Source organism: Amycolatopsis sp. NPDC104819, assembly GCF_055583145.1.
Genome location: NZ_JBVJON010000018.1, coordinates 54,953 through 110,267, shown reverse-complemented (window position 1 = coordinate 110,267; position 55,315 = coordinate 54,953). Strand labels below are relative to the sequence as shown.

Genomic DNA, 55,315 nt, shown 5'->3' with positions numbered 1-55,315 from the left:
CAGGTCGTGACCGGAGTAGCAGTCGTAGTCGAAGACGATCTTCGGGTAGTAGATGCCGTTGCCGATGCCGCGCTCGGTGAGCGCCGCGGCCAGCTCGTCACGCGAGAGGAACGCGTGCGGCCCGACCAGCACGGTGTACTGGTGCCACACGTGCTCGCGGCCCGGCAGCACCTGCGGGACGTCGAGGCCCGGCGTGCCGGCGAGGCCCTCCGAGAGCCGCTTCGCGTTCGCCTGGCGGGCGGCGGTCAGCTGGTCGAGCTTCGCCAGCTGCGGGATGCCGACGGCCGCGTGCAGGTCGGTCATCCGGTAGTTGTGGCCGGCGACCTCGTACTGGTAGCGGGCGCGCATGCCCTGGTTGCGCAGCACGCGCAGCTTGTCGGCCAGCGCGTCGTCGTCCGTCGTGATGACGCCGCCCTCGGCGGTGGTGATGTTCTTCGTCGCGTACAGCGAGAAGCAGCCGATGCCGAACGAGCCGGCCTGCTTGCCCTCGAACGACGCGCCGACGGCCTGCGCGGAGTCTTCGATCACCTTCAGCCCGTGCTCGGCGGCGAGCGGCGCGAGCTTGCCCATGTCCGCGGTCTGGCCGTAGAGGTGCACCGGCATGAGCACCTTGGTGCGGTCGGTGACGGCGGCGGCGACGGCGTCCGGGTCGATCGCGAAGTCGTCGCGCCGGATGTCGGCGAAGCGGACGGTCGCGCCGGCTTCGAGGATCGCGTTGAGCGTCGCGACGAAGGTGAACGGCGACGTGACGACCTCGTCGCCCGGCTTCAGGTCGAGGACCTGGAGCGCGGCGACGAGCGCGGTCGTCCCGTTGTTGACCGCGATCGCGTGCTTCGTCCCGGAGACCGCCGCGAAGGCGTCTTCGAAGCGCTTGACCATCGGTCCCTGTGCGATGGCGCCGGAGCGCAGCACCTCGACGACGAGGTCCTCCGCGTCGCGAACGTCGACCACGGTGATGGGGATCATGGGCAGTCTCTCTCGGCAGGCGATTTCGGCGCGTCCGGTACAGTGAGCCGCCGGTTCTGCGCCCGGCCGCCCTGCATGAACGCGGGCCACACGTTACCGGGCGCGGTAGCACGCCCAGTACCCAGCCGCCGACGAACGGACACCCGACCCGTGGCCAACCGCATCCACCCCACCGCCGTCCTCGGTGCAGGCGTCGAACTCGGCGACGACAACGTGATCGGGCCGTTCGCCGTCATCGTGGGCCCGGCGCGGATCGGCGACGGCAACTGGATCGGCCCGCACGTGACGATCGGCACGCCCGGCGAGGACCGCGGCCGCCCCCACCCGGCGGCCTGGGACGAAGCTCCGGCGGGTGACGCGGATCACGACGGCCACGGTGTTGTCATCGGCAGCCGCAACCGCATCCGCGAGTACGTGAGTGTCCACCAAGGGACCTGGCGGACAACGACGATCGGCAGCGACGGCTACTTCCTCCGCAACTCCCACGTCGCGCACGACTGCCTGGTCGGCGACGCCGTGACGGTCGCGTCCAACGCCGTCACCGGCGGCCACTGCCACATCTGGGACGGCGCGAACCTCGGCATGGGCGCGATCCTGCACCAGAAGGTCGTGATCGGCCCCGGCGCGATGATCGGCATGGGCTCGGCGGTCCGGCGCGAGATCGGCGCGTTCACCATCGCCGTCGGCAACCCGGCGCGCGTCACCGGCGTCAACGTCGTGGGCCTTTCCCGCCGCGGCCTCGACGAGGCGACGATCGAGGCGCTCGGGCCGTGGCTGAAGGGCAAGGAAGGTCTCCCGGACGTCACGTTGCCCGAAGACCTCTCTACCTTGGTAAAGGCGTGGGACGCCCGCCCGCGCGAAGAGCACTAGGAGTCACGAACATGTCGGTTGCCCCCAAGCTGCGCGAGGTCTTCGTCGAGGCCCTCGATCTCGACGCGGACGTGGACGTCGAGAACCTCAAGTACCGCGACCTCGAGGCGTGGGACTCGGTCGGCCACATGGCGCTGGTCGCGGCCATCGAGGACGAGTTCGACGTCGAGTTCGACACCGACCAGGTCATCGACATGTCGAGCTTCAAGGTCGCCGTGGACATGGTGACCGAGCTGCAGTCGAAGAATGACTGATCTGACCGGTCGGGTCGCGCTCGTCACCGGCGGGACGCGGGGGATCGGCCTGGCCACCGTGCGCGCTCTGGTGGAAGCGGGCGCGACGGTGGTGCTCACCGGCCGCGACGAGGCCCGCGCCAAGGAGGCGGCTTCGTCCGCGGGCGCCGCGGCCGGGCTCGCGCTCGACGTCACCGACGCGAAGGCCGTGTCTTCGCTGGTCAGGGGCGTCGCGAAGGAGCACGGGAAGCTCGACATCGTCGTCGCGAACGCCGGGATCATGGAGGACGCGCTCCTCGGGATGATCCGCGAGGAGCTCGTCGACACGACGCTGAGCACGAACGTCGCCGGCACGCTGCACACCGTCCAGGCCGCCGCCCGGGCGATGATGCGCAAGAAGACCGGCTCGATCGTCGTGCTCGCGTCGATCGTCGGTTCGTATGGCAGCGCCGGCCAGACGGTGTACGCGGCCTCGAAGGCGGCGGTGGCGAACATCGCGAAGTCGGCGGCGAAGGAGCTCGGCCGGTCCGGGATCCGGGTCAACGCGGTCGCGCCGGGCGTGATCGAGACCGACCTGACCGCGGGCCTGAGCGAGGACGCGAAGGCGGAGAACACCGGCAAGACGCCGCTCGGGCGGCTCGGCCGGGCGGAAGACGTGGCGAACGCGATCCGGTTCCTGGTGGGTGATGAGGCGTCCTTCATCACCGGACAGGTGCTGGGCGTCGACGGAGGCTTGGTGTTGTGACGCTGTTGGGTGCGGGAGCCCGGCTGGTCGATGTGGCCGGGGGCCGCACGCTGGCGGGCGCGGAACTGTCGGCCGAGGTCGGCCGGCGGATGGAAGAGCTGGCCGAGCTGCCGGCCGGCGTCGTGTTCGCGCGGATGTCGGTCGACCTGCCGAGCGTGCTGACCTACCTCGGCGCGTTCGAGTCCGGCCGGGCGATCGCGCTGATCGACCCGGCGCTGGACGCCGACGTGCTGGCCGGGCTCGTCTCGCGCTTCCGCCCGGCCGCGGTGCTGTCGGCTTCGGGTGACGCGCCCGACGGGTACGCCGTGCAGGGCTCGGACTGGGTCCGCTCGTCGGCCGAGGGCGTGAAGCCGCATCCCGACCTCGCCGTGCTGCTCCCGACCAGCGGGTCCACCGGCAACCCGAAGCTCGTCCGGCTCTCGCGGCAGGCGGTCCTGGCCAACGCCGACGCCATCGCGCAGGTGCTGCGCATCACCTCCGACGAGGTCGCGCCGACCTGCCTGCCGCTGCACTACAGCTACGGCCTCTCGGTGCTGAACTCGCACCTGGTGCGGGACGCGACCGTCGTGATCGAGCCGTCTGGCGTGCTCGGCCGCGGCTTCTGGGATGCGGTGAACGAGCACGGCGTGACGTCCCTCTCGGGCGTCCCGTACCACTACGAAATGCTGCGGCGGCTCAAGTTCGACCCCGCGAAGTACCCGACACTGCGCACGCTGACGCAGGCCGGCGGGAAGCTGCGCGACGAGCTGATCGCCGAGTTCAACGACAAGATGCTGGCCGTCGGCGGCCGGATGTACGTCATGTACGGCCAGACCGAGGCCGCGCCGCGGATGACGACGGTGCCCGCCGAACGGCTGGCCGAAAAGCTCGGTTCCGCCGGGCCGGCGCTGCCCGGCGGCGCGTTCGCCGTCCGCCGTGACGACGGCTCGGAGACCACGCACCCGAAAATTGTCGGTGAGGTCGTCTACCGTGGGCCCAATGTGATGCTGGGTTACGCGGACGACGAGTCCGGCCTGGCCAAGGGCGACGAATACGGCGGTGTGCTCGCCACCGGTGACCTCGGGTACCTCGACGAAGAGGGGTACCTGTTCATCACCGGGCGGCTCAAGCGCATCGGCAAGGTGTTCGGCAACCGCGTCAGCCTCGACGACCTCGAGCACGCCGTGCGCACGGCGGCCGTGGGGATCGACGTGGTGGCCGCGGTGCCCGCCGGCGACAAGGTGGTGCTGTTCGCCGAGGGCGTCGACAAGGCGATCTGCAAGGACGCGTCGAAGGCGCTGTCCGAGCGGCTGCACCTGCACGCCAGCGGGTTCGACGTGCGCCCGATCGACACCGTGCCGCTGCTGGCCAGCGGGAAGATCGACTACCGGTCATTGGAGGCGAAGGTATGAGCGTGTTCACTCGGTCGCAGGCCGACCGGGAGGCGTTGCTGCTGCCGGAGCTGGCTTCCCTGACGTCACACCATCGGGCGAATTCCGAAGGCTACGACCGGATCCTGTCGTCGCTGGGAATCGCGCCGAACGCTTCCTTCGCCACGATCGCGGACCTGCCGTGGCTGCCGGTGCGGATGTTCAAGACGCACGACCTCAAGTCCGTTCCGGACAGTGAGGTCTTCAAGACGCTGACGTCGTCCGGCACCACGGGCGCCGGCGCATCGCGGATCTACCTGGACAAGGAGGCCGCGGGCGCGCAGACCAAGCAGCTCGGCGCGACCCTGCAGGAGGTCCTCGGCGGTGAGCGGCTGCCGATGCTGATGGTCGACACGATCGGGATCATCAAGAACCGCCGGTCGTTCTCCGCGCGCGGCGCGGGCGTGCTGGGCATGGCGAACTTCGGCCGCAAGCACACGTACGTGCTCGACGAGAACGACAAGCCGGACGTCGAAGCCGTCAAGAAGTTCCTGGCCGAGTACGACGACAAGCCGTTCCTGATCTTCGGCTTCACGTTCATGGTGTGGCTGTACCTGTACGAGGTCGCGCGCGACAACGGTCTCGACCTGTCGAACGGCATCCTAATCCACAGTGGTGGCTGGAAGAAGCTGATCGACCGCGCGGTGGACAACACCGAGTTCCGGCGTCGCTTCAAGGAGGACACCGGGCTCACCCGGATCCACAACTACTACGGGATGATCGAGCAGATCGGCACGGTGTTCCTCGAAGGCCCGTCCGGGAACTCGCTGTACTGCCCGGACTTCGCCGATGTCGTGATCCGCAACCCGGAGACGTGGGAAGAGCAGCCGGTCGGGGAGCCGGGCGTGATCGAGGTCGTCTCGACACTGCCGCGGTCGTATCCGGGGCACGTGCTGCTCACCGAGGATCTCGGCGTTTACAACGGGATCGACGACGGCGACTGGCCGGGCAAGCACTTCTCGGTGCTCGGCCGGCTGCCGAAGGCCGAGGCGCGCGGCTGCTCGGACACGTTCTCGGGAGCGGCGGCGTGACTTCCCTGACCCAGCGTTTTCCCGCTGCTCCTGCCGTTGCGGTGACCGACCTGGTCGACGAGCTGCGCGCGTCGCCGCCCGGCGGCCGGCTGCGCGTCGGTGACCCGCGGGTCGTCGAGTTCATCACGAAGTTCGCGCGCAAGCTGCTGGCCCCGGCCACCGCGCGCCGCTTCCCGGAGCTGGCGTCCCTCGGCTTCTTCCTGCGCAAGGGCGAGATCGCCAAGGCGTTGTCCACTTTGGACACCACCGGTGGCGCGCTGCGGTTTCCGCGTGGGCTGGTGTTCCACGTGCCGCCGGCGAACGTGGACACGATCTTCGTCTACTCGTGGGCGCTGTCGGCGCTGGCGGGCAACCACAACGTCGTGCGGGTGTCGTCGCGCTCGGCCGGCGCCGCCGAGGCGGTGCTGGAGGCGCTGAACGCGGCACTGTCCGAAGTGGACTCTTCGGTCGCCGCGGCGATCACGGCCACCCAGCGGATGGTGACGTACGACCGCAGCGACGAGGTGAGCGGTGCGCTGTCCCTGGCCGCGGACCTGCGCGTCATCTGGGGCGGCGACGGTTCCGTCGCGGCCCTGCGCAAGTACCCGCTCGCGCCGCACGCGCGTGACCTGACGTTCCCGGACCGTTCGTCGTTCGCCGTCGCGTCGGTGGCGGGCTGGCAGCGGGCGTCCTCGGAAGAGCGTCGCGCGGCCGCCGAGGGGTTCTACAACGACTCGTACTGGTTCGACCAGGCCGCCTGCTCGTCCCCGCGCGCGGTGTTCTGGGTCGGCGACGAGGCCGGCGCGCAGGCGGCGGGCAGTGAGTTCCGCGCCCTGCTGGCGTCGGTGCTGGAGACGAAACAGCACGTGACCGAGCCGGCGATGGCGGTCCAGAAGCGCGTCTCGGCGTACGGCGCGGCGGCCGACGGGCTGGTGAGCGGCATCGAGTTCGCCGGCAACGGCCTGGCCACTTTGGAGCTGACCGACCCGGCGGTCCTGCCGCGCGAGTGGCTCGGCGCGGGCACGTTCGCCAACGCACGAGTGTCCTCTTTGTCCGATCTGGTGCCGATCGTCCTGCGCAAGGACCAGACCGTCGGCCAGTTCGGCTTCACGGCCGAGGAGCTGACGGCGTTCGCGCACGAGCTGGCGGGCCGCGGGGTCGACCGGATCGTGCCGTTCGGCAGCGCCCTGACGTTCTCCGCGGTCTGGGACGGTTACGATCTGCTGGCCGAATTCAGCCGCCTGGTCACGGTCCAGGCCTGAGGAGATGCGTCGATGACGACAGTTGAGTCGCCGGAATGGGAGACCCCGGCTGCCGGAAAGCAGCCGAAGTCGACCAAGGCGAAGATCATCGACGTCGTCCGCTGGGTCGCGATCCTGCTGGTCATCGGCTTCGCGGCGAAGCAGCTGGCCGCCAACTGGGGCGAGTTCTGGCACACCCTGAGCGACGTCGCGTGGCAGTCGTCCCTGCTGAGCCTGGTCGCCCTGGTCGCGGCGATCATGGTCTCGACCTGGGGTTGGCAGGTGATGGTCGACGACCTGGGCAAACCGATCGGCTACGCCCGCGGCGCGCAGATCTGCCTGGTCGGCTCGCTCGGCAAGTACGTGCCGGGCTCGGTCTGGGCGTACCTGCTGCAGATGGAGCTGGGCCGCAAGGCCGGCCTGGCCCGCGCCCGCATCTTCACGGGCTCCCTGATCCAGCTCGGCGTCGGCGTGGTGTCGGCGCTGGTGGTGTCCCTGCTGGCGGCCCCGGCGGTGTTCAGCAACAGCCCGCGCGCGCTGTGGCTGTTCGTGCTCATCCCGGTCGGCCTGGCGATGCTGCACCCGAAGATCCTGACCTGGGGCACGTCCCTGGTGCTGCGGGTGCTGCGCCGCCCCCCGCTGGCCCACCCCCTGGGCTGGCGCGTGGTGGGCAAGGTCTTCGGCGCCTCGACGGCGGCCTGGTGCCTGCAGGGAATCCACCTGTGGCTCCTGGCGAACTCGGTGGGCACCCCGGGCTTCAGCGGCTTCGTGCTCTGCGTGGGCGCGATGGCGGTGGCGATGACGGTGGGCACGTTCGCGTTCATCCTCCCGAGCGGAGTGGGCGTCCGCGAGGTGGCGCAGGTAGCGGTCCTGACGGCCAGCGGCCTGACGGTCGGCCAGGCCACAGCGTTCGCGGTCGCTTCCCGAGTGATGTTCACGGTGGCCGACCTCCTGACGGCGGGCATGGCAGCAGTAGCGGCCCGCACGGTCCGCCCCCCAGCGCCAACAGCCGCCTGACCAGGCTGTCCACCACCTGTACCCAAGTTGTCCACAGCCGTTACGCACATGTGGACAACTAAGCCCGAGAACCGCTCACCCAGGCCTTTTGTCCCCCACCCCCGGATAGAATGGACTCGGGGACGCCCCCCAAGGGAAGGGCGGGGGTGCCGGCGAAGTCGGATTCGTCGGTCAGCTCGTAGCGCGGACGGCCAGGTACATCACACCGGAGGTCGTGGTAGCGGCCCGGGAGGGTCATGAATGACTCATTCATGACCTCTGACGAGGTGAATGAGTCATTCACGGCATCGCAGCGGCTCGCCGGTCACGTTCGCCCCGACTCTGCCGGGCCCCTGAAGGGGAAGGGCGGGGGCCGCTCGGACGGCGGCGGTCGTTTGGCCCGAAACCGGCGCGGCGAGATGCACCTGAATCGCCGGTTCACCCACGCCACCAGCGTGCCGGTGTGCGCTCTGGCCCATCGCACTCCTGGCAGCGTGCTGCGCGGGACCCCGCAGATCCTCGTGCGCTGCCGGACCGGCGGGAGAGTCAGCGAGTACACGAACGGCCGGCCCGGCAGAGCGCATGGCGGCTGCCCGGCCCTGCCCACCTGCAACGGGTGCCACAACGACCGTCGGAACCACTGCGGAGGGGGTGCCGCAAGATCGGCTCCTTCGTGAGCTTGGTCCGGAACCCGCCGTCGCGAATGGGTCATTGGAGACGTCTGGCGTCCCGAATGGGTCATTCGCGACGCTCGAACCCCGGTCGCGCCGAGCCGCGGCACAACCGGCCGAGCCAGACCAAGGTCAGAAACTAACCGGAATTCACGACACCAAGCGATAGATCACCGCATCCGAATTGCGGTAAACCTCTTTCAAGAACGGTTCCCCCGCCAGCCCCACCAACCCCGCCTGATACGGCTTCCCCGGCTCACTCGACGGCTTCCCCAAAATCACCCACCGAATATCCAACCGCCGCACCGCCGCCCGCACCGCCGGGTCAGTCCCATAGTCCCGGAACCGCCCAGCCAGCAGCACCGCGTCCGAAGGCAGCAACGTCTCGTCGAAGTGCCCGGCGACGGTCCGGACCCCCGAGAGCGCGTACGTCCACACCGTCCCGTCGAAGCGGTCGTTCATCGCCCACTCGCCCGGGGCCGCCAGAGTCCCCAGCTTCTCCATCGCCGTCGCCTCGGCCGGGGTCACGCGCAGCGTTGACGGATCCGCCGCCTGGTACCCCGGGTACACACGCGCGCCGTTCGAACGGAAGTACAAGCCGTTGGACAGCAAGACGAAACCCAGCAACACCACCGCGGCCACCGGCACCCAGGACGGGAGCCGGTCGCGCAACCACGCCTGAGTGGACGCCAACCCGTGGGCCGCCAGGACGCACAGCGGGATCGCCGCCATCGAAAAGAACCGGTACGGGTCGTCCCACCAGGGGCGGGACAACGCCATCACGATCGGCGCGTTCGACGACGCCACCGCCATGTACGCCAGGCCCGTGACCGCCGCTGTCAGGCCGATCCAGCGCAGCGCGCCCGCGCGGGCGAAGAACACGATCCCCAGGAACAGCGCCACCGACAGCCACACCTGCGGATGCGGTTCGTAGTGCTGGAAACCGAGCAACGCCCCCAGCGCCGTCGACGCGCGGTACTCGCTCGGCCAGCCGTAGTACGGCACCGCGCTCGTCGCCAGGCCCAGCGCGCCGAACAGCTGAAGCCACGCCACCAGCAACGACACCGCCGCGATCGGCAACAGCGCCACCAAATCACGGCCGATGCGGCGCCACGACGAGAGCCAGCGCTGCACCAGCAGCGGCCCGGCGAACAGGATTCCGCCGAACAACGTCGACGAATGGATGCACAGCAACCCCACCGCGGCCAGCACCAGCACCAGCCCGGTGTCCGGCGCGACCCGCTCCAGGTACCGGCGCAGAGCCACCGCGGCCAACGGCGTCAACGTCACGCCCAGTGCGAACGGCAGCAACGGTCCGCGATCCATCGACTCGTAGACACCCATCACCGGCGCCACCGCCGTCAGCGCCACCGCGCCGGCCAGCACCGCGCGGCCACGGAACTCGCGCACCAGCGTCACCAGCGACAACGCGAGCAAACCGGGCAGCAGCACGGTGTTCGCGTCGAGCGTCTCCGGGATCGACGTCCCGCTGAGCCGGTACGTCACGGACGCCAGCAGGTGGTACGCGTTGGGATAGAACACCGGCGCCGCGTCGCCGTACCAGTTCACCTGGCCCGTCCCGAACAGACCGCCGTCGCCGGTGTCGGCGATGTAGCGCACCGCGTTGCCGTGGTACACCGCGTCGAAACCCTGCGGCAGCGCGCCGATCCGGCCGAGCCCGAGGACTGTCGCGGAGAGACCGATCGCCGCCGCGAACAGCAGGCACGCCAGCACCGCCAGGTGCCCGCGCCGCGCCCACAAGCCCGGCTCCGGTTCCGGCGCCCAGCGGCGCACCGTCAGTTTCCGGACACCCCAAGCGATCGCGGTGAAGACAACCGTCGAAAGCGCGTAGGTCAACGGCGTGAACGACCAGCCCAGCGCGGCGGTCCACGGCCCGGTCAGCCCGCCGATGGCGTAGCTCAGCAACGGCGCCAGCCCGGCCAGGGCCCAGCCGCGCAAACCGGCCGCGAGACCGGTCAGCAGGCCCGGCAGGGCGATCACGAGAATGGCGACGCTGACGGAGAGCACGGTGGAGACTAAGCCGCCGAAGGCCGGTTCGAACGGGATCAATTGCGGACTTCGAAAGGCGATACCCGATCGGGTTATATTGACAAGAGTCTTTCCCTGCTTGACTGGCGCCGGCGGGGTGATCTTCACGAGGGGGCCGGGTGGTTTACGCGGTCGTGGTGGCGTGGCTGGTGCTCGCCGCGATCGTGGTGCTGACCTGGGGACGCCTGGACACCGACCGCGGCTGGCGCGGCCTCGTCGTCGCGCTCACCCTCGGGTTGTCCCTGCTTCACCAGCTGATGTTCGCGACCGTCACCGAAGACGCGCTCGTTTCGTTCCGCTACGCGCAGAACATCGCGGACGGCAACGGCCCGGTCTTCAACCCCGGTGAACGCGTCGAGGGGTACACGAACTTCCTCTGGCTGGTCTTGATCGCGCTGCCGCGGGCCGCTTTCGGCGCCGACGTGCGGACGACGGCCGTCGTGTTCGGCGTGGTCGCCACCCTGGGCTGTGTGCTCGTCTCGTTCTTGCTGGTGAACCGGATCGTCGGGGCGGCCACCCCGGAGGGCGCCGAGCCGCGGCCGGCGATCGGGGTCGCCGCCGCGGTGCTCACGGCGAGCGCCGGCGGCCTCGCGGTCTACGGGCCCTCCGGCTCCGAGGTCCCGCTGTTCGTGCTCCTGACCCTCGCCGTCTGCTACTCGCTCGCGGCGCGCCGCCCGGTGGTCGCCGGGGTGCTCGTCGCCTTCGCCGTGATGACGAGCCCGCAGGGCCTGGTGATCGCCGTCCTGGGCGGGTTCTGGCTGCTGGGCGCCGCACTGAAGAAGAAGCACAGCTGGTGGGCGCCGGTGGGGTTCATCCTGGGCGCGGTCGTGTTCCTCATTCCCCGGCTGGCCTGGCGGGCGACGTTCTACCAGCACTTCCTCCCCGCGCCGCTGGCCGCGAAGCTCGACGGCCCGCTCGGGTCGCAGGTCGCCGCCGGCTGGCCGTACCTGTCCGGGTTCGCCTTGGCGCACCAAGGGTTTCTGCTGCTCGGCCTGGTCGCGGCGGTCGCCCTGCTGCTGCGCCGGACCAAGGGGGTCGCGCTCGAGGCCCGCGCCCTGATCTGGCTGCTGTTCGCGACGGTCGTCGGGCTCGCCGCCGTGGCCGTGCTGGCCGGCGGTGACCTGGACCCGGCGTGGCGGCTGCTGGCGCCCGTGCCGCCGCTGGTCGCCGTCGCTTCGGTCGCGGTGTACGGCGTGCTCACAGCGGACGTCGAGGGGAAGCCGTCACCCCGGCCGCGGGCCTGGCCCGCCGCGACCCGGCTGGTCCCGGTGACCGCCGGCGGGCTGGCCGGGATCGCGGTGCTCGTGTCGGTGTTCAGCCCCGAGATGCTCGACCGCGTGCGCGACTGGCGCGCGTACGGCTCCGAGCTCACCGAAATCGGCGGCTGGCTCGGCACGTACCTGCCGCCCGGCTCGGTGGTCAGCGCCGCCGCGCCCGGCGCGCTCGCCGCCGAGGGCGGGCAGCTGCTCATCATCGACGTCCTCGGCCGCACGGACGAGCACATCGCCCGCGAAGGCCGGCACGACGGCGGCATCACGACCGACTACGACTACGTGGTCAACGGCCGCCGGCCGACCGTCGCCGTCCCCTCCGACGGCGGGTACGCCGAAACCCAGCGCTGCGTGATCGACCCGGTCTACGCCGGCAAGTACCAGGTCGCGACCTTCCGCCGGGTCGGCACGCCCTACTGGGTCGCCGTCTACCCGCGCGCGGAGCAGGCGAAGTCCGTGGTCGTCGACCTCGACCGGGGCCCGGACTTCCGCTACGTACCCTGTCCTTCGTGAAGCTCGAGGTCCCGAAACGGCAGCTGGACGCCGAAGCGCTGCTCGGGCTCGGGGTGTTCGGCGCGGCGCTCACCCTGTTCGTGGTGCGGTTCCTGGTGCCGCGCCCGGTCGCGATGTCCAACAACGGCGACGGCGCCCGGGTGCTGTGCGGCGCCGGGATCACCTGGCACAGCGGGCCCGAGGCGTTCATCCACCTCGCCTACCGTGCGGAGCCGGGCTCGGCGCCGTGCCGGCCGACCTACCTGCTCACGCAGAGCTGGCTCGCGGACGTGGCCGTCCGCCTCGGCGGGGTGGTCGGCGCCCACGCGACGCTGAGCCTGGTTGTGCTCGGCCTGCTCAGCAGCATCATCGCCGCGGGAGCGATCGCCGCGATCGTGCTCGGCCTGCCGTACGGGCGCCGGGCGCGGCTCGCCGTCGCCGCCGGGCTGCTGCTGGTCGTCGCGGATTCGGCGTTCTTCGGTTACTTCGCCGCGGTGCTCGGCGAGGGCGCCGCCTTCCTCGGCCTGCTGCTCGCCGTCGGCGGTCTGCTGCTGACCGCCCGCGAAGGCCGGTGGAGCTACGCGGGCATGGTCGTGACGCTCGTGGGCGGCGTGCTGGCGGTCAACGCCAAGGTCCAGACGCTGACCATCCTGCCGATCCTCGTCGTGGCGATCCTGCTGGTCCGGCCGGGCACCCTGCGCGGCGCGCGGCGGTGGGCGTCGGCGGCGCTGGTCGTCGGCGCGCTCGGCGCCGTGACGCTCTACGCGCAGCAGAGCGTCGAACCGGCCGTCGCGCCCGACGGCTCGCTCGCCGCGCGGCCCGGGGACGATTCGCGCGAGATCAACGTCTTCAACTCGATCTTCCTGAACATCGTCGACGGCCGGCACGACACGCAGGCCGACCTGGCCGACCTCGGGCTGCCGCCGTCGTTCGCGCAGTACGCGGGCAACGGCTGGTGGCACCCGCACCCGGCCACGATGGACCCGCGCTACGCGCAGTACCGCGGCCAGATGAGCCGCCGCAACGTCGTCACGTACTTCGCGACGCACCCCGGCCGGACGCTCGAGGTGCTCAACCGCGCGGCGACCGACCAGCTGACCGCCCGGCCGGACTACCTCGGCAGCTTCGACCAGTCGGCCGGCTTCGCGCCGCACGCGCAGGAGCACCGGGTGCCCGTGGTGTCCTGGCTGACCGGCCTGATCGCGCCACTCGGCCTGTTCGTGCTGGTGCCGATCTGGCTGTTCGTGCTGGTCAGGGCCTGGTTCTTACGTCGGGAGCCGCTGGGCGTCGTGCTGGGGTTCCTGCTGGTCGTCTCGCTGACCCAGTTCGGCACGGCGGCTCTCGGCGACGGCATCGAAGGCACCAAGCACCAGTCCGTCGCGCTGTTCACGATCCTGCTGGCCGTCGTGCTGGCGATCCCGGTCCGGCGGCGGGCCGTGCGGACGGCGTGAGCTTCGCCCGTTTTGTGTTCTTCCCCGCTGAACGGCCGCGCGGAACCTACGGTCCCGTAACCTGGCGGGATGGCTGACCTCGTGTACCCGCCCGTGATCGCGGCGGCCCGGACGATGTTCCGGGTACTCGACAACCGCATCCGGGTCGAGGGCGCGGAAAACATCCCGCGGCACGGCGGCGCGGTCATCGCGTGCAACCACGTGAGCTACCTCGACTTCATCTTCTGCGGCCTCGGCGCGCGCCCGGCGAAGCGGCTGACGCGGTTCATGGCGAAGCAGGAGATCTTCGCGAACCGGATCGCCGGGCCGCTGATGCGCGGCATGCACCACATCTCCGTCGACCGCTCCGCCGGGCTGGCCTCCTACCGCGAAGCGGTCCAGAAGCTGAAGGCCGGCGAGGTCGTGGGCGTGTTCCCGGAAGCGACGATCAGCCAGTCGTTCACCGTCAAGGAGATCAAGTCGGGGGCCGTCCGGATGGCCGCGGCGGCCGACGTCCCCGTGGTGCCGATGGCGCTGTGGGGCACCCAGCGGCTGTGGACGAAGGGCCGCCCGAAGGACCTGACGCGCCGGCACGTGCCCGTCCTGATCCTCGTCGGCGAGCCGATGCGCCCGGCGAAGCGCGACGACTGGGACGTCGTCACGAAGGAGCTGCGCGACCGGATGAGCGCGCTGCTCGACCGGGCCCAGGCCGAGTACCCCGACCAGCCCGCGTCGGACGAGGACCGCTGGTGGCTGCCCGCCCACCTGGGCGGGACCGCGCCGACCCCGGAGGAAGCCGCGGAGCTCGACCGCAGCTAGAACCAGCGCTCGAGGACCTGCGCGACACCGTCTTCGCCGGCCGGTCCGGTGATCTCGTCGGCCACGTCCTGGGTCTTCGGGTGCCCGTTCTCCATCGCGACGCCGTGGCCGGCCCAGCGCAGCATCTCGACGTCGTTGGGCATGTCCCCGAAGGCGATCACGCGCGCGGGCTCGACGCCGAACCGCTCGGCGACGTCGGCCAGGCCGGTCGCCTTGGTGATGCCGTGCGCGGACAGCTCCACCAGGCCGCCCGAAGACGAGTAGGTGACGTCGACCTCGCGGTCGAACAGCGAGTTCAGCGCGTCGGCCATCTCCTCCGACGACAGGCCGCGGTGGCTGACCAGCAGCTTGATCGCCGGGTGCCCGACCACCTCGGCGCGCGGCCCGACGCGGCCTTCGCCGTCGCCCCACGGGTTGTGGTAGTCCGGCTCGATCACGAAGTTGCGCATGTCGTGGTCGACCGCGCCGGTCGCGACCCGCTCGGACGCCAGCCGGCAGCCGGGCAGCGCCTTGTCGAGCGCGCTCGCGATGTCGTTGAGCAGCTCCGGGGCGAGCAGGCCGTGGACCTCGACGATCTCCTCGGTGCCGCAGTCGTAGAGGACGGCCCCGTTCGCGCACACCGCGTACCCGGTCAGCTCGAGCGGCTTCGCGATCGGCGCGATCCAGCGTGGCGGCCGGCCGCTCGCGAGCACGAACGGCACCCCGGCGTCGACCACCCGGCGGACGGTCGCGATGGTGCGCGCGCTGAGGGCTTCGGAGGGGCCGAGCAGGGTGCCGTCGACGTCGGACGCGATCAGAAGGGGTCTCTCCACTCCGCCATTGTCCCTGACCCGTTCGGGTGGCCGCGTCCCCGTCCGAGCGATTGTCGGTGGTTACCGATACGGTCCGGCATTGTGCGAGTAGGCATCGTGATTCTTCCGGAAGATCGTTGGTGGGCGGCCGAGCCGAAGTGGCGCGCCGCCGAGGAGTACGGCTTCGACCACGCGTGGACGTACGACCACCTGGGCTGGCGCAACCTGGTCGACGGACCGTGGTTCTCGGCGGTCCCGACCCTCACGGCGGCGGCGATGGTGACGTCCCGCATCCGGCTGGGCACGTTCGTGGCGTCGCCGGTCGCGCGGCACCCGGTGCCCTTCATGCGTGACCTGACCACCCTGGACGACGTTTCGGACGGCCGGTTCGTCCTCGGCGTCGGCGCGGGTGTCGACCACCTCCACTACGACGGCCAGGTGCTGGCCGCGCCGGAGCTCACGACCAAGCAGCGCGTGGACCGCTTCACCGAGTTCGTCGAGGCTCTCGACGGGCTGCTCATGACCGACAAGTTCGACTTCGACGGCGAGTACTACCGCGCCCGCGGCGCCCGCAACCTGCCCGGCACCGTCCAGCGCCCGCGGCTGCCGTTCGTGGTCGCGGCGAACGGCCCCCGCACGATGACGCTGGCCGCGCGCTTCGGCGCGGGCTGGGTGACCACGGGCAAGGGCGGCGCGACCGAGGACGACTGGTGGCGTGGCATCAAGGAGCTCACGGAGGTGTTCGACCGGCGTCTCGACGACGTCGGCCGCGAGCGGGCGAGCATCCAGCGTCACCTGAGCCTGGACGCGTCTCCGGTGTTCTCGCTGAGCAGCGTGGAGGCGTTCCGCGACGCCGCCGGCCGCGCCGAAGAGCTGGGCTTCACGGACGTCATCGCGCACTGGCCGCGCTCGTCGGCGCCGTACGAAGGGCGCGAGGCGGTGCTGGAACAGGTGGCGAGCGACGTCCTGCCGGAACTGCACGCTAGGCCGAACGGGTGACATTCGCCTAGCCGGGAAACCGATTGCCGTCCCGACGGCGTCCTTCAGGCAGACGTCAAAGATCACCCCGGGGGTGGTTGGGGGACGGGAGGCCCTCGTGGCCGCGGCACGGGGCGCCGCGGCCACGAGGGCTCTTTACTTCACGATCCGGTAGATCACGGCGCCCGGGTTCCGGTACACGACCTGCAGGAAGTCGTGCCCGTCCAGGTGCTGCAGGCCCGCCGCGATCGGAGTGTCGCGGCGGATGGTGCCGCTGCCGATCAGCACGTAGTGCACGTTCAGCCGCTGCGTCGCCGCGCGCACCTGCGGGTCGCTGTCGTAGTCGCGGAAGTGGCGGGCCAGGTAGTCGGCGTCGAAGGGCACCACACCGGCGTCGTAGTGCGCGGCCACCGGGTGGACGCCGGTCAGGGCGTACATCCACGCCGTGCCGTCGAGACGGTCGTTGAGCACCTTCTGGCCGGCCGGGATGCCGAGCGTGCCGAGGTGGTCCATCGCGTCGATCTCGTCCTGGCTGACCGGCGGGACCACCTCGCCCGGGAGGCCGTTGTAGTAGAGCAGCGACACCGTCTTGGCGTTGGCCGCGCGGTAGAACCCGCCGGTCAGCACGCCCATCGCCACGACCAGCAGCACCGCCGACACGAGCCCGACCCGGCCGGTCAGCCACGGCCGCGCCCGCACCCACGCCCGGCCGCTCGCGAGCTTCGCCAGCCACCGCTGGGTCTCGCTCATGCCGTGCGCGGCGAGCAGGCACATCGGGATCGCGGCCAGCGCCATCAGCCGGAACCGGTCGTTCCACCACGGCCGCGACAGGCTGATCACCCAGTCTTCGCCGCCGAAGCACGCGACGACCACGAAGAGCGCCGACAGGCCGATCGCCGAGAGCCCCAGCCAGCGCATCCGCCGCAGCCGCACCAGCGTGAACACCCCGAGGGCGAGGAACACCGTGAGCCAGATCTGCGGCACCGGCAGCACCTGCTTGAACGTCGCCAGCATGGCGAGCGCCTTCCACACCGCCATGTGGGAGCCCCACGCGTGGTACGGGTACGACCCGGACGTGAAGGAGATCGCGCCGAGGATCATCGGCGCGGCCAGCACGCCCGCCGCGACCATCACCGGCAGCATCCGCAGCACGTCCCCGCCGACGACCCGCCACCCGGCGCGGCCGGCCGGCACGCCGTCGACCCGGCGGCCGCGCAGCGCCCGGTACCAGCGCTGCACCACGACCGGGAACGCGAACAGGATCGCCCCGAACAACGCGCTCGAGTGCGCGGCGAGCAGGCCGGTCGCGCTCAGCGCCAGCACGGCACCGGTGTCTGCCCCCGGTCGCACGACGAACCGCTGCAGCGCGACCACGGCCAGCGGCGTCAGCACGATGCCCAGCGCGAACGGCAGCAGGCCGCTCGACACCGACTCGTACGCCCCGGTCGTCGCGCCGCCCGCGACCAGCGCGGCGCAGCCGGCGAACACCGCGCGGCCGCCGAGCTGGCGCACCAGCGCGACCATGGCCAGCGCGAACAGCCCGGCGATCGGCATCGTGACGGCGTTCAGCGTGACCGGGACCGACGTCCCGGACAGCTGGTAGACCAGCGCGCCGACCAGGTGGTAGGCGTTCGGGTAGAAGGAGCCGTCCGGGTACCAGTTGAGCGTGCCCATGCCGGTCAGCGAGCCGTCGCCGGTCTCGGCGATGTAGCGGATGCCGTTCGCGTGGAAGACGGTGTCCCAGCGCTGGAACACCGCGGTCGTGCCGCCGCGGCCGGAGACCACCACGGCGATCGACACCGCCGTCGCGACCGCGACGCAGGCGCCGACGGCCAGGTGCGCCCGGCGCGTCCACGGCACCGGCGGCTCCTCGGCGCCCGGCGACAGCCACCCCCGGGCCGTCGCGAGCCGGCGCAGGCCGTAGAGCACCGCGGCGAGCAGCAGCGTGCACGCGGCGACGCTGAGCGAGCCGTACGGCACGTGGATGATCGCCAGCCACGGCCCGGCGAGCCCGGTGATGGCGTAGCTGAGCAGCGGGGCGAGGCCCGCCAGCGCCCAGCCGCGCACACCGGCGGCCCATCCGACGACGCCGCCAGGCACCGCCAGTACGGCCAGGTAAGTGGCCACCGCGGCGAAGTAGCTCCAGAAGTCCTCGGGTGCAGGCACTGCTTTCCAGGTGTGTCGTAGGCCGAAATGTGATAGTCGGGTGCGGGCCGGGATACCGACCTGCGTACCCTCGACGCCCGTGAGCGCGCACACGAACCCCGCCAAGATTACTGAAGACGATTTCGCAGGTTACGACCTCGTCGTCGTCGGGTCCGGTTTCTTCGGCCTGACCGTCGCCGAACGGGCCGCGGCCGAGCTGGGCAAGAAGGTCCTCATCCTCGAGCGGCGTAGCCACATCGGCGGCAACGCCTACTCCGAGGCCGAGCCCGAGACCGGGATCGAGGTGCACAAGTACGGCGCGCACCTGTTCCACACCTCGAACAAGCGCGTCTGGGAGTACGTGAACCGGTTCACCGGGTTCACCAACTACCAGCACCGCGTGTTCGCGCGGGTCAAGGACCAGGTCTACTCGTTCCCGATGAACCTGGCCCTGATCAACCAGTTCTTCGGCAAGTCCCACACCCCGGACGAGGCGCGCGAGCTGATCGCCAAGCAGTCGTCCGAGTTCGAGACGGCGAACGCGCAGAACCTCGAGGAGAAGGCCATCTCGCTGGTCGGCCGTCCCCTCTACGAGGCCTTCATCCGCGGGTACACCGCGAAGCAGTGGGAGAACGACCCCAAGAACCTGGGCGAGAACATCATCACGCGCCTGCCGGTCCGGTACAACTTCGACAACCGGTACTTCAACGACACCTACGAGGGCCTGCCCGTCAACGGGTACACCGCGTGGCTCGAGAAGATGGCCGAGCACGAGAACATCGAGATCCGGCTGAACGTCGACTACTTCGACGTCCGCGAGCACATCCCGGCCGGCACCCCGACCGTCTACACGGGTCCGCTGGACCGCTACTTCGGCTACTCGGCGGGCCGGTTCACCTGGCGCACCGTCGACTTCGAGTCCGAGGTCGCCGGGACCGGCGACTACCAGGGCACCTCGGTCGTCAACTACAACGACCAGGAAGTCCCGTACACCCGGATCATCGAGTTCCGCCACTTCCACCCGGAGCGGGACTACCCGAAGGACAAGACGGTCATCTTCCGCGAGTACTCGCGCTTCGCGGACGAGAACGACGAGCCGTACTACCCGATCAACACGCCGGAGAACCGCGAGAAGCTCGAGGCCTACCGCGAGCTGGCCAAGGTCGAGGCGCGCGAGAAGAACGTCCTGTTCGGCGGCCGGCTCGGCACGTACAAGTACCTCGACATGCACATGGCCATCGGCTCGGCGCTCTCGGCGTTCGACAACAAGATCGCCCCGCACCTGACCGACGGCGCGCCGCTCGACGGGTCCCTCGATGCTTGAGAAGGGCGCCCCGACGGGCGAGGTGGCCGTCCTCTCGAAGACCCAGGGCTTTCTGAAGAGTGACGTTTCGGTGAAAGCCGCGCGCGGCATGTCGCACTTCGGCGAGCACGCCATCGGCTGGTTCGGCCTGGGCCTGCTCGGCGCCGTGGTCGACAAGAAGCGGCGCAAGGACTGGCTGGTCGCGTCGGCGGGTGTCGTCGGCGCGCACGCCGCGTCCATCGCGGTGAAACGCGTGGTCAGGCGGCCGCGACCGGACCACCCGAGCGTGGAGGTCCTCGTCGGCACGCCGAGCAAGCTGAGCTTCCCGTCGTCGCACGCGACGTCCACTACGGCGGCGGCGGTGCTCTACTCCGGATTGACCGGGCGTAACCTGGTGCCCGCCCTGGTACCGCCGATGCTCGCCTCGCGGCTCGTGCTCGGCGTTCACTATCCGACAGACGTTCTGGCCGGTGCGGCCCTCGGGGGGCTCGTCGGTGGTCTGATACGACGGAAGCTGAAGAAGAACCCATGAGCGAGACGACCGAGCAGCGCAAAAGCGACGAAGCGGCCGTGACTCCCGAAGCGCCGGAGACCCCGGCCGCGGTGGAGACGGCGACTGCCGCCCGTGGGCCGTTCGGCCTGGTCGGCGGCGTCATCAAGACGGCGCGGCCGCGCCAGTGGGTCAAGAACGTGCTGGTCTTCGCGGCCCCGTTCTTCGCCTTCTCGAAGTCGACCGACCGCACGGGCCTGCTGCTCGACGCGATCGTCGCCTTCGTGGCCTTCTCCCTGGTGGCGAGCTCGGTCTACCTCATCAACGACGCCGTCGACGTCGAGGCCGACCGGGCCCACCCGACCAAGCGCAACCGGCCGATCGCGGCCGGGATCGTGCCGGTGCCCGTCGCGTACGGGGCCGCGGTCGTGTTCTTCCTGGCCGGTCTCGGCGTGTCGTTCCTGGCCAGCTGGCAGCTGGCGGTCGTGCTGGGCGTCTACGAGGCCGTCCAGCTCGGCTACTGCTTCGGCCTCAAGCACCAGCCGGTGGTCGACCTGGCCATCGTCGGCTCGGGCTTCCTGATGCGCTCGATCGCCGGCGGTGTCGCGGGCGGCCTCGCGCTTTCGCAGTGGTTCCTGCTGGTCACGGCGTTCGGCTCGCTGTTCATGGTGGCCGGCAAGCGCTACGCGGAGATCATGCTGTTCGAGCGCACGGGCGCGAAGATCCGCTCGTCGCTGAAGAAGTATTCGGCCAGCTACCTGCGGTTCGTCTGGGCGACGTCGGCGGCGATCCTGATCATGTCGTACTGCCTGTGGGCGTTCGAGATCCGCCAGACCGAGCACAACTCGGTGTGGGCGCTGATCTCGATGGTGCCGTTCGTGGTGGCGGTGCTGCGCTACGCGGTGGACGTCGACGGCGGCATCGCGGGCGAGCCGGAGGAGATCGCGCTCAAGGACCGCGTGCTCCAGGTGCTCGGCGCAACGTGGGTGGCCACGCTGTTCCTGTCGTTCTACCTGTGACGTCTCATTGCGGATCGACAGGTTGGCTTCAGGTTCAGCACAGCTGACGGGGTCACCCTGAGGTGGTGGGGGCGGGCAGTGCGCCCGTCCCCGTGACCACCACAGGAGCGACCATGAACGACCAGCCGCGCGACCCGAAGCAGGTCCCGCCCGACGCGGGCGCGGAGCAACCGACCGTTGAGCAGCCCACGGCTGCGTCGGCCCCCGACCAGCCGACCCAAGCCCAACCCGCCGCCGCCGAGCAGCCGACCGCCGCCGCGCCAGGTCAGCCCGCGCCTCCGGCCGCCGACGCGACCACCGCGCACCCGCAGCCCGGTGCCACCCCGTCCGGCGGCCAGCTGCCGCCCCCGGTGCCGCCCACCCCTCAGCTCTCCCAGCCCGGCCCCGGCCAGGCCTACGGCGCCTGGGGCGCGCCCCAAGCCGCCCAGCGGCAGCCCGGCGGCTTCCGGCGCTTCGTCGGCCATCGGGCCACCCAGCTCGTCGGTGTCGGCGTTCTCGGCCTGCTGATCGGCGGTGGCGTCGTCGGCGGGATCGCCGCCGCGACCAGCCATGGCCCACGCGACGGCCGTCCCGGCATCCACCGCCAGTACAACGGCCCCAACCAGGGCCCCGACGGCCGCGGTTTCCCCGGCCGCGGCGGGGGAAACTCGGGCGACTCCGGCTCCGGGAACGGCATCTGACCGCTGTGGGGTGAGCCACCCGCACCCCACTCAGATCACAGAAGCATCACGGCCGGGGTACGGTGTCCGGGATGCGAAGCGCCTCCGCAGGACTCCCGAAGGCCGCCGGTGCGCTGCCGGCGGCCCTGCCCGTCGCCCGTTCGTGGGCCCTGCCGGCCGGGGCCGCGGCGGCTTCCGCCCTGGTGTTCGCCCTGGTCAGCAGCCACCTCATCGATGACACCTACATCACGCTGTCGTACGCGAAGAACCTCGCCTTCCACGGCCACTGGGGCCTGATCGAGCAGGGGACGGCGAACACCGCGACGTCGCCGCTGAACGTCCTGGCCCTCGGCGCGGTCACCTTCGTCGTCCGCGACGCCGTGCTGGCCGCCGGGGTGGTCTTCGTCGCCGCGCAGGTGCTGCTCGTGCTGGGCCTGCGGCGGCTGGGCGAGCGCACCGGCCTGCCCCCGGCGTTCGCGCCGCTGACGTTCGGGCTGCTGCTGGTCAACCCGCTGCTGCTGTCGTCGATCGGGCTGGAGGTCGCGCTCGGCGCCACCGGGGTCGTCTGGACGCTCGTCTACGCGGGGGAGCGCAAGGCCGGCCGGCTCGGTGTGGTGATCGGGCTGCTCGCCCTGGTCCGGATCGACCTGCTGCTCATCGCGGCCGTCCTGTTCGCCGCCCGCCGCGAGTTCTGGACCGGCATCTGGCGCACGGCGTTCGCCGCCCTCGCGGTGACGCTGCCGTGGTTCGGCTTCAGCTGGGTCGTGCTCGGCTCGGCGGTGCCGGACACGCTGGTCATCAAGATCAGCCAGCAGTCGTGGGGGCCGTTCAGCTTCACCAACGGCCCGCTCCTGTACTGGCGCAACTTCCCGGTCCAGGCCACGCTCTCGTTCCTGCCGCTGCTGCTCGCCGGCGTGGCGGGCGTGGCCTGGGTCATCCTGTTCCGCCGCGGGTCCGAGACCGCCCGGCGCCTGACGCCGTTCGCGGCGCTGGCCGTCGCGGGCGCCCTGCACTACGTGGCCTACAGCCGGCTGGGCGTGCCGCCGTACCACTGGTACTACGCGCCCAGCATCATCGGCGCGACGATCTTCCTCGCCGCCTGCGCCTCGGCGGTCCCCGAGCGCGTGCGCCGCGGGACGTGGACAGCGGCCGGCGCGGTGCTCGCGGTGAGCGTCGCGGCGTACGCGCTGCCCGGCCTCCCGCGCCAGTTCGCGCCGATCACCAGCAACCACGCGTCGACGACCGAGTACCGCGAGATCGGCCAGGAGCTGGCCGAGATCGCCCACGGCCGCAAGGTCGAGACGGCGGGTGAGGTCGGCGCGCTGGCGTACGCGTGCGACTGCGAGCTGGTCGACGAGTTCTCCGACCGCGGCGCCGTCGACCCCGCGATCACCGAGACGAAACGCCGCAGCGGCGAAGTCGGCCGGGCGCTGCTGGAGGCGAACTTCCACAACTTCGACCACAGTGTCGCCCCGATCAGCCCGGACCTGGTCCTGACGACGACCCGCCGCGCCCCGCCCTCGACGGCGCTGGCGAGCTGGCGGATCGACTCGCCGTGGATGGGCACCCAGAACCTGTACCTGGTGCCCGCGCACGCGGCCGGGAGCTGAGCGTCAGCTCCGGACGGCGGTGACGTCCAGCGTCAGCGTGAACTCCCGGCCGCCCAGCCGTTTCCCGTACGTCAGGCCGAACGCGAACCGGTCCACCACCGTCGCCGCGCGGGCCGAGAAGCCCTCGGGGGACACCTGGACCGCGTCGATCGCGCACTGGACGCGGGCCGCGGTTCCGCGAACCGTGACGACGCCCTCGAGCAGCCACCGCGGCCCGTCCGCCACCGGCCGGCCTTCGGTGAACGTGATGAGCGGGTGCTCGCGGCCGTGGAGGAACCGCCGTGACTGCAGCTCCGTGTCACGCAGGCGGTCGCCCGTTTTGAGGCCGCTCGCGTCGATCTCGGCCGTCACCCGCGACTCCGTCACCGGGTCGGCGACCACGACCACCCCGCCCGCCAACGGGAACTCGCCGTCCACAGTGGACATTCCGAAGAGGTGCGTGCCGGAGACGCCGATCCGGCAGCGCGCCGGGTCCAGCCGGTATTCGCCGGGTGGCGGGATCTCGATCATCGGCGTGCCCACATGCGGTTCATCGTGCCCTCCCGCGCGAGCATGACCTGGGTGACCACCTGGAGCACCACAAAACTCGCGATGGAGAGCACCGTATCGAGTCCGGGCACCACGTCCACCGGAAGCGAGTACGCCATGACGATGCTCAGCCCGCTGTGCACCAGCCCGCCGACCCCCCAGACGACCGTCAGCACCCGCCACACGCGCCGGAACGACGGCGTGTCCGCCCAGCGCGCCTCGAGCTCGTCGGCGCGGCCGGGCACCAGCGCCAGCGTCGCCTGGTAGGTCGTCGGGCGGCGGCCGACGCGGAGGCTCGCCAGCATCCAGACGCCGATCAGCACGCTGAACCACGCGCCGCGGACCAGCTGCAGCCGCGCGTCGCCGGTCAGCAGCGTGGTCGCCAGGCCGAGCGCGACGATGAGCAGCACGAACACCCCCATGCCGTCGACGCGCCGGTGCCGCACCGCCAGGTACAGCACCCGCAGCGCCGGCGGGAGGCCGCTGAGCGTCAGGGCCCAGACCGGCGCGACGTCGAACGCCCGCAGCAGGTAGTAACCGCCGACCGGCGCGGCGATGTCACAGAGCAGCGCGACCAGCGATTTCCCCATGGCCCCGAGCATCGCGGACCGGCGGGGCCACCACCATCGTCGAGCTGGTGGTCAGGCATCAACCGTCCGGTTGATGCCGGCGGTCAACCGCTTCCGCGTGACCTTCGCGCCGAGCACCAGGCCGCCGGCGGTGAGCACGGTGTCGAGGACCGGCACGACGTCCACCGGGAGCGTGAACGCCATCAGCACGACGACGCAGCCCAGCAGCAGGCCGCCGACGCCCCACCAGAGCGTGACCGAGCGCCACTGCTGCCGGAAGTCCTCGTCGGCGGCCCAGCGCGCTTCGAGCTCACCGGCGCGGGCCGGCTGGAGCGTGCAGATCATCCGGAACAGGAACGGCCGGCGGCCGGTGACCAGGCTGACCAGCATCAGCCCGCCGAGCAGCAGCCCGACCCAGGCGCTGCGGACCAGCAGCAGCCGCGGGTCGCCGGAGATCAGCGCCACCGCGCCGTTGACCAGCAGCACCGCCAGCACGAACGCGCTGAGCGGGTCGATCCGGCGGTGCCGGACCAGCACGTGACCGGCCCGCAGCACCACCGGCACGGCGCTGACCAGCAGCGCCCACAGCGCGTCGACGTCGAAGGAGCGCAGGACGTAGAAGAGGGCCATCGGGAGCGCGACGTCGCGGAGGAGCATCGTCAGCCCACCGCGGTCGCTCGTCGTGGTTGTCATGGTGACAGCCTGTTCCGACGGCGACCGCGGCACATCGGCGTGGGGACCGGTCCCGGATGGAGCTCGGGGTCAACCCTCGGGTGGAGAACTCAGATCGGGAGCTTGCGGAAGATCGGCCGCGGGACGTGCCGCAGCGCCGACATCACCAGGCGGAACGGCGCGGGCGCCCAGATCAGGTCCTTGCCCGCGCGGGCCGCCGCGACGGCCTGTGCCGCGACCTGGTCGGCGTTCTGGGTGAGCGGGGCGTCCTTCATGCCGTCGGTCATCTTCGTGCGCACCTGGCCCGAGCGGACGACCGTCACCTGGACGCCGTGCGGCGCGAGGGCCTCGCCGAGGCCCAGGTAGAAGCCGTCGAAGCCGGCCTTGGACGAGCCGTAGACGAAGTTGGAGCGCCGGACGCGCTCACCCGCCACCGACGACAGCGCGATGACCGTGCCGTGGCCCTGGACCTTGAGCTTCTCCGACAGCGCCACGCCGACCGACACCGCGGCGGTGTAGTTCACCGTCGCCGCCTCGACGGCCTTCGTGTGGTCCTGCCACAGCTCCTCGGCGTCACCGAGCAGGCCGAACGCGACCACCGCGACGTCGATGTCGCCGCTCTCGAACGCCTTGTCCAGCACGGCGGGGTGCGACGCCAGGTCCTTCGCGTCGAAGTCCACAGTGGACACCTCGGCGCCCTTGTCCTTCAGGCGCTGCGCGGCCGCGTCGAGCCGCGGCGACGGGCGCGCCGCGAGCACGACCCGCAGCGGCTTCTCGGCCAGGTACTGCTCGGCGATCGCCAGCGCGATGTCGGACGTGCCGCCGAGCAGCAGCAGGGACTGGGGGTTGCCAACAGCGTCGATCACAGCTCGAGCCTCCGGCTCATGTCAGAGGCGAAAACGCCTTCGGGGTCAACGGCGGCGCGGACCTTGCGCCACTCTTCGAGGCGCGGGTACATCTTCGCGAACGTCTCGGGCGAGGTGCGCGAGTCCTTCGCGGTGTACAACCGCCCGCCGAGCTCGAGGACGTCGTCGTCGAGCTCCTGGCAGAACCGGCTCAGGCCGTCCTTGATCGGGAAGTCGACGCAGACCATCCAGCCGGGGTGCGGGAACGACAGCGGCGCCGCGTTGCCCTCACCCATCCGCTTGAACACGTTGAGGAAGGAGACGTGCCCCGACTCGGCGATCTTCTTGACGATCCTGCGCAGCGGCTCGTGCGCGTTCAACGGCGTCGAGAACTGGTACTGCAGGAAGCCCTTGGAGCCGTAGGCGCGGTTCCACTCGCCGAACATGTCGAGCGGGTGGTAGAAGGCCGTGAGGTTCTGGACGACACCGCGGGCTTCCTTCGGCGTCTTCCGGTAGTACAGCTCGCCGATGCCGCCGAAGGTCAGCTTGTTGGCCAGGCCGTTCGGGAAGACGTCCGGCAGCGTCGCCAGCTGCGGGGCGTCGAACTTGAGCGGGTTCGCGCGCAGCTTGGGCGGCAGCTCGTCCAGCTTGGCGAGCGAGCCGCGGCCGAAGGCGGCGCGGCCGAGCTTCGAGCCCGTGGAGATCGTGTCGAACCACGCCGACGAGTACGTGTAGTTGTCGTCGGAGCCGTTGCTGACCAGCTCGAGCGTCTCGTCGAGGTTGTTCGTGCGCTCGTTGTCCGCGAGGAAGTACGCGGTCTCGGTCTTGGTCATCCGGATCGTCGCGCGGACGATGACCCCGGTCAGGCCGATGCCCGCCACGGTCGCCCAGAACAGCTCGGCGTCCGGGCCCTCCGGCGTCAGCGTGCGGACCTTGCCGTCCGCGGTGACCAGGTCCATCGACACGACGTGGTTGCCGAAGCTGCCCGCGCTGTGGTGGTTCTTGCCGTGGATGTCGTTGGCGATCGCGCCGCCGACGGTCACCTGGCGCGTGCCCGGCAGCACCGGGACCCACAGGCCGTACGGCAGCGCCTCGCGCATCAGCTGGTCGAGGCTCACGCCGGCGTCGACATCGACGAGTGCGGAGTCCGGGTCGATCGAGTGGATCCGGTTGAGCGCGGTCATGTCGAGGACGAGGCCACCCGCGTTCTGCGCCGGGTCGCCGTAGGACCGGCCGAGGCCGCGGGCGATGACACCGCGCTCGCCGGCCTGGGTCACGGCACGGGCGATGACCTCGACGTCTTCGGTGCGCAGCACGTCCGCGGTGGTCGGCGCCGTCCGCGCCCAGCCCGTGAGCGTGCGACGCTGGGTCTCGAGTCCTGGGGTCACCCGACCAGGGTAGCCACGCCGAACGACGCCCGGAACGTGACCCTGAAGTGCTCGCTTCTACACTTTGCGCATCAAGGCACAAGCGCCCGCGCGGGTGACCATGACTCAGGCAACGAGGTAATGCAGTGGTGGCGACCGATCCGCAAGCCGACATCGCAGCTGGCCAGCAGCCCTCCATCGGACTGCTCGGGCAGCTCATTCGCTTCGCCCTGATCGGCGGCTTCTGCGCCCTGGTCGACCTGGGCACGTACACGCTGCTGACCCAGGTGGCCGGGATGGCCACTTCACCGTGGGTCGACGTCGCCCGCGCTATCAGTTTCATCGTGGGCACCACCACGGCGTTCTTCCTGAACCGGAAGTTCACCTTCTCCGGCGGGCGCCGGGACGGGAAGGCGCAGATCGGCTCGTTCGTCCTGCTCTACACCGTGACGTTCTTCGTCGCGGTCGGGGTGAACCAGCTCATGCTGCAGGTGCTGCCGGAGTCCGCGTGGCAGCACACGCTGTGCTGGGCCGTGTCGCAGGCGACTGCCACGGTGATCAATTTCGTGATGCTCAAGTGGGTCGTCTTCCGCGAGCCGTCGACTGAGGAGAACTGAGGAACTTCATGCCCGGTAAAACAGCCACCCCGGCGCCGACCACCGAAGCCGGCGCGGCCGCCGAGACGCGGTTCACCGAGCACACTCCGCAGGGTCGCCTGACGGCGCAGCGCGGCCTTTACGCCGGTCCGGCGCCGATCGTCAGCAAGGACCTCTACGCCGAGCTCGAATGGGGCTCGGCCGTGCGGGAACGTGCGGTGATCAGCCTCGAGCCCGCCTCCAAGGTGTCGGGCAACACGTACTTCGGCCGGTTCCCGGCCAGCTACTGGCAGCGCTGGACGACCGTCACCGAGGTCTCGGTCGAGGCCGTCGTGACCGGCACCGGCCTGCTGTCGATGGGCGCGTCCGACGTCGAGGGCGAGCCCCGCGTGGTGGCCGCCGAGCAGGTCACCGACGCCAAGCAGGTCAAGGTGGCGCTGACCGGCAACCTCGACAAGTTCTACGACGGTGGCGCGCTCTGGCTCGACCTCGAGACCGAGGGCGGCCAGAACCTGCGCGTCGAGCAGGTCCGCTGGACGGTCGAGGCGCCGGAGACCATCCGCCCGACCGCCGTGACGATCTGCACGATGAACCGCGCCGACGACTGCCTGAAGAACCTGCAGGCCCTCGCCGCGGACGTCTCGTCGCTGGAGACCCTGGACGCGATCTACGTCGCCGACCAGGGCACCGACCTCGTCGAGTCCCGCGACGGCTTCGAGCAGGTCGCCAAGGACCTCGCCGACAAGCTGCACTACATCAAGCAGCCCAACCTCGGCGGCGCCGGCGGCTTCACCCGCGGCCTGTACGAGGTGGCTGGCCACACCGCCACCGAGCACGCGAACGTCCTGTTCATGGACGACGACGTCCTGCTCGAACCGGACCTGGTGATCCGGATGACGGCGTTCTCCAACCGCGCCGCCAACCCGATCATCGTCGGCGGGCAGATGCTCAACCTGTTCCACCCGAACCAGCTGCACGTCGGCGCCGAGTACGCGCGGCTCAACACGCTCGAGCCCGGCCAGCCGGTCGAGCACTCGCTCACCACCGCCGACCTGCTCGGCGTGGACGAGGAGACGCTGAAGCCGAACCGCCAGGAGCGCCGTCTCGACGCCGGCTACAACGGCTGGTGGTCCTGCCTGATCCCCTACGAGGTCGTGCAGGCGACCGGCTACCCGATGCCGTTCTTCTTCCAGTGGGACGACGCGGAGTACTCCTACCGCGCCCGCGCGCACGGCTTCCCGACCGTCACCCTGCCGGGTGCGGGCGTGTGGCACGCGGACTTCCACATGAAGGACTGGGACGAGTGGCACCGGTACTTCAACCTGCGCAACTCGATCATCACCGCCGCGCTGCACTCGCCGTTCAACCTGAACCTGCTTTCGCGGGTGCTGCTGGCCCAGCTGGTCCGCTACCTGCTCGGCATGCAGTACGGCCTGTCGGCCACGCTGATCAAGGCCGTCGAGGACTTCCTCGAGGGCCCGGAGGTCCTGCGTGACGGCGGTGTCGAGGCGATGAAGGAGATCCGCCGCATCCGTGACGAGTACCCGGAGACCAAGCGCCACAAGGCGACCGAGGTCCCGGGCATCGCGTCCAACGACATCGGCATCATCAACAGCGCGCCGCGGCCCAGCATGCAGCGCCTGGTGCTGATCAAGCGCGTCCTCGACCGGGTCCTCGGCCGCAGCCGCTTCGGGCTCGGCGCGGTGCCGATCGACGAGGCGAACTGGTGGCACATCGCCCTGTTCGACAAGGCCGTCGTCACCGACGCGAACCAGGAAGGCGTCCGCGTCCGCGCCTACGACAAGGTCAAGATGTTCGACCTGGCCAAGCGCGGCGCGAAGGTCGTCCAGCGGCTGCGCAAGGAAGGCGCGGCGGTGCAGGAGCAGTACAAGCGCGCCATGCCGGAGCTGACCTCGCGCGAGAACTGGAAGCGCCTGTACAAGCTCTGAGCCAGGTGCCCGAAACGGTTTGGCCACGCCGGCTGCGGGAATGGACCTCCCGCAGCCGGTGGGCGGCCTGCCGGCCCGCGCCGTGCGTCAGGCGTGCAGCCCGAAGACCCGGCTCTTCCGGTTCAGGTCGTCGATGTACGCGGCCGCCACGTGGGCGAAGTTGATCGCGACCACCGAGTCGTCCTTGGTGGTCACCGTTTCGACCGCGCCGGTCTTCACGAACTGGGCGAGCTTGCCCGCCACGGTTCCGGACTCTTCGGTCGTCAGCGCGAACAGCAGCGGTTCGCCGCCGGCGGCGAGGTGCAGCACGAGTGCGGGTTTCGAGTCAGCCATGCCTCCATCGCAGCAGCGGCGATCTTGCCGCGGCAAGCGAGTTCGCTGTGGGCGCAGCATCCGGCTGCGGCGCGGGCGGGCCGTGGACTACCGTTTTGGCCAGGCCAAGCACCCGCGGGGGGAAGACAAGATGCCGCACTCGTTCTCGCTGTCGCTGGCGGCGGTGGACATCCTGCTCGAACAGCTCGGGCTGGGCCGCGCGCCGACGCCGTTCGAGGTTCCGCACGTCGGCACGACGGTCGAGCAGCGGGCGATGATCCGCGACGCCGTCGTCCGCGACCTGACCGGCCGGGGCCTGTGGAGCCGTGGCCGCCTCGACCCGGACGCCGAGCTGGCGCTCGCCACCTTCGTCCGGGGCAGCGTGGTGATCAACGCGGCCGCCGAGCTGGGCGACCGTCACCTGTTCGCCCGCGTCGCGACCGACGGCCAGTTCGGGGTGCTCGCCCGCCAGGACGAGAACCTGATCGTCTTCGAGGAGGTCCGCCCGACCGGCATCGTGCCGGCGATCGTCGACCTGCTCCCGCTGACCCCCGCCGCGCCCGGCCAGTCGGTGACCATCTCGCGCCCGGCGGCCCAGCCGCGCCAGCGCCGCGACGACGTGTACGACCCCTTCGCCGGCGTCAGCGGCCCGCGCTCGCAGAGCAGCAGCGGCGGCCCGCAGCTCCGGATGATCGAGCGCGTCTTCCAGGAGCCGAAGAAGCGCGTCGGGCAGTTCACGGCCCAGACCCGCGGCGGCACGTTCCCGCCCCTGGCCTGGTTCGACACCCCGTCCGGCCGCTGGCTGATGTCCTCCCGTGCGGCCGCCGACGGCCAGCGCTGGATCACCTACGCCCCGGCCGACAACGCGCGGCTCGCCCAGCAGCTGTACGCGCAGCTCGAAGGTCAGTTCTGAGGGAACCGCACGTCCGGCGGCTGCGTCCCAGGTGAAGATCGGTGAACGGCCGTCGCGCAGGGTGCCCGGCTAGTAGACTCCCGGGTGCACACGCACGGGTGAAGTGATTCGGGGTGGAACGGCGATGTTGATAGCTGACGGCGGGGGCGGCGGGTCCTTCGCGGACGTCATGAACCTCGGTGCCATCCAGGGCGTTACGGCAGAGACCCAGAAGCTGGTCGACGCGGCGAAGGGCGGTGGTTTCAAGATCACCCCGGAGGGTGTGAAGCCGATCCGGGACGCGCTGACCGAGCTGGTCAACGGCCTCGCCGATGTGCAGGCGACGAGCTACTTGCTGGACCAGACCCCGCAGCTCGGCGACCACCCGTACGGGCACTCCGTTGCCAAGCATGACTCGACGGCCGCGGGCAAGGCGACCGAGGTGCTGGAGCAGCTCAGGCATGTCGCGAAGCAGGCGGACGAGGCGCTCGCCAGGGCCGCGGGCCTCTACAAGGAAACGGAGAGCCAGGCCTTCTCGGCTCTCCAGACCAAGCAGGCTTGAGGGATGACGAAACTTCTCGTTCGGGTTCTTTTTCCGCTCGTGGCCGGTGGCGCGCTGCTCGCCGGGTGCACCACGACGCAGGGGGGAACGGCGTCACCCGCCCAGTCCTCCTCGGCCAGTGAGCCGGGGGCGCCGGAAAGCTCGGCTTCCGGTGGCGGCGGGACCCAGTCGATCACCGATGCTTGCTCGCTGCTGGAAGCGAGCGACGTCAGCGGCTACGGCGAGTTCAAGGAGCCGGTGCAGGGCGCGACCGGCGACGTGCGAACCTGCCGGTACCAGAAGAAGATCACCTCGGCGAGTGAAAACGCCACGGTGATCGGCGTCAACGTCCGCGACACCGCGTCGGTCGCGCAGACCAACGACACCGGTGGTGGCGTGGTCGACAAGGACGTCAACGGCCGGAAGGCGAAGGAGGCGCCGGGTGGTGCTTCCGTGGCGGCCTGCACGCTCGCCCTGCCGGTGGGAGATTCGTCGCGGGTGGATGTGGCGGTGACCGGCGCCGAATCGGCGGACGAGGCCTGCCAGGTCGCCGAGGCGGTCGCGAAGGCCGTGGAACCGCGGCTGCCGAAGGGATAGGGGAACCCAGATGACGACGCAGAAGCAGCCGCCTCCGGTCAAGACGCCGGCGGAAGTCGCGGAGATGGCTCCGGCCGACCGGGACGCCTATCTCCAGGCGAAGGCCGAGGCGGGCGTCGACCGGAACGATCCGTTGTTCGGGTGGGTCCAGCAGTTCATCGCCCAGGCGCAGGCCAAGAACCAGTCCCAGGAGGTCGGCGACAAGAACGTCGCCGACGCCACCAAGGGCCGCGACGTCGAGTACGTGCAGGGCCTGAACCCGTCGGGCGCGGACTACAAGGGCAGCGACCACGCGCAGCTCAAGGGCTACCTGGACAGCAACCTGGACGTCAACCAGGTCTCCGAGCTTTCGACCGCGTACCACGACGTGCACAAGGTCTTCGACAACTTCGCCACGTCGATGAACACCGCCGTCAACGCTTCGAAGGGCACTTGGGAAGGCGCCGCGGCGACCAACGCCCAGCAGTACTTCACGACTCTCGGCAAGTGGTCCGACGCCAACTCGCAGAACGCGAAGCTGGCCTCGGAGACCATCTACGACCAGGGGCAGGCCGCGGCGACGGCGAAGAACGCCATGCCCGCGCCGATCCCGTTCAGCTGGACCGAAGAGTTCAAGAACATCGCGACATCGAACCCGTTCAGCATGCCGGACAACGTCGAAAAGGCCATTCAGAAGCAGAAGGACAGCCAGGCGGCGCACGACGAGGCCGCGGGGGTCATGTCGACCTACGACAAGAACCTCTACGAGGCCGCGTCGAAGCAGCCGGCCTTCGCGCCGCCGCCCAGCTTCAGCACCGGTGGCGGCAGCGATGACCCCGGCGGTGGGGACAAGAACGGCATCGACGACCACGTCGGCAGCATCAACCCGCCGGGCGGCAACCCGGTGAACACGCCGAGCGGGACGCCCAGCAACTTCACCACCGGCAACGTCCCCGGCCCGAACGTCACGCCGCACATCAGCGGCCCCGGCTCGACCACGGGCACCGGGATCGTGCCGGCCGGCACCACCACGCCGTCCGGCTTCACGCCGGGCTCGATCCCCGGTGGGTCGACGCCGAACCCGAACCAGTCGTTCGGGGGCATGCCGCCGATGAGCCCGATGCCGATGGGTGGCATGAACATGGGCGGCGACGAGGCCTACAACTCCAAGGTCGGCGGCGGCGGGGGCGGCGGTGGCCGCGGCAGCGGCTTCGGGCCCGGCGGCTCGGGTGCCGGCGGCAGCGCGACGGGTGCGGGCGCCGCGTCGGGCGCGGCCCGGCCGGGCGGCATCGGCGCGGCCGAAGCGGCCGCGGGCCGCGGGATGGGCGGTCTCGGCGCCGGGGGCGCGGCCAGTGGCCGGGGCAGCGGCATGGGTGGTGGCGGCCTGGGCCGTGGCCAGAAGGGCGAGGGTGACGAGGACACGGAGCACTCGCGGCCGACGTACCTGGTCGAGGGTGACCCCGACGAGGTCTTCGGCACCGACCTGCGCACGGCTCCGCCGGTCATCGGCGAATAACGGACAAAAGCGAAACGGCCCCGGGAAACCGGGGCCGTTTCGCGTTTGGGCTGGTCGCGGAACTAGTAGCCTTCGCTGCGCGTCGGAGATCGCGGAGGCGAGGATGACACCTGAGGAATGGCTGGCGGGCTTCGAAACGAAGATCGCCGACGTCCGGGAGAAGGCGGAGCAGTTCCGCGCCGGGCTCGAGGCCGCCGGGACGACCGTGGCTTCGCCCGACGGCACGATCCGGGTCGGCGTCGCCCCCAACGGCTCGCTCACCGAGCTGCGGCTGACCGACTCGGCGTTGGCCGGCAAGTCCGGCGCCCAGCTCGCCGAGGAGATCCTCAAGCTCGCGCGCAAGGCCCAGCGCGGGGCCGCGGTGAACGTCGCTGCCGCGTTCGAGCCGCTCGGGGGTGACTCCGAGGCGATGCACATGGTCACCGGGTTCGTGCCGCCGGAGGAGCCCGAGGAGCCGGCCGCGCCCGAGGTGTACCAGGAGCGCCGGCTGTGGCAGCACGAAGAGCCGGAAACCCCGCCGCCACCACCGGTCCGCCGTCCGACTCGACCGGCGCGCGACGACGAGGACGACTTCGGGGACAACACGTTCATGCGCCGGGACTGAGGGGACTCCGACTGTGACCACCGCGACTTCGGGCGCCGGCATCGCCGACACCTACGCCGGGCTCGTCGACTCGATCAAGGCCGACTCCGAATCCGAGGGGGAACGGGTCCTCGAGGTGTCGATCAGCGCGGCCGGCGCGGTCGTCGACACCGTCGGCGCCGCGATCGACCCGCTCGGCGCCGTCCTCAACGCCGGCGTCGGCTGGCTGCTCGAGCACATCAGCTTCCTGCGCGAGCCGCTCGACGTGCTGCTCGGCAACCCGGACGAGATCAACACGAACGTCGACCAGCTGAAGTCCGCCGCGGCCGAGATGCACACGCTCGCCCAGGAGCACCGGGACGACCTGCGCAGCGTCGCCGAGTGGACCGGTCAGGCCGCCGACGCCTACCGCGACAGCCTCTCGAAGATGGCCGAGGAGCTGGAGTCGCTCGGCAAGACGCTCGACGGGACCGCGGCCGTCGCCGGCATCTCGGGCATGCTCGTCTGCACGCTGCGCGGCATCGTCTTCGGCCTGATCTCGTCGGTGATCGCCGAGCTGATCCGTGACGCGCTGATCGCGGCGGCCTCGGCCGTGTGCACCTTCGGCGGCTCGATCGCGGCGTTCTGCGGGGTCGCGTCGGCCCGCGCGGCGGCGACGGCGTCGAAGATCGCGGGCAAGATCAGCAAGCTCCTCGAGGGCTTCGCGCGGCAGGGCGGCCGGTTGGCCAAGCTGATGGAAGCGATGGAGAAGCTGACCAAGGGCCTCGACCGGTTCTCGACGGTCGGCGGCCTCGCGATGGGCGCGTACCAGGCCGCGAAGCCGTACGACACGCAGCAGCCGGCGGAGGCCTGACATGGTGACGCACCACACGGACGTCACGCCGACGCACCACACGAGCACGCCCCACCACACGGACACCACTCCGGCGCCGCACGAGGCCCCGCGCGAGCGGCCGCCCCGGGAGCCCGAGCCCGCGGCCCCCGGTGGCGGGTACGGGGTGCGGACCGAGGCGCTCGGCACCATGACGGGCAACCTCGAAAACACCCGGGCGAAGGTCGAAGGGGTCGGGCAGACCGTCGCGGCGGCGAAGTTCAGCGACGGGTCGCTGGGCCTCGTCGGGAGCGGCGCGGCCGGTGACCTCAACGGCACGGTGACGGCGGCCGAAGAGCACGTCACACGGGCCGCGAAGGCGGTGCAGGACGCGGGGGACCGCACGAAGGCCGTCAAGGAGCACTACGAGACGGGCGAAGCGAACGCCGCCGAGACGATCACGGCGGCGGGCAAGCCGGTCGACGCACCCCCGGCGAAGACAGCGGGCGGTGGCGACAACCCGCCACCCCCGGGCTCGAACCCACCCCCACCGCCGTCCGACGGCGGCGGTGGCGGGATGCACAACAACCAGGGCCACCACGCGACGGACGACGAGCTGCGCGGCCAGTACACCCGCGACTCGATGCAGACCCGCCCGACCTCGACGGACGACCAGATCCGCGACGCGGCCAGCCGGCTGGGCTACGACCCGGACCGCCACCTGGCGATGACCCTGCAACCGACGGCGAACCTGACTCCCGCGCAGCGGGCGGAGATCGTCGCGGTCCGGGACGAGCTGCACGCGAACCCGGGCGAGATCATGACGAAGGTCGTGAAGCCGGAGATGGGCGAAGCGACGCTGCAGAACAAGACCAGCTACGTGGAGCTCAGCACCGGCGACACCAAGACCTTCGACCCCGGCCAGGTCGGCGGATCGGTGGCGCGCGGCAGCGACACCGCCCAGTACGGAACTCCGGCCGAGTACCGGGGCAAGCTGGCGCTGGACGACAACGGCGCCGGGTGGACACCGATCGAAGCGGGCGCGCCGCACGCGTACCAGGTCAGGTACCCCGGCGACCCGAACAAGATGGAGATCAGCTACGGCGGTACGGATGTCGGGACCGCGCACGAGATGCAAGTGCTTTCCGGCCAGCCGGCGCCGCGTCCGTGGGATCCTCCGTTCCTCGGCACGGGCTACACCGGCGGCGGGGTGCCGGAGTGGATCCAGACGCGAGCGGACTACCGTGGCCGAGCCGAGATGTACCTCGTCCACTCGGACGGGACGGAGTCCTTGGCCGGGGTGTACCTCCCGGACCGGGGTTGGTTCGACGTACGTGGCCGAGGAGGCTCGAGTGCCGGGACACCGTAGGATTTCGCCCGCCGAGTACGCGGTGTTCCAAGGCGAGGTCTACCCCGCTGCCGAGCGGGTGCCGGCCGACATGCAGCTCTACCGGGACGGCACGCCCTGGCGGTTGGTGCCGATCGCCGATCTTGACGAGTGGTACACCGTCCGCACCTACGGCACCTTCCTCGAGCACGAGTTCGAGGTCTACCACGAAGAAGACGGCACGTACTTCATCGGAGTGATCGGGCGGGGCGACGGGCATTGGCTCGCCGAGACCTGGGCCAAGCCGGAGGAACACCCCGAGGTCGGCTTCCAGCGAATGGACCAGTTCACCTTTGAAGCCACGGTGCCGAAGGACATGGTCAGCGACCTCCGCGAGGTGCGCACTGACAGCTTGAACCGACCGAAGGAAACCGATGAGTCCTGACGCGCCGGCCGGTCTCCTCGGCAGCACCGTCGTCCAGCTCCCGGTCAAGCCCGGGCTCGCCGGGCTCTACCTCGGCAACGTCCTCGTCCCCGGCCGGTTCGAACCGCACCGGGTCCAGGGCTTCGCCGGGCGCGCCGAGGACGTCGCCGAGCTCGACACCGCCGCCATGATCCGGAACTACGGCCTCGCGAAGATCCCCGGCTGGGGCCCGCTCGACGAGCTGTACCTGCTCCGCTTCACCGCCGGCCACACCTTCCCGTTCCGCACCTCCTACGGCTCCACGGACCGCGAGATCGCCGCCGAGCTGGGGATGTCCCGCGTGTACCCGCCGCCGTTCCTCGGCACCGGGTACTTCCCCGGGGTGGACCACCCGCTGCCGGAGTTCGTGCTGCACCTGGTCGAACTCCCCGTCGGAGCCGAGCTCTGGGTGCGCCGCGCCGACAACACCGAAGAGCGCCTGGGGCAGTACCACAGCCGGAAGGTCGGCTGGATCCCCGACCGGAAGGACACCTTCGGCGAAGCCGCGTTCTTCCCGCCGCCCGTGGCCCTTCCGCCGCTCGTGCGCCGCGGTTACGCCGCCCGGTACCGCGGCGGCGACTTCGACGCCGAGTTCGCCGGCCCGGGACGGCTGGTCCTGCACCCGCTTCCGGGTGCCCCGGCTCCCGGCGACTTCGGGGAGACCTACGGGTTCCGGATGAAGGCCGTCGACCAGGTCGAGCTCGACGAGCTCACCTTCGTGCGGACGCTGTGCCGGTGGCGCGGTGGGACCTTCGAGCTCCTCGGCCGGTCACGGGACGCCGCCGACCTGCACCTGGTCGACGAGGACTACCTGCTCGCGCGTGACCTCGGACTGTCCGAAGTGGACTACCGGGTGTGGCGGCGGACCGTGCCGGCGGCCGAGCTCACCGACGTCCGGACCGAAGCCGTGCCGGTGCCGCTCGAGGGGCAGTTTCAGTAGCGGTAGAACTTCTCCGCGCGGCCCTGGCGCACCAGCTTCAGCCACTGCAGGAACGCCTTCGGGTCGCGCTTCACGCCCACGAAGTACAGTCCGAAGCGGACGATCTCCAGCGCGCCGATCTTGCGCATTCCCGGCTGGGACAACAGGTACCCGCGGTTGCGGTAGGTGTAGTAGCGCTTGACCTCGTTCTCCGGGTCCTGCGCGTGGAACTTGCCGCCCAGCATCGGCTTGAACTCGTCGGAGCCGTCCGGGTGCAGGTACTTCGTCTTCAGCGACGTGCCGAACGGCAGGCCCGAGCGGGCCAGCCGCCGGTGCAGCTCGACCTCGTCGCCGCGGAAGAACAGGCGCAGGTCCGGCACGCCGACGACGTCCAAAGTGGACGCGCGGAAGAGCGCGCCGTTCATCAGGGACGCGATGCCGGGCAGGAAGTCCACGCCCAGCTCGGACTGCGACCGCTTCCAGGTCAGGCCGCGGCGCAGCGGGAACGCCAGCTTGTCCGGGGCGTCGATGTTGGACACCACCGGTGAGATCTCCGCCAGGTTCCGCTTCTCCGCCTCGGCCAGCAGGATCTCGAGCACGTTCTCGTCGGCCGGGCGGCCGTCGTCGTCGGCCAGCCAGACCCAGTCCGCGCCCATCGACAGCGCGTGCAGCATGCCCAGCGCGAACCCGCCGGCGCCACCGAGGTTCCGGTGCGACGGCAGGTACGTGACCGGCAGCGGGTAGTTCTCGACGACCTCGCGGGCCGAGTCGTCCGGCCCGTTGTCCACCACGACGAGGTGGTCGACCGGCCGGGTCTGGGCCGCGATGACCTTCAGCGAGTCCGCGAGCAGCTCGCGCCGGTGCCGCGTGACGACCACGCCGACGACCGCGCCGTCGGGCAGCTGCCGGGTCTCGCTGGTCATCATTCCCCGCCGTTCGTCGTCGCCACCGGCTCGATGCCCAGGCGCTGCAGCGTTTCCGTGCTCATGTCCGCGAACGGGTCGCGGCCCTTGTACCCGGTGAGGACGTCCCGCAGCGAGCCGTGTTGCTTGAGGTGCCCCTCGTCCATCCAAATGGCCGAGTCGCACAGCTCGAACAGGAACTCGTCCGAGTGGCTCGCGAACACCAGGATGCCCGAGCGCTTCACCAGGTCCTTGAGCCGGTCGCGCGCCTTGTTGAGGAACGCCGCGTCGACCGCGCCGATGCCCTCGTCCAGGATCAGGATCTCCGGGTCGATCGAGGTGACGACGCCGAGCGCCAGCCGCACCCGCATGCCCGTGGAGTACGTCCGCAGCGGCATCTGCAGGTAGTCGCCGAGCTCGGTGAACTCGGCGATGTCGTCGACCCGTTTTTCCATCTCCTTGGCCGTCATCCCGAGGAAGAGGCCGCGGATGATGATGTTCTCTTCCCCGGAGATCTCCGGGTCCATGCCGATGCCGAGGTCGAAGACCGGCGCGATCTTGCCCGTGATCCGCGACGAGCCGCGGGTGGGCTCGTAGATCCCGGCGAGCAGCCGCAGCAGCGTGGACTTGCCGGCGCCGTTGTGGCCGACCAGGCCGACGCGGTCGCCCTCGCGGAGGTTGAGGGTCACGTCGTGCAGGGCCTCGATGATCGGCACCTTGGTGTCGGTGCCGATCTTGCCGCCGACCTTGCCGAGGACGCGCTTCTTCATCGACCGCGTCTTCGCGTCGAAGATCGGGAAGTCGACGAACGCGTTGTGGACGTCAATGGAGACCATGTGTCACACCCAATAGGAGACGCGGGCACGGTAATTGCGCATCGCGACGAGCGCGAGCGCCCAGCCGACGATGGTGAGGCAGCCGACCACGATCCAGCTCCCCGCGGAGAACTCCTGCCCCAGCAGCGGTGCGCGGGTCACCTGCATGAAGTGGTACAGCGGGTTCGCCTTGATGACCGGCAGGATCCAGTGGATCTCGGACCGCTGCCCGCCCGCCAGCAGCTGGTCGACCGGCCAGACGATCGGCGTGCCGTAGAACAGCAGCTGGATCAGCGAGTTGACGACCTGCGGGATGTCGCGGAAGCGGGTCGAGATGATCCCGAACAGCAGCGCCACCCAGCCGGCGTTCAGGGCCAGCAGCAGGAAGCCGGGGATGGCCAGCAGGACGGTCCAGCTGAGGCCCGGGTGGCAGATGCCGCCGGGTACGCACGTGCCGGTGCTCAGGGAGTACTGGCTGCTGAGAGCGCCGAAGAAGATCGCCACCACGGCCACGTAGACGATCATGTTGTGGGCCAGCAGCAGCGTCTGCCGCCAGACCGTCCGCAGGACGTAGACGCTCAGCGGCGCGGGGAGCTGCTTGATCATCCCCTCGTTGGCGATGAACGTCTCCATGCCCTCGGACAGGCAGCCGCTGATGAAGCCCCAGATGATGAACCCGGTGGAGATGTAGGGCAGGAACACCTCGACGGGCACCTTGAACAGCTGCGAGTACAGCAGCCCGAGCCCGAGCGCGATGACCGCCTGGCTGATGGTGATCCAGAACGGGCCGATCACCGACCGGCGGTACCGCTGCTTGATGTCCTGCCAGCCGAGGTGACCCCACAGCTCGCGGGCGCGGAAACCGGCCTTGATGTCGGCGAAGGCGCGCGAAAACGTCTTGCTGTCCGACGTCGGCGGCGCCGAGGTCGTCACGGGTGTGTCTGCGGCCTGAACCGTGCTGGTGGCATGCACGTGGACGAGGGTACCGATGGGATGCGCGGCGTCCGGCCCACCCCGCCCCTGTGGTAGAGCTCAGGGACCCGCTACGCGGCGGGGTCACTCGTCCGTGCTGGTACTTTCTCCGCTTATGACTGCTGCTCTCGGCGCGGCGAGCTTGATGGTCAACCTGCTCGCGGCCTATGCCGACCGGCCCGACCCGCTTTCGGTGGCCGTGGTCGGGAACCAGCCGCTCCCGCCCGACCCCCAGCGCGCGAAGGCGGTCGACGCCTGTGACCTGGTCATCCGGGTCAACGGGTTCGTCGTCGACAAGCCCGGCGAGGAGGTCGTCGGCAGCCGCACGCACGTGGTGGTGTTCAACCGGGCGATCCGCGCGACGCCGTACGTCTTCCAGGACTACCGCAAGCGGCTCTACCTGCTGGTCGAGCCGGGCCGGATGCACTGGGAGCCGGAGGACGTGCCGGGCTGGTGGCCCGCCGACCTGGGCGCGGTCCCGGTGTCGAACCGCGAGGTCGTGCTGCCGCTGTCGGACGCGCTGGGCCTGCCCACGCGCGACGAGCCGACGTGGTCGACCACCGGCACGCTGGCGGCGTGGATCGCGCGGACGTCGTTCCCGACCGCGCAGCTCGTGCTCACCGGGTTCTCGTTCATCGACAACCCGGACCAGACCTCGTGGGAGCACGCCGCCGGCGACTCCTGCATCGTCGGGCCGGAGCACCAGATCGCCGCCGAGGGGCGGCTGCTGGACTCCTGGACCAAGACCGGTGACACCACCCTCCTGCGCTGAACGCGCGTCCCCACCCAGGTAAGGAACTCTCCATGGCAGTGCAGAAGCTGGGCAGAGGCCTGCTCGAGCGGATCGTCCGGGTCGTCGACTTCCGCGTGGACGAGCGCACCCGCGGGCTCGCCGAGCGTGTCAACAACCTCGAGCACGCCACCGCCGACCACCGGCGCCGGCTCGACAGCGCCGAGCACAACCTCGAGCAGGCCCGGGGTGACCTGCGCTGGGCGCGCGCCGAGCTCGACCGGCTGATCCCGCACGTGGCCGCGCAGGAAGGCCGCCTGGAGACGCTGCGCGAGTCGATCTCGCTGGTGCCGAACGCCGACGCGCCGCAGATCGCCGAAGCGCGCAAGCTGATCGAGGAGATCCAGCGCCAGCACGCGCAGATCCGCGTCCGGCTCGCCGGCATCTCCCGCTACGAAGACCGGCTGCGCCGCCTCGAGGACCGCGTCGAAGAGCCGGTCGCCCAGTAGGTTGCGCGCCCGCGAAGCCACTGAGGCGGACGCCGAGCTGCTGCTGGCCTGGCGCAACGACCCGCGCACGCGGGAGTCGTCCCGCTCGACGGCCGTGGTCGCCCTGGCCGAGCACCTGGGCTGGCTGCGCGGGGTGCTGACGGACCCGGAGCGGCTGCTGCTGGTCGTCGAGCACGAGGACGCGCCGGTCGGCACCGTCCGGTTCGACCGCCGCGACGGCGACGGCTGGGAGGTCAGCATCACGCTCGCCCCGGAGAGCCGGGGGCGCGGCCTGTCCGGCGGCGTGCTCGCCGAAGGGGAGCGGGCGCTGCGGGAACGCGTCGGCGTGAAGGTCGTGCTGGCCGCCGTGCACCAGGACAACGCGGCGTCGGCGGCCCTGTTCGACCACGCCGGGTACACCGAAGCCGCGCCTGCCGTCGGCGGCTTCCGGCAGCTGCGCAAGACTCTGAGCTGACCTGATCGCTCCACCCCGGGGAGGCACCATGCACGACATCCGGTTCGGCGCGCACCAGATCGGCCCGGGCCACCCGCCGTTCGTGATCGCCGAGATGTCCGGCAACCACAACGGCGACCTGGACCGGGCGCTGGCCATCGTCGACGCCATCGCGGAGACCGGCGCGCACGCGGTCAAGCTGCAGACCTACCGGCCGGACACGATCACCATCGACGTCGACACCCCGGCGTTCCGGATCGGTGACTCGCACTCCCTCTGGGGTGGCGAGAACCTGTACAAACTGTACGAAAAGGCCCACACGCCGTGGGACTGGCACGCGCCGATCTTCGAGCGCGCCCGGGCTCGCGGCCTGGAGATCTTCTCCAGCCCGTTCGACCCGACGGCCGTCGAGCTGCTGGAGTCGCTGGACGCGCCGGCGTACAAGATCGCGTCGTCGGAGATCGTCGACCTGCCGCTGATCGAGCTGTGCGCGCGCACCGGCAAGCCGCTGGTCATCTCGACCGGCATGGCGAACGTCGCCGAGATCGACGCGGCCGTCCGCACCGCGCGCGAAGCGGGCAACGACCAGCTGATCGTGCTCGGCTGCACGGCGAGCTACCCGGCTTCGCCGTCCGAGAGCAACCTGCGCGGGTTGCCGCTGCTCGCGGGCCTGACGCAGACGCTGGTGGGCCTGTCGGACCACACGCCGGGCATCGGGGCGCCGGTCGCGGCCGTCGCGTTGGGCGCGGTGGCCATCGAGAAGCACGTCACGCTCGCTCGCGCGGACGGCGGGGTCGACTCGGAGTTCTCCCTGGAGCCGTCGGAGCTGGCCGCGCTGGTCACCGAGACGCACCGCGCGTGGGAGGCCCTCGGGCAGCCCGTGCTGGGCCCGCGGGAGAGCGAGAAGGAGGGGCTGCGGCTGCGCCGGTCCCTCTACGTCGTCGAGGACGTCCGCGCCGGGGACGAGGTCACCACGGCGAACGTCCGGTCGATCCGGCCCGCGGGCGGGCTGGCCCCGGCCGAGATCACGGCCGTGGTGGGGCGCACCTTCCGCGTCGACGCCGCGAAAGGCACGCCCCTGACCTGGGATCTCGTCTAGAAGAACGCGCGCACGGCGTCGACGACGCGGTCGACGTCGGCGTCCGTCAGCGACGGGAACAGCGGCAGCGAGAGCTCCTGCTCGTAGTACGCCTCGGCGTTCGGGCAGAGCCCGCGCCGGTACCCGAGGTCCTCGAACACCGGGTGCCAGTACGCCGGGATGTAGTTGACCTGGACGCCGATGCCGACCCCGCGCAGGTGCTCGAACAGCGCCTTGCGGCGGCCTTCGAGGACCCGCAGCGGGTACAGGTGCCACACCGGATCGGCGCCGGGGCGGCTCGGCGGCGTCGCGACACCGTCGACGTCCGCGAAGGCCGCCGTGTAGCGGGCGTGGATCTCGGCGCGGCGCTTCTTGAACTCCGCGAGCCGCGTGAGCTGGCTGCTGCCGAGCGCGCAGAGGACGTCCGGCAGGCGGTAGTTCAGGCCGAACTCGTGGACTTCCTGGTGCCAGCCGCCTTCGTCCGGGTAGCGCTGCTCGGCGCGGTCGCGGACCAGGCCGTGGTTGCGGAACTTCCGGGCGCGGTCCAGGAGGTTGTCGTCGGGCGTGACGACGGCGCCGCCTTCGGCCGTCGTGAGGTTCTTCGTCGGGAAGAACGAGAACGTCGTCAGGTCGGCGATCGACCCCACCACGCGGCCTTGCCAGGAGCCGCCGACGGAGTGCGCCGCGTCCTCGAGGAGCAGCGCGCCCGCGTTGTGGGCGATTTCGCCGAGCGCGTCCAGCTCGGCCGGGTGGCCGGCGTAGTCGACGGCGGCGACGACCTTCGTGCGGTCGGTCACCGCCGCTTTCGCCGCCTCGACGTCGAGGTTCCCCGTGTCCGCTTCGACGTCGGCGAAGACGACCTTCGCGCCGAACAGCGCGGCGGTCGCGGCTGTCGCCACGAACGTCATCGGGCTGGTGACGACCTCGTCGCCCGGCTTGATCCCGGCGGCCGCGTACGCGACGTGCAGGGCGGCCGTGCCCGAGGTGACGGCGACCGCGGGAGTCCCGCCGGTGTGCGCCGCCAGGTCCGTCTCGAACTGCTGGACCGCGGGGCCGGTGGTCAGCCAGTCGCCGCGCAGCACGTCGACGACGGCCTGGATGTCCTCGTCGCTGATGGACTGGCGGCCGTAGGGGAGGAAGTCAGCCATACTGCTCGACCAGTTCGCGCAGCTCCTCCGCGTCCAGCCAGAGGTCGTTCGTGTCCGAGCGGTAGGCGAAGCCCTCCGGCATCGGCGTGCCGCCGGCCGGCTCCTGGTAACCCCAGCCCGCCAGGTGCGGCTGCACGACGTAACGGTCCTTGAGCTGGACGGTCCGGCGCGCGTCGTCGGGGGCGATCATCTCTTCGTGCAGCTTCTCGCCCGGGCGGATGCCGACCTCGTGCATCTCGCTGCCCGGCGCGATCGCCTGGGCCAGGTCGACCAGCCGCATGCTCGGGATCCGCGGCACGTATAGCTCACCGCCGTGCATCTGGTCGAACGAGTCGACGACGAACTGCACGGCCTGCGGGAGCGTGATCCAGAAGCGGGTCATGTCCTTGTGCGTGATCGGCAGGGACTCGCCCTTTTCGGCCAGCTTGCGGAAGAACGGGATGACACTGCCGCGCGAGCCCATCACGTTGCCGTAGCGGACGACGGAGAAGCGCGTCACGTGCGCGGCGGCGTAGTGGTTGCCGCTGATGAACATCCGGTCGGCGCACAGCTTGGTGGCGCCGTAGAGGTTGATCGGGCTGGACGCCTTGTCCGTCGACAGCGCGACGACCTTCTTGACGCCGGTGTCGATCGCGGCCTCGATCACGTTCTGCGAGCCCACGACGTTGGTCTGGACGAACTCGAACGGGTTGTACTCACCGGTGTCGACCTGCTTGAGCGCGGCGGCGTGCACGACGTAGTCGACGCCGTGCATGGCGCGCTCGAGCCGGCGGCGGTCGCGGATGTCGCCGATGAACCAGCGCAGGCGCGGGTCGTCGTTGAACAACTGCCGGGCTTCGTACTGCTTCAGCTCGTCGCGGGAGAGCACGACCAGCCGGCTCGGGTTCAGTTCGGCGAGCGCGTGCGCGATGAACGCCTTGCCGAAGGAACCGGTCCCGCCGGTGAGCAGGATGCTGGAGCCATCCAGCTCGGACATCGGTGACCTCCGCGTTTCGGTGACTGTGGCCGTCGGCCATCATGTCACCCATGCGTGCAGCGCCCGTGGTCAACGCCGTCATCCAGGCCCGGTCGTCCTCGACCAGGCTGCCCGGCAAGGTGCTGCGCCCGCTGGCCGGCCGCAGCGTGCTGGGGTGGGTCGTCCGGGCCGCGGCGGCCGCACCCGGCGTCGACCAGGTGGTGGTCGCGACGTCTTCGGACGCTTCGGACGACGCCGTCGCTCTCGAGGCGGCCCAGTGCGGCGCCGCGGTGGTGCGCGGCCCGCTCGACGACGTCCTCGACCGCTTCGGCGTGGCGCTCGCCGAGCACCCGGCCGACGCCGTGATCAGGCTCACCGCCGACTGCCCGCTGCTGGACCCGGCGCTGATCGGGCAGCTCGCGACGCTGTGGCGCGCCCAGCCGTCGCTCGACTACGTGAGCACCACGCTCGTCCGGACGCTGCCGCGCGGTTTCGACGCCGAGCTGGTGCGGGCCGACGTGCTTCTCGAGCAGGTCTCGACGGCGGTCGGCGCGCACCGCGAGCACGTCACGTCGGGCATCTATACGGACCCTTCGCGCTATTCGTGCACCGGGATCGTGGTGAGCCCGGCGGCCGACGACCTGCGGGTGACGTTGGACACCGCGGAGGACTGGTCGCTGCTTTCCGCCGTCGTCGAGGAGCTGGGCGACGGTGTCGGCGACTGGCGGGCCGTGGTCGCGCTGCTGCGGTCGCGGCCGGACCTGGTGGCGCTGAACGCGCACGTCGAGCAGAAGAAGGTCGGCCGGTGAGGCTGCTGCTGCGCGCGGACGCGTCGGCGTCGATCGGCGCCGGGCACGTCGCGCGGATGGTCGCCTACGCCGAGCGGGCGGTGGCGCGCGGGTATTCGGTCGCGTTCGCGGGCGACGTCGAGAACGCGGAGTGGCTCGCTTCGCGCTTCGAGGAGCTGGGTGTCTCGCGGGTGCCGTTCGGCGCGGCCGGGTTCGACGCGGTGGTCGTCGACCACTACGGCCTCGGTGACTTGCGTGCGGAGGTGAACGCGGCGGGAGCCTTGCTGGTGTCGATCGAGGACGACGTCTTCGGCCGGCGGCCCGCGGACATCGTCGTGGACTCGGGCTTCGCGCCGGGCCCGCGTCCGGACGACGGCTCGGACGTCCTGCTGCGCGGAATCGCGTACGCGCCGCTTCGGGACGCCGTGCGGCGTACGCGCCGTGTCTCTTCTGCGCCGCCGCTGCACGTCACGGTGGCCCTGGGCGGCGGAGCCCAGTGGACGGCGACGGTCGAGTTGCTGCTTCGCGCGCTTCGCGACACGGAACTGCCGTTCGCGGCGGACGTGCTGGTACGCGGCGAGCCGGTGGTGCCCGACCTGCGTGCGGACCAGTCGATCCGGGTCGCGGCGCCGAGCCCGGCGCTGTTGGAGCTGTTCGCGACGACGGACGTCGCGGTGAGCGCGGCGGGCGTGACGTTCGTGGAGCTGTGCTGCCTCGGCGTCCCGACGGCGGCGGTGCGGCTGGTGGACAATCAGGAGCCGGGTTATCGGGCCGCTCTGGAACTCGGCCTGGCGGAGGGGCTCGGCCCCGCGGAGACCTTGGCCGAGCGGCTGCCTTCGGTGACGGCGGTGCTGAGGTCGTTGTTGTCCGACGCGGCGCTTCGCGGGCGGCTGTCGACGGCGGCGTCGTCCACAGTGGATGGCCTCGGTGTGGACCGGGTGCTGGATTCCGTCGAATCGAGGACCGGATCTGTCCGCGGTGTTTCCTATCGTTGAGGCATGACGATCACCCCGTTCCGCATCAACGTCCCGCAGACCCAGCTCGACGACCTCCGCGCCCGCCTGGCGAACACCCGCTGGCCCGACCAGCCGGCCGAGGCGGGCTGGCGGCTCGGGGCGCCGGTGGACTACGTGCGTGAGCTGGCGGAGTACTGGCGCACGGGCTTCGACTGGCGCGCGCAGGAGGAGCGGCTCAACGCGTTCCCGCAGTTCACGACGACGATCGACGGCACGAACGTCCACTTCCTGCACGTGGTGTCCCCGGAGCCGGACGCGACGCCGGTGCTGCTGACGCACGGCTGGCCGGGCTCGGTGGTGGAGTTCCTCGACGTGATCGGCCCCCTGACGGACCCGCGCGCCTACGGCGGCGCCCCGGCATCGGCGTTGACGGTGGTGGTGCCGTCGATCCCGGGCTACGGCTTCTCGGGCCCGACCCCGACCCCGGACTGGGGCCCGGACCGCGTGGCGAGGGCATTCGCGACACTGATGACAAGCCTGGGCTACGACCGTTTCGGAGCCCACGGCGGCGACTGGGGCGCGATCATCTCCCGCGAACTGGCGGTCCAGTTCCCGACGCGGCTGCTGGGGATCCACGTGACGATGCTGGCCTCGGCGGTGGCCCGGACGCAGGCGGACCTGTCCGGCCTGCCGGACCAGGAGCTCGGCCGCCGTTCCCTGGAGAAGAGCCAGGTGTTCGCGGCGTCCGGAACGGGCTACGCGATGATCCAGGCGACCAAGCCGCAAACGCTTGCGTACGGCCTGCACGACTCCCCGGCGGGCCAGCTGGCCTGGATCGCGGAGAAGTTCCGCTCGTTCTCGAACACCAAGGCCGACCTGATCGACCGCGACGATCTTTTGGCGGACGTGTCGATCTATTGGTTTACGGAGACGGCGAACTCTTCGGCGCGCCTGTACGCGGCCCTGACGGGAGGCTGGGGAGCCCCGCCCCCGGCGAACGAGGTCCCGACGGCGGTGACGGTGTTCCCGGACGACATCGGCCTGCCGATCCGGCAACTGGCGGAGCGAACGGACAAGATCGTCCGCTGGACGGAGTTTCCGAGCGGCGGCCATTTCGCGGCTTTGGAGGAGCCGGACGCTTTGATCGGCGACATCCGCGAGTTCTTCGGCGGCTTGCGCTCTTGAGGTTGTGGGGCCCGGCCTTCTCTGGGGGGGCTAGAGTCTGCGGGGGCAGGCCTGGCTCTTCGGCCTGCGACCCCCGCGGCGCCCCCGCCCTCTCCGGGCGGGTTCCGGCAACGCCGAGTTCGCGGGGCTGGCTCGGCTCTGCCGGCCCTCCGCGGCTCGACGCGACGTCGTGGGTGACTCATTCATCGCGTCCAGCGACATGAAGGGGCCATTTACGACGCTCCGGCGGCGCACCTCCTGCGGCCCCCAGGGCCAGGACCCCGACAGCGGCCCCCGCCCTTCCCTTGGGGGGCGTCCCCTGGTCCAGTCTACTGGCGCCCTCGGACAAAACCGCTGAAAAGCGAGTTGTCCACAGCAGTTGTCCACATCCCCCTTGGTCTGTGGACAACTTCCACGTGGGAGCAGCCCGCGGCCAGAAGGCGCACCGGGAAACCTCCGCCGGGAATCCCAGATCGAAAGCCAAGGCCGCCCGCATCCGGAGTCCCCAGCCGAAGGCCGAAGCCCAACCCCTCCAAACGCCACGAAGGCCCCCTCCCCGGCCCAAACCAGAAAGAAGGCCCCCACAGCCAACCGTCAGAGATACTGCCCAGTCCCCGAGATCCCAGGCCCATGCCCCTCAACCCCACCCGGCCCAGCCGAAGGCCCAGCAGGCAACCCCCGCCGCATCTGCTCCAACTGCACCCGAGCCGCCATCTGCTGGGCGAACAGCGCCGTCTGGATCCCGCTGAACAACCCCTCCAGCCACCCGACCAACTGCGCCTGCGCGATCCGCAGCTCCGCATCCGACGGCGTTGAGTCGTCGGTGAACGGGTGGACCAGCCGCTCCAGCTCGTCCTGCAGCTCCGGCGCCAGCGAAGCCGCCAGCTCCTTCACCGATGTCTGGTGGATCTCGCGGACGCGGTTGCGGGACGCGTCGTCGAGCGGGGCCGCGCGGACCTCCTCCAGGAGCTGCTTGATCATCGTGCCGATCCGCATCACCTTGGCCGGCTCTTCGATGAGGTCGCCGACCGCCTCGGCGTGCTCCGCGCCCTCAAGCGGTTCGCCGTCCGGTCCTACTACCACCACGTGGGGTGAAGATTCGTGGCCGGCGTCACCCGCTGTGCCCGACTTCCGGAAGTTCGGCTCGGTCATGTGCTCCATCCTGGCCTGTGTTCACCACGCTCCGCGACGCCCGCGGGTTGTCCGTCTCCGAGCGTAGCGGCTATCCGGGGTTCCGGTGGCTCTCCACCCAACCCCGGACGCACGGCGAAACCGCACGTCCGTACGGTGTCCCCATGGCGTTCGACGTCGCTCGTATCCGTGGGCTCTTTCCCGCGCTGGGTGACGGCTGGATTCACTTCGACGGCGCCGCCGGAATGCTGGTCCCGGAACAGGTCGCTTCGGCCGTTTCCACGGCGATGCGCGCCCCGGTGTCCGGGCCGGGCGGAGCGTTTCCGGCCTCACAGCGCGCGGAAAGCATCGTGACCGCGGCCCGCCGGGCCGTGGCCGACCTGGTCGGGGCCGACCCGGCCGCCGTTGTGCTCGGGCCGAGCGCGCCGGTGATGCTGCGCCGGCTCTGTGACGCGCTCGCCGAGCGCTGGACGATCGGCGACGAAGTCGTCGTCTCCCGGCTCGACGAACAAGCCAACCTCGCGCCGTGGCAGCGCGCCGCCAAGCGGGTCGGCGCGGTCGTGCGGTGGGGCGAGATCGACATCGAGACCTGCGAGCTGCCCGCGTGGCAGTACGAGCAGCTCGTCTCGGCGCGCACCAAGGCCGTGGCGGTCACGCTCGCGTCCGGGTCCGTCGGCACCCGGCCGGACGTCTCGACGATCATCGAGTTCGCCAAGCGCGTCGGCGCGCTCGTGGTCGTCGACGCGACGTACGCCGCGCCCTTCCTGCCGTTGGACATCAACGCGCTCGGTGCCGACGTCATGGTCGTGTCCGCGCAGGCCTGGGGCGGGCCTTCGGTCGGGGCGCTGGTGTTCCGCGACCCCGAGCTGATCGAACGCATCTCGTCCGTCTCGCTCGACCCCGCCGCGCGCGGGGCGGCCCGGCTCGAGCTGGGCCCGCACGCCTACCCGCTGCTGGCCGGCCTGATCGCGTCGATCGACTACCTCGCGGGCCTCGACGACGCCGCGTCCGGGTCGCGCCGCGAGCGCCTGGTCACCTCGCTCGGCTCGGCGAAGTCGTACCACGCGGGCCTGCTCGCGCAGCTGTCGACGGAACTGCTGTCGTTGCGGCACATCATGGTCATCGGCAACGCGATGCGCCGGATCCCCGCGCTCGCGTTCGCCGTCGCGGGCAAAAAAGCGCCGGAAGTCGCCGAATACCTGGCTTCGCAGGGGTTGTGCGCCTTCGCCGACGACGGGGCGGCCGGCGTCTTCGCGTCACTCGGTGTCGGAGAAGTGGGCGGCGCCGTGCGGATCGGGCTCGCCCACTACTCCAACGTCTTCGAGATCAACCAGCTCGTGCGCGTCCTCGAAGAGCTCCGTTAAGACTTCGCCGTCAGCAGGATCTTCCCGAACACGCTGCCTTCTTCGAGGGCGCGGTGTGCGGTCGAGGCCTCGGCCATCGGGACGACCTGGCCGATGATCGGCTTGACGAGCCCCTCGGAAACCAGCGGCCACAGGCGTTCACGGACGTCGGTGACGATCGCCGCCTTCTGCTCCAGCGGCCGGAAGCGCAGGCCCGCGGCGAACACCTCGGCCCGCTTCCCGAGCAGCGCGCCGACGTTCAGCTCGCCCTTGACCCCGCCCTGCATGCCGATGATCACGAGCCGCCCGTCCTGCCGCAGCGCGTCGACGTTGCGGGCGAGATAGGACGCGCCCATGTTGTCGAGGATGACGTCCGCGCCGCCGGTCTCCTTGCGGAGCACCTCGACGAAGTCCTCTTCCTTGTAGTTGATCGTGAGGTCGGCGCCGAGCTGGCGGCAGCTTTCGAGCCGCTCCGCCGAGCCCGCGGTGACCGCGACGGTCGCGCCGAGCGCCTTGCCGACCTGGATCGCGTGGGTGCCGATGCCGCCGGCGCCGCCGTGGATCAGGAACGTCTCGCCCTCGGCGAGGTTCGCGTGCATCACGACGTTCGACCAGACCGTGCAGGCCACCTCCGGCAGCCCGGCCGCGGTGATCAGGTCGATCTCGCCGGGCACCGGCAGCAGCTGCCCGGCCGGGACGACGACCTTCTGCGCGTAACCGCCGCCGGCGAGCAGCGCGCAGACCTCGTCGCCGACGGACCAGCCTTCGACGCCGTCGCCGAGCTCGGCGACCGTGCCGGAGCACTCGAGGCCGATCGTTTCGCTGGCGCCGGGCGGCGGCGGGTACTGGCCCTTGCGTTGCAGGAGGTCGGCGCGGTTCACGGCGCTCGCGGCCACGTCCAGCAGGACTTCACCGGGGCCGGGACGCGGGTCCGCGACCTCCGTCCACTCGAGAACGTCCGGGTCACCTGGGTCACGGATGGTGATCGCGTACATGTGTCGACTGTATCCCGGCGACCGAAGTTCCCGCCGAATGACGCATTGACGTACTACTCATTCGGAACAAAGGTGAGCAACCATGTCACTCTTCAGAAAGAGATTCCTCCCTCCGGTGGCCCTGGCCGCCGGAGCGACGCTGGTGCTCGGCCTCACCCCGGCCGCCGCCGCGAACACGGTCCCCGACGGCCCCGCCCTCGCCAAGCAGCTCGTCAAGAAGGTCGATGTCAACGGCGTCAACCGGCACCTCATCGCCCTGCAGCGGATCGCCGACACCAACGGCGGCACGCGGGCGGCCAGCACCGACGGCCACAAGAAGTCCGCGGAGTACATCGCCACCAAGCTCGAGGCGGCCGGCTTCCAGGTGACCCGCCAGGAGTTCCCGTTCACCTACGCGGAGACCCTGGCCGAGAAGCTCACCGCGGGCGGCGCGAACGTGCCGATCATCGCGATGGAGTACACCCCGTCGACCCCGGTCGGCGGCATCACCGCGCCGCTCTCGGTCGTCGCGGTCGACGACACCAGCGGCTGCGAGGCCACCGACTACACCGCCGACGTCGCCGGCAAGATCGCGCTGATCAAGCGCGGCGGCTGCCCGTTCGCCCAGAAGCAGGCGACGGCCGCGGCCGCGGGCGCGATCGGCGCCATCGTCTACAACAACACCGACGGCGACCTGAACGGGACCCTGGGGGACCCGGCCGACGCGAAGATCCCGACCGGCGGCGTGACCGCGGCCGCGGGCGCGCAGCTCGCGACGCTGGGCGGCCAGTCCGTGACGCTGGAGCTGCGGGCCTTCCAGGAGGCGCGGACCAGCTACAACGTCATCGCCGAGACCAAGACCGGCCGCAAGGACAACGTCGTGATGCTGGGGTCGCACCTCGACAGCGTCCCGGCCGGCCCGGGCATCAACGACAACGGCTCCGGCTCGGCGACCCTGCTCGAGACGGCGCTGCAGCTGGGGAGCAGCCCGAAGGTCAACAACGGCGTCCGCTTCGGCTTCTGGAGCGCCGAGGAGTTCGGCCTGATCGGCTCGACCTACTACGTCGACCAGCTCAGCTTCGAGCAGCAGCTCGACATCGCGCTGTACCTGAACTTCGACATGATCGGCTCGCCGAACGCCGGGTACTTCGCCTACGACGGCGACAACTCCGACGGTGTCGGCGCCGGTGCGGGCCCGTACGGCTCGGCGCAGATCGAGAAGACCTTCGTCGACTTCATGCAGTCCGCGCGGGGCGTGTCCCTGGAGGGCACCGACTTCACCGGCCGTTCGGACTACGGCGAATTCATCGCGATGGGCATCCCGGCCGGCGGTCTCGACACCGGCGCGGAGGTCCTGAAGACCCCGGCGCAGGCGGCGAAGTGGGGCGGCACGGCCGGCATCGCGTTCGACCCGTGTTACCACCAGGCCTGTGACAACCTCGGCAACATCGACCGCGTCGCGCTGGACCGCAACGCCGACGGTGTCGCGTGGGCCCTCGGCGTCTACGCGACGAGCACCGAGAGCGTCAACGGCGTCAAGCCGGGCAAGTCCAAGACGGCCAAGCAGAAGGCCGCCGAACGCGGTGCGCAGCGGAACTTCTCCGCTCGCGCCGTCGCCGGCGACCCGCACGCGCTGACCGCCTGACCACACACAGAAGGGGCCGTCCCACGCGTGGGACGGCCCCTTCGTGGTGTCTCAGCCCAGGTTGCTGGTGCCGAAGGTGTCGCAGCGCGCGGGGTCGCCGGTCTGGAAGCCGGTGGTGAACCACTTCTTGCGCTGGGCGGACGTGCCGTGGGTGAACTTCGAGCGGTCGACCTGGCCGCCGCCGAGCTTCTCCTGGATGTAGTCGTCGCCGATGCGGGACGCGGTGTCCAGCGCCGACGCGACGTCGTCCTGGGTGACGTCGGTGATCAGCGGCTTGCCGCTCTCGGTCGGCGTCGTCGAGGCGTGGTTGGCCCAGACGCCGGCGTAGCAGTCGGCCTGCAGCTCCAGGCGCACCGAGCCGGACGTCGGGCCGGTGCCGGTGCCCTTCTTCGACGTGCCGAGCAGGTTCTGCACGTGGTGGCCGTACTCGTGGGCCAGCACGTACGCCTCGGTGAAGAGGCCGCCCTGCGCGCCGAAGCGGGTCTTCAGCTCGTCGAAGAACGACAGGTCGATGTAGACGTCGGAGTCGGCCGGGCAGTAGAAGGGCCCGGTGTCCGAAGTGGCGCTGCCGCAGCCGGTGCGGACGCCGCCGTTGAAGAACTTCGTCGGCGCCTTCTGGTACGTCGAGCCGGAGCGCGCGAACTGCTGCGTCCAGTAGTCCTGCACCGAGTTGACGATCGCGACGATCGCGCAGTCGTGGTTCTTGTTCGCGTCCGCGCCCGTCTTGCACTCGCTGGACAGCTTGGTGTTGTCGACCTGCTGGCCGGAGCCGACGCTGCCGAGCCCGCCGCTCAGGCCGCTGCCGCTGCCCCCGCCGAGGCTCACCCCGCCGAGCTGGGAAAACACGAAGTAGATGATGAGGCCCACGATCCCGAGCCCACCACCGCCGAGCGCCACGCGGCCGCCGATCCCGCCGCCACCACCGCCGCTACCGCGCAGGTCCTGGACTTCGGAAGCGTCCAGGCCGGCGTCATCGTCGAACCTCACGCGCAGATCGTACTGTGCGGTCCGGGACCGAGCCGACCAACGGCGCGGGCCCGGGCCGCCGCCGTCGCGCTGACGGCCGCAACCCGGGCCCGGTACCGAGGTTATGTATTTGGTCGAGCGGTTGGCCGCGATCGGGCCGGCGTTCAGGCGCTGTGGTCACGGCTGCCGAGGCCGCGACCGGATCCAGGCCCGATCGACGCCGAGATGCGTGATCGCATGGAAGCCCGCGCGTAGAGGCTGTTCACAGTCGCGCCCGGCCCGTTCAGATGCCGTTCCGGTCGCGGGGTCACAGCCGGCGGTCAACCGCGAGGATCACCCGCCACGCAACCACCTGACCTCTCCCGGCGGGGGGCCGGGCCGGCACGTCACCGTTGCCGAGCCGCATACCCTGGCCGACCTTCCGCCACAAGCAGAATGCGCCTTTTCCGGCCGAGTCTCAACCTTTTCGTAATCCCACCTTCGGGCGATGTTGCGACGGCATTTTTACCGGCACGCAGTTCGGACTCGGACCGCGCGGTCCCTTGATCACCGTTCTAGGCTGCCTTATGACCGAGGAGCGGCCTGTGCGTTGGTTGAACGAAGCCGAGATGGCGGCTTGGCGCTCCTACATCGTCGCCACCCTCCGGCTGCGCCAGCGGCTGCACCGCGAGCTGGCCGACCGGCACGCGGTGTCGCTGACCGACTACGAGGTGCTCGTCTGCCTGGAGTTCCAGCCCGGGCAGCGGATGCGGATGTCGGAGCTGGCGGTGCTGATGGGCTCGACGAAGAGCCGGCTGTCCCACCAGGTCGGCCGCCTCGAGGACGCGGGGCTCGTCCGGCGTGTCCGCGACCCGGAGGACAAGCGCGGCGTCATCACGGAGCTGGCGGAGGAAGGCAAGGCCCTCCTGCAGACGGCGGCGCCGACCCACCTGGAAGGGGTGCGCGAGCACCTGATCGACCTGCTGAGCCCCGCCGAACAGGCGACGATCGCCGCGGCGTTCGGGCGGGTGCTGGACCACCTGTCGGAGGTGGAGAGCTGAACCCGGGCGCGGCTAGCGCGCGCCCGGGGTTCGAAGCGGTAGCGGTGGGATTCGAACCCACGGAGAGGTTGCCCCCTCGCATGTTTTCAAGACATGTTCCTTC

The 55,315-nt window shown here is 70.7% G+C and carries 55 protein-coding genes and 1 tRNA gene (2 of these 56 cut by a window edge); 37 read left to right on the top strand and 19 right to left on the bottom strand.

Annotated features, from left to right (window positions below; genetic code table 11):
• Positions 1-966: the 5' portion of a DegT/DnrJ/EryC1/StrS family aminotransferase gene (locus tag ACZ63E_RS40785; RefSeq protein ID WP_465314003.1), read on the bottom strand. The gene continues 141 nt to the left of window position 1, outside the view; the window shows 966 of its 1,107 coding nt (coding positions 1-966); it begins with the start codon at positions 964-966; the stop codon falls past the left edge of the window.
• A 150-nt stretch (positions 967-1,116) separates the two neighbouring features.
• Here ACZ63E_RS40785 and ACZ63E_RS40780 point away from each other — a divergent pair, with 150 nt between their 5' ends.
• From ACZ63E_RS40780 to ACZ63E_RS40750, 7 genes are read left to right on the top strand one after another with little or no spacing between them, the layout of a single operon-like run.
• Complete coding sequence (locus ACZ63E_RS40780) at positions 1,117-1,836, top strand: UDP-N-acetylglucosamine acyltransferase (RefSeq protein WP_465341674.1); 720 nt, start codon at positions 1,117-1,119, stop codon at positions 1,834-1,836.
• 11 nt (positions 1,837-1,847) lie between these two features.
• Entirely contained in the window at positions 1,848-2,090 is a 243-nt protein-coding gene (locus tag ACZ63E_RS40775) for an acyl carrier protein (RefSeq protein WP_465314005.1), read from the top strand.
• Positions 2,083-2,814, top strand: a complete 732-nt coding sequence (locus ACZ63E_RS40770; RefSeq protein WP_465341673.1) for an SDR family NAD(P)-dependent oxidoreductase — start codon at positions 2,083-2,085, stop codon at positions 2,812-2,814. Before ACZ63E_RS40775 ends, ACZ63E_RS40770 begins: the two co-directional genes overlap by 8 nt.
• Entirely contained in the window at positions 2,811-4,205 is a 1,395-nt protein-coding gene (locus ACZ63E_RS40765; RefSeq protein ID WP_465341672.1) for an AMP-binding protein, read from the top strand. The genes ACZ63E_RS40770 and ACZ63E_RS40765 overlap by 4 nt, the downstream gene beginning before the upstream one ends.
• The gene (locus tag ACZ63E_RS40760) at positions 4,202-5,254 is read left to right on the top strand and encodes a LuxE/PaaK family acyltransferase (protein WP_465341671.1); all 1,053 of its coding nucleotides are present in this window, start codon (positions 4,202-4,204) and stop codon (positions 5,252-5,254) included. The genes ACZ63E_RS40765 and ACZ63E_RS40760 overlap by 4 nt, the downstream gene beginning before the upstream one ends.
• Positions 5,251-6,495, top strand: a complete 1,245-nt coding sequence (locus ACZ63E_RS40755; RefSeq protein WP_465341670.1) for an acyl-CoA reductase — start codon at positions 5,251-5,253, stop codon at positions 6,493-6,495. Before ACZ63E_RS40760 ends, ACZ63E_RS40755 begins: the two co-directional genes overlap by 4 nt.
• A gap of 12 nt (positions 6,496-6,507) precedes the next feature.
• On the top strand, positions 6,508-7,491 hold the full coding sequence (locus ACZ63E_RS40750; protein ID WP_465341669.1) for a lysylphosphatidylglycerol synthase transmembrane domain-containing protein: 984 nt from the start codon (positions 6,508-6,510) through the stop codon (positions 7,489-7,491).
• A gap of 800 nt (positions 7,492-8,291) precedes the next feature.
• On the opposite strand, the gene ACZ63E_RS40745 is transcribed toward ACZ63E_RS40750, so the two are convergent.
• Complete coding sequence (locus ACZ63E_RS40745; protein WP_465341667.1) at positions 8,292-10,169, bottom strand: DUF6541 family protein; 1,878 nt, start codon at positions 10,167-10,169, stop codon at positions 8,292-8,294.
• A 140-nt stretch (positions 10,170-10,309) separates the two neighbouring features.
• Between ACZ63E_RS40745 and ACZ63E_RS40740 the strand changes: the two genes are divergently transcribed.
• From ACZ63E_RS40740 to ACZ63E_RS40730, 3 genes are all read left to right on the top strand, one after another.
• Positions 10,310-11,974, top strand: a complete 1,665-nt coding sequence (locus ACZ63E_RS40740; RefSeq protein WP_465341665.1) for an ArnT family glycosyltransferase — start codon at positions 10,310-10,312, stop codon at positions 11,972-11,974.
• The gene (wsfD, locus tag ACZ63E_RS40735) at positions 11,971-13,404 is read left to right on the top strand and encodes a glycan biosynthesis hexose transferase WsfD (protein ID WP_465341664.1); all 1,434 of its coding nucleotides are present in this window, start codon (positions 11,971-11,973) and stop codon (positions 13,402-13,404) included. The genes ACZ63E_RS40740 and wsfD overlap by 4 nt, the downstream gene beginning before the upstream one ends.
• A 69-nt stretch (positions 13,405-13,473) precedes the next feature.
• A complete protein-coding gene (locus ACZ63E_RS40730; protein ID WP_465341662.1) occupies positions 13,474-14,202 on the top strand; it encodes a lysophospholipid acyltransferase family protein in 729 nt (242 codons plus the stop codon).
• Here the strand turns inward: ACZ63E_RS40730 and ACZ63E_RS40725 are convergent.
• Positions 14,199-14,999 (bottom strand): HAD family hydrolase, encoded by an 801-nt coding sequence (locus tag ACZ63E_RS40725; RefSeq protein ID WP_465341741.1) that lies wholly within the window; start codon positions 14,997-14,999, stop codon positions 14,199-14,201. The two genes, ACZ63E_RS40730 and ACZ63E_RS40725, sit on opposite strands and share 4 nt — an antisense overlap.
• Before the next feature lie 96 nt (positions 15,000-15,095).
• Here ACZ63E_RS40725 and ACZ63E_RS40720 point away from each other — a divergent pair, with 96 nt between their 5' ends.
• Positions 15,096-15,992 (top strand): LLM class flavin-dependent oxidoreductase, encoded by an 897-nt coding sequence (locus ACZ63E_RS40720; RefSeq protein WP_465341660.1) that lies wholly within the window; start codon positions 15,096-15,098, stop codon positions 15,990-15,992.
• A 135-nt stretch (positions 15,993-16,127) separates the two neighbouring features.
• Here the strand turns inward: ACZ63E_RS40720 and ACZ63E_RS40715 are convergent, their stop codons facing one another.
• The gene (locus ACZ63E_RS40715) at positions 16,128-18,137 is read right to left on the bottom strand and encodes a DUF6541 family protein (RefSeq protein ID WP_465314016.1); all 2,010 of its coding nucleotides are present in this window, start codon (positions 18,135-18,137) and stop codon (positions 16,128-16,130) included.
• A 79-nt stretch (positions 18,138-18,216) separates the two neighbouring features.
• Between ACZ63E_RS40715 and glf the strand changes: the two genes are divergently transcribed.
• From glf to ACZ63E_RS40690, 5 genes are all read left to right on the top strand, one after another.
• Positions 18,217-19,440, top strand: a complete 1,224-nt coding sequence (glf, locus tag ACZ63E_RS40710) for a UDP-galactopyranose mutase (RefSeq protein ID WP_465314017.1) — start codon at positions 18,217-18,219, stop codon at positions 19,438-19,440.
• The gene (locus ACZ63E_RS40705; protein WP_465341658.1) at positions 19,433-19,951 is read left to right on the top strand and encodes a phosphatase PAP2 family protein; all 519 of its coding nucleotides are present in this window, start codon (positions 19,433-19,435) and stop codon (positions 19,949-19,951) included. The genes glf and ACZ63E_RS40705 overlap by 8 nt, the downstream gene beginning before the upstream one ends.
• Positions 19,948-20,928: a decaprenyl-phosphate phosphoribosyltransferase gene (locus ACZ63E_RS40700; RefSeq protein ID WP_465341656.1), complete on the top strand. Its 981-nt coding sequence runs from the start codon at positions 19,948-19,950 to the stop codon at positions 20,926-20,928. Before ACZ63E_RS40705 ends, ACZ63E_RS40700 begins: the two co-directional genes overlap by 4 nt.
• A 113-nt stretch (positions 20,929-21,041) precedes the next feature.
• Positions 21,042-21,608, top strand: coding sequence for a hypothetical protein (locus tag ACZ63E_RS40695; RefSeq protein WP_465341655.1), 567 nt, complete (start codon positions 21,042-21,044; stop codon positions 21,606-21,608).
• Positions 21,609-21,679: 71 nt separating this feature from the next.
• Positions 21,680-23,197: a hypothetical protein gene (locus tag ACZ63E_RS40690; RefSeq protein ID WP_465341653.1), complete on the top strand. Its 1,518-nt coding sequence runs from the start codon at positions 21,680-21,682 to the stop codon at positions 23,195-23,197.
• Positions 23,198-23,200: 3 nt separating this feature from the next.
• On the opposite strand, the gene ACZ63E_RS40685 is transcribed toward ACZ63E_RS40690, so the two are convergent.
• The 5 genes from ACZ63E_RS40685 to ACZ63E_RS40665 all read right to left on the bottom strand — a co-directional run bounded on the left by ACZ63E_RS40685 (position 23,201) and on the right by ACZ63E_RS40665 (position 27,199).
• Entirely contained in the window at positions 23,201-23,719 is a 519-nt protein-coding gene (locus ACZ63E_RS40685; RefSeq protein ID WP_465341652.1) for a YceI family protein, read from the bottom strand.
• Positions 23,704-24,315, bottom strand: coding sequence for a VC0807 family protein (locus ACZ63E_RS40680; protein ID WP_465314023.1), 612 nt, complete (start codon positions 24,313-24,315; stop codon positions 23,704-23,706). The genes ACZ63E_RS40685 and ACZ63E_RS40680 overlap by 16 nt, the downstream gene beginning before the upstream one ends.
• A gap of 51 nt (positions 24,316-24,366) precedes the next feature.
• A complete protein-coding gene (locus ACZ63E_RS40675) occupies positions 24,367-24,987 on the bottom strand; it encodes a VC0807 family protein (protein ID WP_465341650.1) in 621 nt (206 codons plus the stop codon).
• A gap of 89 nt (positions 24,988-25,076) precedes the next feature.
• On the bottom strand, positions 25,077-25,832 hold the full coding sequence (locus ACZ63E_RS40670) for a decaprenylphospho-beta-D-erythro-pentofuranosid-2-ulose 2-reductase (protein ID WP_465341648.1): 756 nt from the start codon (positions 25,830-25,832) through the stop codon (positions 25,077-25,079).
• Positions 25,829-27,199: an FAD-binding protein gene (locus ACZ63E_RS40665; RefSeq protein WP_465341646.1), complete on the bottom strand. Its 1,371-nt coding sequence runs from the start codon at positions 27,197-27,199 to the stop codon at positions 25,829-25,831. The genes ACZ63E_RS40670 and ACZ63E_RS40665 overlap by 4 nt, the downstream gene beginning before the upstream one ends.
• A 125-nt stretch (positions 27,200-27,324) precedes the next feature.
• On the opposite strand from ACZ63E_RS40665, the gene ACZ63E_RS40660 reads away from it, so the two are divergent.
• Both ACZ63E_RS40660 and ACZ63E_RS40655 read left to right on the top strand, forming a co-directional pair.
• Positions 27,325-27,795 (top strand): GtrA family protein, encoded by a 471-nt coding sequence (locus ACZ63E_RS40660; protein ID WP_465314027.1) that lies wholly within the window; start codon positions 27,325-27,327, stop codon positions 27,793-27,795.
• An 8-nt stretch (positions 27,796-27,803) separates the two neighbouring features.
• Complete coding sequence (locus tag ACZ63E_RS40655) at positions 27,804-29,723, top strand: glycosyltransferase (RefSeq protein WP_465341645.1); 1,920 nt, start codon at positions 27,804-27,806, stop codon at positions 29,721-29,723.
• Between the two features lie 87 nt (positions 29,724-29,810).
• Here ACZ63E_RS40655 and ACZ63E_RS40650 read toward each other — a convergent pair whose 3' ends face one another.
• Positions 29,811-30,056, bottom strand: a complete 246-nt coding sequence (locus ACZ63E_RS40650; RefSeq protein WP_465341643.1) for a hypothetical protein — start codon at positions 30,054-30,056, stop codon at positions 29,811-29,813.
• A gap of 130 nt (positions 30,057-30,186) precedes the next feature.
• On the opposite strand from ACZ63E_RS40650, the gene ACZ63E_RS40645 reads away from it, so the two are divergent.
• From ACZ63E_RS40645 to ACZ63E_RS40605, 9 genes are all read left to right on the top strand, one after another.
• Entirely contained in the window at positions 30,187-30,948 is a 762-nt protein-coding gene (locus tag ACZ63E_RS40645; protein WP_465341641.1) for an ESX secretion-associated protein EspG, read from the top strand.
• Between the two features lie 124 nt (positions 30,949-31,072).
• Entirely contained in the window at positions 31,073-31,489 is a 417-nt protein-coding gene (locus ACZ63E_RS40640) for a hypothetical protein (RefSeq protein WP_465341640.1), read from the top strand.
• Between the two features lie 3 nt (positions 31,490-31,492).
• Positions 31,493-32,065: a DUF3558 family protein gene (locus ACZ63E_RS40635; protein ID WP_465341638.1), complete on the top strand. Its 573-nt coding sequence runs from the start codon at positions 31,493-31,495 to the stop codon at positions 32,063-32,065.
• A 10-nt stretch (positions 32,066-32,075) separates the two neighbouring features.
• Positions 32,076-33,560: a hypothetical protein gene (locus ACZ63E_RS40630; protein WP_465341636.1), complete on the top strand. Its 1,485-nt coding sequence runs from the start codon at positions 32,076-32,078 to the stop codon at positions 33,558-33,560.
• A gap of 103 nt (positions 33,561-33,663) precedes the next feature.
• Complete coding sequence (locus ACZ63E_RS40625; RefSeq protein WP_465341635.1) at positions 33,664-34,164, top strand: YbaB/EbfC family nucleoid-associated protein; 501 nt, start codon at positions 33,664-33,666, stop codon at positions 34,162-34,164.
• A gap of 13 nt (positions 34,165-34,177) precedes the next feature.
• Positions 34,178-34,996, top strand: a complete 819-nt coding sequence (locus tag ACZ63E_RS40620) for a WXG100 family type VII secretion target (RefSeq protein WP_465341633.1) — start codon at positions 34,178-34,180, stop codon at positions 34,994-34,996.
• 1 nt (position 34,997) lies between these two features.
• On the top strand, positions 34,998-36,323 hold the full coding sequence (locus ACZ63E_RS40615) for a hypothetical protein (RefSeq protein WP_465341631.1): 1,326 nt from the start codon (positions 34,998-35,000) through the stop codon (positions 36,321-36,323).
• Complete coding sequence (locus tag ACZ63E_RS40610) at positions 36,289-36,726, top strand: hypothetical protein (protein WP_465341630.1); 438 nt, start codon at positions 36,289-36,291, stop codon at positions 36,724-36,726. Before ACZ63E_RS40615 ends, ACZ63E_RS40610 begins: the two co-directional genes overlap by 35 nt.
• Positions 36,716-37,684, top strand: a complete 969-nt coding sequence (locus tag ACZ63E_RS40605) for a hypothetical protein (RefSeq protein ID WP_465341629.1) — start codon at positions 36,716-36,718, stop codon at positions 37,682-37,684. The genes ACZ63E_RS40610 and ACZ63E_RS40605 overlap by 11 nt, the downstream gene beginning before the upstream one ends.
• Here the strand turns inward: ACZ63E_RS40605 and glfT1 are convergent.
• Genes glfT1 through wzm form a run of 3 tightly spaced genes read right to left on the bottom strand, consistent with a single transcriptional unit; the run spans position 37,678 to position 40,352 of the window.
• On the bottom strand, positions 37,678-38,586 hold the full coding sequence (gene glfT1 / locus ACZ63E_RS40600) for a galactofuranosyltransferase GlfT1 (protein WP_465341628.1): 909 nt from the start codon (positions 38,584-38,586) through the stop codon (positions 37,678-37,680). The genes ACZ63E_RS40605 and glfT1 overlap by 7 nt on opposite strands.
• The gene (gene wzt, locus ACZ63E_RS40595) at positions 38,586-39,401 is read right to left on the bottom strand and encodes a galactan export ABC transporter ATP-binding subunit Wzt/RfbE (protein WP_465341627.1); all 816 of its coding nucleotides are present in this window, start codon (positions 39,399-39,401) and stop codon (positions 38,586-38,588) included. Before wzt ends, glfT1 begins: the two co-directional genes overlap by 1 nt.
• Before the next feature lie 3 nt (positions 39,402-39,404).
• Positions 39,405-40,352 (bottom strand): galactan export ABC transporter permease subunit Wzm/RfbD, encoded by a 948-nt coding sequence (gene wzm / locus ACZ63E_RS40590; RefSeq protein WP_465341626.1) that lies wholly within the window; start codon positions 40,350-40,352, stop codon positions 39,405-39,407.
• 145 nt (positions 40,353-40,497) lie between these two features.
• Between wzm and ACZ63E_RS40585 the strand changes: the two genes are divergently transcribed.
• From ACZ63E_RS40585 to pseI, 4 genes are read left to right on the top strand one after another with little or no spacing between them, the layout of a single operon-like run.
• Positions 40,498-41,124 (top strand): hypothetical protein, encoded by a 627-nt coding sequence (locus tag ACZ63E_RS40585; protein ID WP_465341740.1) that lies wholly within the window; start codon positions 40,498-40,500, stop codon positions 41,122-41,124.
• Positions 41,125-41,156: 32 nt separating this feature from the next.
• Positions 41,157-41,591 carry a hypothetical protein gene (locus tag ACZ63E_RS40580; RefSeq protein WP_465341625.1) on the top strand — a complete coding sequence of 145 codons (435 nt, stop codon included), beginning with the start codon at positions 41,157-41,159 and terminating at the stop codon, positions 41,589-41,591.
• Position 41,592: 1 nt separating this feature from the next.
• A complete protein-coding gene (locus ACZ63E_RS40575) occupies positions 41,593-42,045 on the top strand; it encodes a GNAT family N-acetyltransferase (RefSeq protein ID WP_465341624.1) in 453 nt (150 codons plus the stop codon).
• Between the two features lie 28 nt (positions 42,046-42,073).
• Positions 42,074-43,123, top strand: a complete 1,050-nt coding sequence (gene pseI / locus ACZ63E_RS40570) for a pseudaminic acid synthase (RefSeq protein WP_465341623.1) — start codon at positions 42,074-42,076, stop codon at positions 43,121-43,123.
• On the opposite strand, the gene pseC is transcribed toward pseI, so the two are convergent.
• Positions 43,120-44,250, bottom strand: coding sequence for a UDP-4-amino-4,6-dideoxy-N-acetyl-beta-L-altrosamine transaminase (pseC, locus tag ACZ63E_RS40565; RefSeq protein WP_465341622.1), 1,131 nt, complete (start codon positions 44,248-44,250; stop codon positions 43,120-43,122). The genes pseI and pseC overlap by 4 nt on opposite strands.
• The gene (pseB, locus tag ACZ63E_RS40560) at positions 44,243-45,226 is read right to left on the bottom strand and encodes a UDP-N-acetylglucosamine 4,6-dehydratase (inverting) (RefSeq protein ID WP_465314046.1); all 984 of its coding nucleotides are present in this window, start codon (positions 45,224-45,226) and stop codon (positions 44,243-44,245) included. Before pseB ends, pseC begins: the two co-directional genes overlap by 8 nt.
• A 41-nt stretch (positions 45,227-45,267) precedes the next feature.
• Between pseB and ACZ63E_RS40555 the strand changes: the two genes are divergently transcribed.
• Genes ACZ63E_RS40555 through ACZ63E_RS40545 form a run of 3 tightly spaced genes read left to right on the top strand, consistent with a single transcriptional unit; the run spans position 45,268 to position 48,134 of the window.
• Positions 45,268-46,014, top strand: coding sequence for a cytidylyltransferase domain-containing protein (locus ACZ63E_RS40555; protein ID WP_465341621.1), 747 nt, complete (start codon positions 45,268-45,270; stop codon positions 46,012-46,014).
• Positions 46,011-46,988: a spore coat protein gene (locus ACZ63E_RS40550; protein WP_465341620.1), complete on the top strand. Its 978-nt coding sequence runs from the start codon at positions 46,011-46,013 to the stop codon at positions 46,986-46,988. Before ACZ63E_RS40555 ends, ACZ63E_RS40550 begins: the two co-directional genes overlap by 4 nt.
• A 3-nt stretch (positions 46,989-46,991) precedes the next feature.
• Complete coding sequence (locus ACZ63E_RS40545) at positions 46,992-48,134, top strand: epoxide hydrolase family protein (RefSeq protein ID WP_465341619.1); 1,143 nt, start codon at positions 46,992-46,994, stop codon at positions 48,132-48,134.
• A gap of 573 nt (positions 48,135-48,707) precedes the next feature.
• Here ACZ63E_RS40545 and ACZ63E_RS40540 read toward each other — a convergent pair.
• On the bottom strand, positions 48,708-49,274 hold the full coding sequence (locus ACZ63E_RS40540) for a bacterial proteasome activator family protein (RefSeq protein WP_465341618.1): 567 nt from the start codon (positions 49,272-49,274) through the stop codon (positions 48,708-48,710).
• Between the two features lie 134 nt (positions 49,275-49,408).
• Here ACZ63E_RS40540 and ACZ63E_RS40535 point away from each other — a divergent pair, with 134 nt between their 5' ends.
• A complete protein-coding gene (locus ACZ63E_RS40535) occupies positions 49,409-50,608 on the top strand; it encodes a cysteine desulfurase-like protein (RefSeq protein ID WP_465314051.1) in 1,200 nt (399 codons plus the stop codon).
• Here the strand turns inward: ACZ63E_RS40535 and ACZ63E_RS40530 are convergent.
• Positions 50,605-51,582 carry an NAD(P)H-quinone oxidoreductase gene (locus ACZ63E_RS40530; RefSeq protein WP_465341616.1) on the bottom strand — a complete coding sequence of 326 codons (978 nt, stop codon included), beginning with the start codon at positions 51,580-51,582 and terminating at the stop codon, positions 50,605-50,607. The two genes, ACZ63E_RS40535 and ACZ63E_RS40530, sit on opposite strands and share 4 nt — an antisense overlap.
• An 82-nt stretch (positions 51,583-51,664) precedes the next feature.
• Between ACZ63E_RS40530 and ACZ63E_RS40525 the strand changes: the two genes are divergently transcribed.
• On the top strand, positions 51,665-53,206 hold the full coding sequence (locus ACZ63E_RS40525) for a M28 family metallopeptidase (protein WP_465341615.1): 1,542 nt from the start codon (positions 51,665-51,667) through the stop codon (positions 53,204-53,206).
• A 51-nt stretch (positions 53,207-53,257) separates the two neighbouring features.
• On the opposite strand, the gene ypfJ is transcribed toward ACZ63E_RS40525, so the two are convergent.
• Positions 53,258-54,193 (bottom strand): KPN_02809 family neutral zinc metallopeptidase, encoded by a 936-nt coding sequence (gene ypfJ, locus ACZ63E_RS40520; protein ID WP_465314054.1) that lies wholly within the window; start codon positions 54,191-54,193, stop codon positions 53,258-53,260.
• Positions 54,194-54,738: 545 nt separating this feature from the next.
• Here ypfJ and ACZ63E_RS40515 point away from each other — a divergent pair.
• The gene (locus tag ACZ63E_RS40515; protein WP_465341614.1) at positions 54,739-55,212 is read left to right on the top strand and encodes a MarR family winged helix-turn-helix transcriptional regulator; all 474 of its coding nucleotides are present in this window, start codon (positions 54,739-54,741) and stop codon (positions 55,210-55,212) included.
• A 36-nt stretch (positions 55,213-55,248) separates the two neighbouring features.
• On the opposite strand, the gene ACZ63E_RS40510 is transcribed toward ACZ63E_RS40515, so the two are convergent.
• Positions 55,249-55,315, bottom strand: a tRNA-Ser gene (locus ACZ63E_RS40510); it runs 20 nt beyond the window's last position.

Coding starts and splice junctions, on each gene's coding strand:
- ACZ63E_RS40775 (WP_465314005.1), top strand. CDS start 1,848: ATGTCGGTTGCCCCCAAGCTGCGCGAGGTCTTCGTCGAGGCCCTCGAT.
- ACZ63E_RS40770 (WP_465341673.1), top strand. CDS start 2,083: ATGACTGATCTGACCGGTCGGGTCGCGCTCGTCACCGGCGGGACGCGG.
- ACZ63E_RS40760 (WP_465341671.1), top strand. CDS start 4,202: ATGAGCGTGTTCACTCGGTCGCAGGCCGACCGGGAGGCGTTGCTGCTG.
- ACZ63E_RS40750 (WP_465341669.1), top strand. CDS start 6,508: ATGACGACAGTTGAGTCGCCGGAATGGGAGACCCCGGCTGCCGGAAAG.
- ACZ63E_RS40730 (WP_465341662.1), top strand. CDS start 13,474: ATGGCTGACCTCGTGTACCCGCCCGTGATCGCGGCGGCCCGGACGATG.
- ACZ63E_RS40705 (WP_465341658.1), top strand. CDS start 19,433: ATGCTTGAGAAGGGCGCCCCGACGGGCGAGGTGGCCGTCCTCTCGAAG.
- ACZ63E_RS40700 (WP_465341656.1), top strand. CDS start 19,948: ATGAGCGAGACGACCGAGCAGCGCAAAAGCGACGAAGCGGCCGTGACT.
- ACZ63E_RS40695 (WP_465341655.1), top strand. CDS start 21,042: ATGAACGACCAGCCGCGCGACCCGAAGCAGGTCCCGCCCGACGCGGGC.
- ACZ63E_RS40690 (WP_465341653.1), top strand. CDS start 21,680: ATGCGAAGCGCCTCCGCAGGACTCCCGAAGGCCGCCGGTGCGCTGCCG.
- ACZ63E_RS40680 (WP_465314023.1), bottom strand. CDS start 24,315: ATGGGGAAATCGCTGGTCGCGCTGCTCTGTGACATCGCCGCGCCGGTC.
- ACZ63E_RS40675 (WP_465341650.1), bottom strand. CDS start 24,987: ATGACAACCACGACGAGCGACCGCGGTGGGCTGACGATGCTCCTCCGC.
- ACZ63E_RS40655 (WP_465341645.1), top strand. CDS start 27,804: ATGCCCGGTAAAACAGCCACCCCGGCGCCGACCACCGAAGCCGGCGCG.
- ACZ63E_RS40650 (WP_465341643.1), bottom strand. CDS start 30,056: ATGGCTGACTCGAAACCCGCACTCGTGCTGCACCTCGCCGCCGGCGGC.
- ACZ63E_RS40645 (WP_465341641.1), top strand. CDS start 30,187: ATGCCGCACTCGTTCTCGCTGTCGCTGGCGGCGGTGGACATCCTGCTC.
- ACZ63E_RS40640 (WP_465341640.1), top strand. CDS start 31,073: ATGTTGATAGCTGACGGCGGGGGCGGCGGGTCCTTCGCGGACGTCATG.
- ACZ63E_RS40635 (WP_465341638.1), top strand. CDS start 31,493: ATGACGAAACTTCTCGTTCGGGTTCTTTTTCCGCTCGTGGCCGGTGGC.
- ACZ63E_RS40630 (WP_465341636.1), top strand. CDS start 32,076: ATGACGACGCAGAAGCAGCCGCCTCCGGTCAAGACGCCGGCGGAAGTC.
- ACZ63E_RS40625 (WP_465341635.1), top strand. CDS start 33,664: ATGACACCTGAGGAATGGCTGGCGGGCTTCGAAACGAAGATCGCCGAC.
- ACZ63E_RS40615 (WP_465341631.1), top strand. CDS start 34,998: ATGGTGACGCACCACACGGACGTCACGCCGACGCACCACACGAGCACG.
- ACZ63E_RS40605 (WP_465341629.1), top strand. CDS start 36,716: ATGAGTCCTGACGCGCCGGCCGGTCTCCTCGGCAGCACCGTCGTCCAG.
- glfT1 (WP_465341628.1), bottom strand. CDS start 38,586: ATGACCAGCGAGACCCGGCAGCTGCCCGACGGCGCGGTCGTCGGCGTG.
- wzt (WP_465341627.1), bottom strand. CDS start 39,401: ATGGTCTCCATTGACGTCCACAACGCGTTCGTCGACTTCCCGATCTTC.
- ACZ63E_RS40585 (WP_465341740.1), top strand. CDS start 40,498: ATGGTCAACCTGCTCGCGGCCTATGCCGACCGGCCCGACCCGCTTTCG.
- ACZ63E_RS40580 (WP_465341625.1), top strand. CDS start 41,157: ATGGCAGTGCAGAAGCTGGGCAGAGGCCTGCTCGAGCGGATCGTCCGG.
- pseI (WP_465341623.1), top strand. CDS start 42,074: ATGCACGACATCCGGTTCGGCGCGCACCAGATCGGCCCGGGCCACCCG.
- pseC (WP_465341622.1), bottom strand. CDS start 44,250: ATGGCTGACTTCCTCCCCTACGGCCGCCAGTCCATCAGCGACGAGGAC.
- pseB (WP_465314046.1), bottom strand. CDS start 45,226: ATGTCCGAGCTGGATGGCTCCAGCATCCTGCTCACCGGCGGGACCGGT.
- ACZ63E_RS40555 (WP_465341621.1), top strand. CDS start 45,268: ATGTCACCCATGCGTGCAGCGCCCGTGGTCAACGCCGTCATCCAGGCC.
- ACZ63E_RS40545 (WP_465341619.1), top strand. CDS start 46,992: ATGACGATCACCCCGTTCCGCATCAACGTCCCGCAGACCCAGCTCGAC.
- ACZ63E_RS40540 (WP_465341618.1), bottom strand. CDS start 49,274: ATGGAGCACATGACCGAGCCGAACTTCCGGAAGTCGGGCACAGCGGGT.
- ACZ63E_RS40535 (WP_465314051.1), top strand. CDS start 49,409: ATGGCGTTCGACGTCGCTCGTATCCGTGGGCTCTTTCCCGCGCTGGGT.
- ACZ63E_RS40530 (WP_465341616.1), bottom strand. CDS start 51,582: ATGTACGCGATCACCATCCGTGACCCAGGTGACCCGGACGTTCTCGAG.
- ACZ63E_RS40525 (WP_465341615.1), top strand. CDS start 51,665: ATGTCACTCTTCAGAAAGAGATTCCTCCCTCCGGTGGCCCTGGCCGCC.
- ACZ63E_RS40515 (WP_465341614.1), top strand. CDS start 54,739: ATGACCGAGGAGCGGCCTGTGCGTTGGTTGAACGAAGCCGAGATGGCG.